At 66.9% G+C, this 54,620-nt stretch carries 57 protein-coding genes, 1 tRNA gene and 1 other RNA gene (2 of these 59 running past the window's edge); 11 read left to right on the top strand and 48 right to left on the bottom strand.

Annotated features, from left to right (window positions below; translation table 11 throughout):
- Nucleotides 1-166, top strand: the 3' end of a protein-coding gene (locus J2X37_RS02205; RefSeq protein ID WP_310017237.1) for a TetR/AcrR family transcriptional regulator. Its footprint begins 464 nt before the window's first position; 166 of the gene's 630 nt are visible here — the last part of the coding sequence; its start codon lies off the left edge, out of view; it ends in the stop codon at nt 164-166.
- Nucleotides 167-168: 2 nt separating this feature from the next.
- Here J2X37_RS02205 and J2X37_RS02200 read toward each other — a convergent pair whose 3' ends face one another.
- Entirely contained in the window at nt 169-939 is a 771-nt protein-coding gene (locus J2X37_RS02200; protein ID WP_310017235.1) for an enoyl-CoA hydratase-related protein, read from the bottom strand.
- A 38-nt stretch (nt 940-977) separates the two neighbouring features.
- Between J2X37_RS02200 and J2X37_RS02195 the strand changes: the two genes are divergently transcribed.
- Nucleotides 978-1,457 carry a VOC family protein gene (locus J2X37_RS02195; RefSeq protein WP_310017233.1) on the top strand — a complete coding sequence of 160 codons (480 nt, stop codon included), beginning with the start codon at nt 978-980 and terminating at the stop codon, nt 1,455-1,457.
- Between the two features lie 11 nt (nt 1,458-1,468).
- Here J2X37_RS02195 and J2X37_RS02190 read toward each other — a convergent pair whose 3' ends face one another.
- The 19 genes from J2X37_RS02190 to rpsB all read right to left on the bottom strand — a co-directional run bounded on the left by J2X37_RS02190 (nt 1,469) and on the right by rpsB (nt 18,951).
- Nucleotides 1,469-2,620: an acetyl-CoA acetyltransferase gene (locus J2X37_RS02190; RefSeq protein WP_310017231.1), complete on the bottom strand. Its 1,152-nt coding sequence runs from the start codon at nt 2,618-2,620 to the stop codon at nt 1,469-1,471.
- The gene (locus J2X37_RS02185; RefSeq protein ID WP_310017228.1) at nt 2,617-2,979 is read right to left on the bottom strand and encodes an OB-fold domain-containing protein; all 363 of its coding nucleotides are present in this window, start codon (nt 2,977-2,979) and stop codon (nt 2,617-2,619) included. The genes J2X37_RS02190 and J2X37_RS02185 overlap by 4 nt, the downstream gene beginning before the upstream one ends.
- The gene (locus J2X37_RS02180) at nt 2,976-4,196 is read right to left on the bottom strand and encodes a CoA transferase (RefSeq protein WP_310017226.1); all 1,221 of its coding nucleotides are present in this window, start codon (nt 4,194-4,196) and stop codon (nt 2,976-2,978) included. Before J2X37_RS02180 ends, J2X37_RS02185 begins: the two co-directional genes overlap by 4 nt.
- Nucleotides 4,197-4,318: 122 nt before the next feature.
- Entirely contained in the window at nt 4,319-4,972 is a 654-nt protein-coding gene (locus tag J2X37_RS02175; protein WP_404979586.1) for a TetR/AcrR family transcriptional regulator, read from the bottom strand.
- A 177-nt stretch (nt 4,973-5,149) separates the two neighbouring features.
- Nucleotides 5,150-6,097, bottom strand: a complete 948-nt coding sequence (locus tag J2X37_RS02170) for a DUF808 domain-containing protein (RefSeq protein WP_310017219.1) — start codon at nt 6,095-6,097, stop codon at nt 5,150-5,152.
- Between the two features lie 143 nt (nt 6,098-6,240).
- The gene (gene rpmE / locus J2X37_RS02165) at nt 6,241-6,465 is read right to left on the bottom strand and encodes a 50S ribosomal protein L31 (protein WP_066555484.1); all 225 of its coding nucleotides are present in this window, start codon (nt 6,463-6,465) and stop codon (nt 6,241-6,243) included.
- A gap of 126 nt (nt 6,466-6,591) precedes the next feature.
- The gene (gene fabZ / locus J2X37_RS02160) at nt 6,592-7,035 is read right to left on the bottom strand and encodes a 3-hydroxyacyl-ACP dehydratase FabZ (protein WP_310017217.1); all 444 of its coding nucleotides are present in this window, start codon (nt 7,033-7,035) and stop codon (nt 6,592-6,594) included.
- 33 nt (nt 7,036-7,068) lie between these two features.
- Nucleotides 7,069-7,719: an OmpH family outer membrane protein gene (locus J2X37_RS02155; protein ID WP_310017215.1), complete on the bottom strand. Its 651-nt coding sequence runs from the start codon at nt 7,717-7,719 to the stop codon at nt 7,069-7,071.
- Complete coding sequence (gene bamA, locus J2X37_RS02150) at nt 7,719-10,352, bottom strand: outer membrane protein assembly factor BamA (RefSeq protein ID WP_310017213.1); 2,634 nt, start codon at nt 10,350-10,352, stop codon at nt 7,719-7,721. Before bamA ends, J2X37_RS02155 begins: the two co-directional genes overlap by 1 nt.
- Nucleotides 10,353-10,560: 208 nt before the next feature.
- On the bottom strand, nt 10,561-11,676 hold the full coding sequence (rseP, locus tag J2X37_RS02145) for an RIP metalloprotease RseP (RefSeq protein ID WP_310017210.1): 1,116 nt from the start codon (nt 11,674-11,676) through the stop codon (nt 10,561-10,563).
- 19 nt (nt 11,677-11,695) lie between these two features.
- Entirely contained in the window at nt 11,696-12,847 is a 1,152-nt protein-coding gene (locus J2X37_RS02140) for a 1-deoxy-D-xylulose-5-phosphate reductoisomerase (protein WP_310017207.1), read from the bottom strand.
- 7 nt (nt 12,848-12,854) lie between these two features.
- On the bottom strand, nt 12,855-13,634 hold the full coding sequence (locus J2X37_RS02135; RefSeq protein WP_310017205.1) for a phosphatidate cytidylyltransferase: 780 nt from the start codon (nt 13,632-13,634) through the stop codon (nt 12,855-12,857).
- Nucleotides 13,621-14,265, bottom strand: a complete 645-nt coding sequence (uppS, locus tag J2X37_RS02130; RefSeq protein WP_310018049.1) for a polyprenyl diphosphate synthase — start codon at nt 14,263-14,265, stop codon at nt 13,621-13,623. Before uppS ends, J2X37_RS02135 begins: the two co-directional genes overlap by 14 nt.
- Nucleotides 14,266-14,354: 89 nt before the next feature.
- Entirely contained in the window at nt 14,355-14,912 is a 558-nt protein-coding gene (frr, locus tag J2X37_RS02125) for a ribosome recycling factor (protein ID WP_310017203.1), read from the bottom strand.
- 81 nt (nt 14,913-14,993) lie between these two features.
- Nucleotides 14,994-15,719 carry a UMP kinase gene (gene pyrH / locus J2X37_RS02120; protein WP_310017201.1) on the bottom strand — a complete coding sequence of 242 codons (726 nt, stop codon included), beginning with the start codon at nt 15,717-15,719 and terminating at the stop codon, nt 14,994-14,996.
- 126 nt (nt 15,720-15,845) lie between these two features.
- Complete coding sequence (locus tag J2X37_RS02115; RefSeq protein WP_310017199.1) at nt 15,846-16,103, bottom strand: hypothetical protein; 258 nt, start codon at nt 16,101-16,103, stop codon at nt 15,846-15,848.
- Between the two features lie 158 nt (nt 16,104-16,261).
- The gene (locus J2X37_RS02110; protein WP_310017197.1) at nt 16,262-16,801 is read right to left on the bottom strand and encodes a carboxymuconolactone decarboxylase family protein; all 540 of its coding nucleotides are present in this window, start codon (nt 16,799-16,801) and stop codon (nt 16,262-16,264) included.
- Between the two features lie 284 nt (nt 16,802-17,085).
- Entirely contained in the window at nt 17,086-18,009 is a 924-nt protein-coding gene (gene tsf / locus J2X37_RS02105; RefSeq protein WP_310017195.1) for a translation elongation factor Ts, read from the bottom strand.
- A 189-nt stretch (nt 18,010-18,198) separates the two neighbouring features.
- Nucleotides 18,199-18,951 (bottom strand): 30S ribosomal protein S2, encoded by a 753-nt coding sequence (gene rpsB / locus J2X37_RS02100; RefSeq protein ID WP_310017193.1) that lies wholly within the window; start codon nt 18,949-18,951, stop codon nt 18,199-18,201.
- A 300-nt stretch (nt 18,952-19,251) separates the two neighbouring features.
- On the opposite strand from rpsB, the gene J2X37_RS02095 reads away from it, so the two are divergent.
- Complete coding sequence (locus J2X37_RS02095) at nt 19,252-19,581, top strand: hypothetical protein (protein ID WP_310017191.1); 330 nt, start codon at nt 19,252-19,254, stop codon at nt 19,579-19,581.
- Here J2X37_RS02095 and J2X37_RS02090 read toward each other — a convergent pair.
- The 7 genes from J2X37_RS02090 to J2X37_RS02060 form a co-directional block, all read right to left on the bottom strand.
- Nucleotides 19,529-20,359, bottom strand: a complete 831-nt coding sequence (locus J2X37_RS02090; RefSeq protein WP_404979591.1) for a CDP-alcohol phosphatidyltransferase family protein — start codon at nt 20,357-20,359, stop codon at nt 19,529-19,531. The genes J2X37_RS02095 and J2X37_RS02090 overlap by 53 nt on opposite strands.
- Nucleotides 20,360-20,379: 20 nt before the next feature.
- Complete coding sequence (locus J2X37_RS02085) at nt 20,380-21,129, bottom strand: phosphatidylserine decarboxylase (protein WP_310017189.1); 750 nt, start codon at nt 21,127-21,129, stop codon at nt 20,380-20,382.
- 78 nt (nt 21,130-21,207) lie between these two features.
- Nucleotides 21,208-21,813 (bottom strand): nuclear transport factor 2 family protein, encoded by a 606-nt coding sequence (locus tag J2X37_RS02080; RefSeq protein ID WP_310017187.1) that lies wholly within the window; start codon nt 21,811-21,813, stop codon nt 21,208-21,210.
- Nucleotides 21,814-21,826: 13 nt separating this feature from the next.
- Entirely contained in the window at nt 21,827-23,929 is a 2,103-nt protein-coding gene (locus J2X37_RS02075; RefSeq protein ID WP_310017185.1) for a TonB-dependent receptor plug domain-containing protein, read from the bottom strand.
- A gap of 177 nt (nt 23,930-24,106) precedes the next feature.
- Nucleotides 24,107-24,568, bottom strand: a complete 462-nt coding sequence (locus J2X37_RS02070) for a hypothetical protein (protein ID WP_310017183.1) — start codon at nt 24,566-24,568, stop codon at nt 24,107-24,109.
- A gap of 2 nt (nt 24,569-24,570) precedes the next feature.
- The gene (locus J2X37_RS02065) at nt 24,571-26,085 is read right to left on the bottom strand and encodes an alkaline phosphatase PhoX (protein WP_310017181.1); all 1,515 of its coding nucleotides are present in this window, start codon (nt 26,083-26,085) and stop codon (nt 24,571-24,573) included.
- Between the two features lie 313 nt (nt 26,086-26,398).
- Nucleotides 26,399-26,484, bottom strand: a tRNA-Tyr gene (locus J2X37_RS02060).
- Nucleotides 26,485-26,640: 156 nt separating this feature from the next.
- On the opposite strand from J2X37_RS02060, the gene rlmB reads away from it, so the two are divergent.
- Nucleotides 26,641-27,447 carry a 23S rRNA (guanosine(2251)-2'-O)-methyltransferase RlmB gene (gene rlmB, locus J2X37_RS02055; protein ID WP_310017179.1) on the top strand — a complete coding sequence of 269 codons (807 nt, stop codon included), beginning with the start codon at nt 26,641-26,643 and terminating at the stop codon, nt 27,445-27,447.
- A gap of 27 nt (nt 27,448-27,474) precedes the next feature.
- A complete protein-coding gene (locus tag J2X37_RS02050; protein ID WP_310017177.1) occupies nt 27,475-28,428 on the top strand; it encodes a hypothetical protein in 954 nt (317 codons plus the stop codon).
- Here J2X37_RS02050 and J2X37_RS02045 read toward each other — a convergent pair.
- The 5 genes from J2X37_RS02045 to ffs form a co-directional block, all read right to left on the bottom strand.
- Complete coding sequence (locus tag J2X37_RS02045; protein ID WP_310018045.1) at nt 28,425-28,697, bottom strand: HU family DNA-binding protein; 273 nt, start codon at nt 28,695-28,697, stop codon at nt 28,425-28,427. The genes J2X37_RS02050 and J2X37_RS02045 overlap by 4 nt on opposite strands.
- A gap of 294 nt (nt 28,698-28,991) precedes the next feature.
- Nucleotides 28,992-31,382: an endopeptidase La gene (gene lon, locus J2X37_RS02040; protein ID WP_310017175.1), complete on the bottom strand. Its 2,391-nt coding sequence runs from the start codon at nt 31,380-31,382 to the stop codon at nt 28,992-28,994.
- A gap of 169 nt (nt 31,383-31,551) precedes the next feature.
- Nucleotides 31,552-31,896: a YbaB/EbfC family nucleoid-associated protein gene (locus J2X37_RS02035; RefSeq protein ID WP_310017173.1), complete on the bottom strand. Its 345-nt coding sequence runs from the start codon at nt 31,894-31,896 to the stop codon at nt 31,552-31,554.
- Between the two features lie 25 nt (nt 31,897-31,921).
- Nucleotides 31,922-33,790, bottom strand: a complete 1,869-nt coding sequence (locus tag J2X37_RS02030; protein ID WP_404979585.1) for a DNA polymerase III subunit gamma/tau — start codon at nt 33,788-33,790, stop codon at nt 31,922-31,924.
- 120 nt (nt 33,791-33,910) lie between these two features.
- Nucleotides 33,911-34,005, bottom strand: an RNA gene (gene ffs, locus J2X37_RS02025) — signal recognition particle sRNA small type.
- A 194-nt stretch (nt 34,006-34,199) separates the two neighbouring features.
- Here ffs and J2X37_RS02020 point away from each other — a divergent pair.
- Complete coding sequence (locus J2X37_RS02020) at nt 34,200-34,730, top strand: hypothetical protein (RefSeq protein WP_310017172.1); 531 nt, start codon at nt 34,200-34,202, stop codon at nt 34,728-34,730.
- Nucleotides 34,731-34,745: 15 nt separating this feature from the next.
- Here the strand turns inward: J2X37_RS02020 and J2X37_RS02015 are convergent, their stop codons facing one another.
- The gene (locus tag J2X37_RS02015) at nt 34,746-35,024 is read right to left on the bottom strand and encodes an ETC complex I subunit (RefSeq protein ID WP_310017170.1); all 279 of its coding nucleotides are present in this window, start codon (nt 35,022-35,024) and stop codon (nt 34,746-34,748) included.
- A gap of 141 nt (nt 35,025-35,165) precedes the next feature.
- The gene (hrpB, locus tag J2X37_RS02010; RefSeq protein ID WP_310017168.1) at nt 35,166-37,610 is read right to left on the bottom strand and encodes an ATP-dependent helicase HrpB; all 2,445 of its coding nucleotides are present in this window, start codon (nt 37,608-37,610) and stop codon (nt 35,166-35,168) included.
- Between the two features lie 74 nt (nt 37,611-37,684).
- Here hrpB and J2X37_RS02005 point away from each other — a divergent pair, with 74 nt between their 5' ends.
- Nucleotides 37,685-38,272: a hypothetical protein gene (locus J2X37_RS02005; protein WP_310017165.1), complete on the top strand. Its 588-nt coding sequence runs from the start codon at nt 37,685-37,687 to the stop codon at nt 38,270-38,272.
- Between the two features lie 7 nt (nt 38,273-38,279).
- Here J2X37_RS02005 and J2X37_RS02000 read toward each other — a convergent pair whose 3' ends face one another.
- Nucleotides 38,280-39,290, bottom strand: a complete 1,011-nt coding sequence (locus J2X37_RS02000) for a polyprenyl synthetase family protein (RefSeq protein ID WP_310017163.1) — start codon at nt 39,288-39,290, stop codon at nt 38,280-38,282.
- 143 nt (nt 39,291-39,433) lie between these two features.
- Between J2X37_RS02000 and J2X37_RS01995 the strand changes: the two genes are divergently transcribed.
- Nucleotides 39,434-39,745, top strand: a complete 312-nt coding sequence (locus J2X37_RS01995; protein WP_310017161.1) for a chorismate mutase — start codon at nt 39,434-39,436, stop codon at nt 39,743-39,745.
- A 34-nt stretch (nt 39,746-39,779) separates the two neighbouring features.
- Here the strand turns inward: J2X37_RS01995 and J2X37_RS01990 are convergent, their stop codons facing one another.
- The 5 genes from J2X37_RS01990 to J2X37_RS01970 form a co-directional block, all read right to left on the bottom strand.
- The gene (locus tag J2X37_RS01990; RefSeq protein ID WP_310017159.1) at nt 39,780-40,217 is read right to left on the bottom strand and encodes a PilZ domain-containing protein; all 438 of its coding nucleotides are present in this window, start codon (nt 40,215-40,217) and stop codon (nt 39,780-39,782) included.
- 103 nt (nt 40,218-40,320) lie between these two features.
- Entirely contained in the window at nt 40,321-41,649 is a 1,329-nt protein-coding gene (locus tag J2X37_RS01985) for an ATP-binding protein (RefSeq protein WP_310018041.1), read from the bottom strand.
- Between the two features lie 205 nt (nt 41,650-41,854).
- Nucleotides 41,855-42,532 (bottom strand): response regulator transcription factor, encoded by a 678-nt coding sequence (locus J2X37_RS01980; RefSeq protein ID WP_310017157.1) that lies wholly within the window; start codon nt 42,530-42,532, stop codon nt 41,855-41,857.
- Nucleotides 42,533-42,692: 160 nt separating this feature from the next.
- On the bottom strand, nt 42,693-43,004 hold the full coding sequence (locus J2X37_RS01975; RefSeq protein WP_310017155.1) for a PepSY domain-containing protein: 312 nt from the start codon (nt 43,002-43,004) through the stop codon (nt 42,693-42,695).
- 80 nt (nt 43,005-43,084) lie between these two features.
- On the bottom strand, nt 43,085-43,819 hold the full coding sequence (locus J2X37_RS01970; RefSeq protein WP_310017153.1) for an SIMPL domain-containing protein: 735 nt from the start codon (nt 43,817-43,819) through the stop codon (nt 43,085-43,087).
- 102 nt (nt 43,820-43,921) lie between these two features.
- Here J2X37_RS01970 and J2X37_RS01965 point away from each other — a divergent pair, with 102 nt between their 5' ends.
- Complete coding sequence (locus J2X37_RS01965; RefSeq protein ID WP_310017151.1) at nt 43,922-45,739, top strand: ATP-binding cassette domain-containing protein; 1,818 nt, start codon at nt 43,922-43,924, stop codon at nt 45,737-45,739.
- 137 nt (nt 45,740-45,876) lie between these two features.
- Nucleotides 45,877-46,515 (top strand): glutathione S-transferase, encoded by a 639-nt coding sequence (locus J2X37_RS01960; RefSeq protein ID WP_310017148.1) that lies wholly within the window; start codon nt 45,877-45,879, stop codon nt 46,513-46,515.
- A gap of 349 nt (nt 46,516-46,864) precedes the next feature.
- On the opposite strand, the gene J2X37_RS01955 is transcribed toward J2X37_RS01960, so the two are convergent.
- From J2X37_RS01955 to J2X37_RS01940, 4 genes are all read right to left on the bottom strand, one after another.
- Nucleotides 46,865-47,671, bottom strand: coding sequence for a transporter (locus J2X37_RS01955; RefSeq protein ID WP_310017146.1), 807 nt, complete (start codon nt 47,669-47,671; stop codon nt 46,865-46,867).
- A gap of 95 nt (nt 47,672-47,766) precedes the next feature.
- Complete coding sequence (locus J2X37_RS01950) at nt 47,767-48,252, bottom strand: hypothetical protein (protein ID WP_310017144.1); 486 nt, start codon at nt 48,250-48,252, stop codon at nt 47,767-47,769.
- A 183-nt stretch (nt 48,253-48,435) separates the two neighbouring features.
- Complete coding sequence (locus tag J2X37_RS01945) at nt 48,436-50,256, bottom strand: DUF885 domain-containing protein (protein WP_310017142.1); 1,821 nt, start codon at nt 50,254-50,256, stop codon at nt 48,436-48,438.
- Between the two features lie 81 nt (nt 50,257-50,337).
- Entirely contained in the window at nt 50,338-50,847 is a 510-nt protein-coding gene (locus J2X37_RS01940) for a DUF6456 domain-containing protein (RefSeq protein ID WP_310017140.1), read from the bottom strand.
- Between the two features lie 103 nt (nt 50,848-50,950).
- On the opposite strand from J2X37_RS01940, the gene J2X37_RS01935 reads away from it, so the two are divergent.
- Nucleotides 50,951-51,523 carry a helix-turn-helix transcriptional regulator gene (locus J2X37_RS01935; RefSeq protein ID WP_310017138.1) on the top strand — a complete coding sequence of 191 codons (573 nt, stop codon included), beginning with the start codon at nt 50,951-50,953 and terminating at the stop codon, nt 51,521-51,523.
- Nucleotides 51,524-51,527: 4 nt separating this feature from the next.
- Here the strand turns inward: J2X37_RS01935 and J2X37_RS01930 are convergent, their stop codons facing one another.
- The 4 genes from J2X37_RS01930 to yajC all read right to left on the bottom strand — a co-directional run.
- Complete coding sequence (locus J2X37_RS01930; protein WP_310017136.1) at nt 51,528-51,659, bottom strand: hypothetical protein; 132 nt, start codon at nt 51,657-51,659, stop codon at nt 51,528-51,530.
- Between the two features lie 112 nt (nt 51,660-51,771).
- Nucleotides 51,772-52,755, bottom strand: a complete 984-nt coding sequence (gene secF, locus J2X37_RS01925) for a protein translocase subunit SecF (protein WP_310017134.1) — start codon at nt 52,753-52,755, stop codon at nt 51,772-51,774.
- 12 nt (nt 52,756-52,767) lie between these two features.
- Nucleotides 52,768-54,366 carry a protein translocase subunit SecD gene (gene secD / locus J2X37_RS01920; protein WP_310017132.1) on the bottom strand — a complete coding sequence of 533 codons (1,599 nt, stop codon included), beginning with the start codon at nt 54,364-54,366 and terminating at the stop codon, nt 52,768-52,770.
- 10 nt (nt 54,367-54,376) lie between these two features.
- Nucleotides 54,377-54,620, bottom strand: the 3' portion of a protein-coding gene (yajC, locus tag J2X37_RS01915; RefSeq protein WP_310017130.1) for a preprotein translocase subunit YajC. Its footprint extends 86 nt past the window's final position; only the last 244 of its 330 coding nucleotides appear in the window; the start codon falls outside the window, past its right edge; its stop codon occupies nt 54,377-54,379.

The raw sequence follows: 54,620 nt of genomic DNA, 5'->3' as shown, positions 1-54,620 counted from the left end.
CGAAGGGTCGTTGCGCGCGGACCTCGATCCCAAGGTCGCGGCGCTGTGCCTGCTGGGGTTTCTCAATTCGCTGCACGACTGGGTCAGCCCGGCGCGGCGATTGTCGGTGCGGCGCATCTGCGACCATGCCATCGCCATCGGTATCGACGGGCTTCGCAGCCGCTGATGTCAGCCGTTGTCGAACCCCGCGTCGCGCTTTTCGGCATAGGCGGCCACGCCCTCGCGGCTGTCGGCGCTGTCGAGCGTTGCTTTGCCCCAGGCATTGCCGACGGCAAGGGCCTGCTCGATGCTCATCCCGGTCGACATCTCGTAAAGCTCGCGCCCGTTGTTGATCGCGGCCCAGCTGTTGTCCAGCATCCGGGAAACGACATCCAGCGTCCGTCCCATCAGCCGCTCGCCGGGCACGACCTCGGTGATCACGCCCAGTTCGTACATGCGCTGCGCAGGCACCAGTTCGCCAGTCATGATCAGCGCCAGCGCCGTCGCGCGCGGCAGCTGCCGGGCCAGCCGCTGCACCCCGCCGGCAAAGGCGAAAAGGCCGCGCTTGACCTCGCTCACGCCCATCAGGGCATGGTCCGCGGCAAAGACCATGTCGCAGGCCATCATGATCTCGAACCCGCCGGCGACCGCCGTGCCGTTGATCGCGGCGACCAGCGGCTTCATCCGCTTGCGCTCGGTAATCCCGCCGAAACCGCGCCCGGGGACAAGGCCGTGCCCTGCACCGCGTTCCGCCGCCTCCTTAAGGTCCATGCCGGCGCAGAAGATCCGGTCCCCGGTGCCGGTCACGATCATCGCGCCGATGGCGGGATCGGCTTCTGCCGCGGTGATCGCGGCGTCCATCGCGTAGGAGGTCGCCGCGTCGAGCGAGTTGCCCTTCTCGGGCCTGTCGATCCGCAGCACGCGGATGGCTCCGTGAGTCTCGATCGCCAGCCCGCTCATCCTGCCACTCCCCATCCCATCCCGTCGGAGACCTTGTCGTGAAAGCCTTTGCCAGCCTCTATCACCACGGTCGCATCGTCGACGACCTTGCCGTCGCCATGGCCGCCATGGAGCGTGACCTCGGCGTTCGCTGGGCGCCGGTGCGCCGCTTCGAGCCGATCCGGGTCTGGCTGCCCGAAGGAACGGGCGGTGACGGCGAATGGAGCGAGGCGCAGATCGCCGTCACCTATTCGCGGCAAGGCCCGATCCACTTCGAGCTGATCGAGGTTCTGGCGCCCGGCGCCTACGATGTTTTGCGCGCGGTATCGCACGACCACGTCGGCGCCTGGGTGCCCGATGTCGGCGACGCGGTCGAGGCGCTGGTGGCCGATGGCTGGACCCTGATCATGGCCGGCGCCTCGCCGAAGCACCGCCACGGCCAGATGGCCTATCTTTCGAAGGACGGCGGTCCGGTGCTGGAACTGGTCGGCGAGGCGATTCGCCCGATGATCGAGGAGTGGATTGCCGCGACCGAGTAACGCCGCCCCGGTCACAGCGTCGCCGCGCTGCCGAGGATCACGGTCGCCTGGCTCGACAGGGTGCCGCCGTTGCCGTGGGCCAGCGCGACATCGACACCGCCCAACGGGTTCGCCGCCTCGCCCCGGATCTGCCGCGCCGCCTCGATGATGGCGAAAAGGCCGTACATGCCGGGGTGGCAGTATGACAGGCCGCCGCCGTTGGTATTGACCGGCAGGCTGCCACCCGGCGCGATCGCGCCGCTCGCCACGAAAGGCCCGCCCTCGCCCTTGGCGCAGAAGCCCAGGTCTTCGAGGAACAGGATCGTGTTGATGGTGAAGGCATCGTAGAGCTGCACGGTGGCGATGTCGGCATGGGTGACGCCCGCCATCGCCATCGCCCGCGCGCCGGATTCCTGCGCGCCGGTCACGGTCATGTCCTCGGCCTGGACGATGGAATTCCACCATGCCGCCGCCGCCGCGCCCAGCACCGGGACCGGCGGCCTGGCAAGATTGCGGGCGCGGTCGGTCCGCGTCATGACGATGGCAGCGGCACCGTCGGTGACGAGGCAGCAGTCGGCCCGGCTGATCGGGGTGGAGATCATCCGCGCCGACAGGCATTCTTCCAGCGTCAGCGGAGCGCGGGCGAAGGCCTCCGGATTGGTCACGGCCCAGGCCCGCGCCGACAGCGCGACATGAGCGAGGTGTTCGCGGGTGGTGCCGTAAAGGTGCATGTGCCGCTGCGCCGCCAGCGCATAGCTGGTCACCGGAAAGATGGGACGGTAGGGGGCGTCCCACTGGTTGCTGGTGATCTTGGTCGCCAGCTTGCCCCCTCTCGACCGCTGGTTCGACCCGTAGGCGATCAGCGCGCAATCGATATAGCCCGCGTCCAGCGCCAGCGCGGCACTGGCGACGTGGCTCATGAAGGCCGAACCGCCGGTGCGGTTGTTGTCGGTGTAGCGCGGGCGGATGCCGAGATATTCAGCAAATGACAGCCCGGCGAAGAAATCGTCCGGCTGGCAGATGTAGAGCGCATCGACATCGCCCAGCCCCAGCCCCGCGTCGGCCAGCGCCAGCAGGCCCGCTCTTGCGGTCATCTCCATCGAGGTCTGGCCCGGCGTCTCGCCGACGCCGTACGTGGCCAGCCCGGCAATGGCGCTGCGCCCGCGGGGAAAGGCATCGCTCATGCCGCGTCCTCCCTTCGGAAAAGGACCAGCGGTTCGGCACCGTCGGTGTCGATGAAGGCCGCGACCCTTTGCCCGATGGCCAGCTCGCCCTCGACGACGCCGACGACACGGCTCATCAGCCGCGCGCCTTCGTCCAGTTCGACGACGGCGACGTTGAAGGTCGGTTCGGGCGGGCGCTGCTGTATCCACGAAAACGAATGGACCGTCCCGCCGCCAGACGCCTCGACCCATTCGAGCGCACCGCCCTCGCCCGGCGCCATCACGCGCGGCGGGAAGACAGCCTTACCGTCCGCGGTGCGCTGAATCAGCAAGCGCCCTTCGGCCAGCGCCGCGCGCCACTGTGCTTCGGGTCCGCTCAACCTTCGACGCCCTCGTCCTGCTGCACCGCCCCGGTGTCGAGCAGGGTGCGGATCTCGTCTTCGGCGAAGCCGGCATCGCGCAGCACCGCCACGCTGTCGCCCGCCAGTGCCGGGCCCGGATCGCCGATCGCGCCCGGCGTATCGGAAAAGGCCGTCGGGATGCCGGGGAAGCGGATCGTGCCCATCGCGGTTTCGCGCTGGTCCCAGAAGCCGATCTCCTCCAGGTGCGGATCGTGCAGCAGGTCGGTCAACGTCGCGATCGGCGTCGCCGGGATCTGCGCCTTGCGGAACAGTTCGACCCACTCGGCGGTCGTGCGGGTTTCCATCACCTCGGCGACCTTGGCCAGCACGGTGCCGATGTTCTGCGACCGGGAACGCATGTTCTCGAACATCGGATCGCGCGACCATTCGGGATTGCCCAGCGCGTCGAAGAAGTTCTGCCAGTGCCGGTCGTTGTAGATCATCACCCCGATCTGCCCGTCGCTGGTCTTGTACGGGCGGCGCGCTTCCGACGTGGCGCGCGGATACTCGGGCGGGCCCTGCGGCGGCACGAAGAGCGAGCCGCACAAGTGCTCGACCATGGCGAAGGAGACCAGTGTCTCGAACATCGGGACCTCGATCTCCTGCCCGCGGCCCGTCTTTTCACGGGCGTAGAGCGCGGCGATGACCGAATAGGCGCCGGTCAGGCCCGCGACCTTGTCGGCGATGACGGTCGCCGCGTAAGTCGGCTGGCCACCCGACAGCTTGGCCTGAAGATCGACAATGCCCGAAGCGGCCTGAACGATGTCGTCGTAGGCGGGATAGTCGCGATAGGGACCGTTGCGCGAAAAACCGTAGAGGTTGGCATAGACGATGCGCGGGTTGGCCGCCGCAAGCGCCGCGTAATCGAGCCCCAGCCGCCCGATCGCAGCCGAGCGCATCGAATGGATGAACACGTCCGCATCCTTCGCCAGCCGCAGCAAGGCTTCGCGCGCGGCCGGCTGCTTCAGATCCATGACGATCGAACGCTTGCCGCGATTGACGTTGAGGAACATCGCGCCGCGCGAATGGTCCGGGCCCGGCGGAATGAAGCGGGTGGTATCGCCCTGCGGGCTTTCGACCTTGATCACCTCCGCGCCCAGGTCGGCGAAGATCTGGGTCGCATAAGGCCCCATCAGCACGCTCGTCAGGTCGAGCACCCTGACCCCGGCCAGAGGCCCCTTGCCGCGTCCGCTCACAGGTCTTCTCCCAATCCGGCTTTCGTCTTCCGTACAACCGCCTTAGCAAGCCTTACACCGGAAAAAAAGACATGCATGTCTGCCTTTTTATTCGGCCTCAAAGACCACCGCTGACGGTGGCGTCAACCGCCGACAGCCGCCCGCTTCGCGTCCGGGCGCATCTCGCGGATCTTCTCTTCCAGCATCTTGAGCAGTCCCGGCACCATCGCCTCGTCGAGCGCGCCAGTCATCAGCGCGCTCGCCATCCCCTCCATCAGGGTCTGCGACAGGGCCATGGCCCTTGCAAAATCATCGGGGGCCGAATGCCATTCGGGGTAAAGGGCGATCGCCTCCGAATTGAAGCGTTCGCGAAATTCGATCTGCAGCGGCTTCATGATTGCCGCGAGATCGTCGTGCGTGCGCGCCGCCATGGCCAGTTCCTGGAACGCGGCGAAGGCCGGCTTCTGCAACTGCTTCCAGTAGGCGTCGATCATCGTCGTCGGGTCATGTCGGCTGGTTTCGGACGAACGGCGAAACGCCCTCAGCCGCCGTTCGTGGAGTTCCATGATCGTCGCCTGGATCAGCGTCGCGCTGTTTTCGAAATGATGCAGCATGGCACCGCGCGACAGTCCCGCCTCCGCCGCGACGAGCGGAGTGGTCGTGCGCGCAAAGCCGACCTTGACGAGGCACCGGATCGTGGCGTCGATCAGCCGGGCGCGCGTCTGGGCGCTCTTGATGGACTGGCGCGTCGGCCCCTGATCGCCGTTCGTCTTGCGCTTCGCACTCGTTGCCACCATCGGCTCCCTGTGTCGGGCCCAACGCCCGCCGGCCCCATGCGTTTGGGCCTCCGCCCACTCGCGTCGGCAGCCCGGACGCGAGTCCGGTCAGCCCGCTAAGTCAGTCATGATTGTTTTTTATGCGGCCACGTCAATGGCCATGATGCCTGCGTCCCCCACAGGATGGGACTGCGACGATCAGTGCGCGCCCTTGCCCAGCAGTTTCAAGCCCTTGTGCAGGCCAAGAGCGATGATCGCGCCGAGCACCATGCCGACGAGCGCCGAGATCACCGCATAAGTCAGCCATCCCAGCACGCCCGCCAGCGCGCCCGTCGCGACCTCCACCGCGTGCTGCACCGCGTGGACGACATCGGCCGGCCCGTGGAAGCCGAGTTCTTCCAGACCGTGGAGGACGATGCCTCCGCCGACCCAGAGCATCGCCGCCGTACCCACTACCGAAAGAACGGCCAGCAGGCGCGGCATGAGGCGGAGCAGGAACGCGCCGATGGCCCGCGACGCCGGTGGGGTCCGCTTGCACATGTGCATGCCGATGTCATCCATCTTCACGATCAAGGCGACGACACCGTAGACGAGCACGGTGATCGCGAGGCCGACCGCCGCCAGCGCCATCGCGCGAGTGGCGAGCGAAGCGTCGGCCACTTCGCTCAGCGAAATCGCCATGATTTCCGCCGACAGGATCAGGTCGGTGCGGATCGCGCCCGACACGCGCTGCTTCTCGAACTCGGCAACGTCGGTGATCTCGTCCTCGAGAGTTTTGCCGTGCTTGTCTCCGCCCAGTTTCTCCAGCACCTTTTCCGCGCCTTCGTAACAGAGGAAAAGCCCGCCCAGCATCAGGATGGGCGTGATTGCCCAAGGCAGGAACTCGCTGAGGAGCAGCGCGGCGGGAAGCAGGATCAACAGCTTGTTGCGAAGACTTCCCTTCGCGATCTTCCAGATGATGGGCAGTTCGCGCTGCGGCGTGAAGCCGGTGACGTAGGACGGCGTGACCGCAGCGTCGTCGATCACCACGCCGGCGGCCTTCGATCCGGCCTTGGCGGCGCCCGCGGCGACATCGTCGGCACTGGCGGCCGCGGCCTTGGCAATGAGAGAGATGTCGTCGAGCAGCGCAACAAGACCGGAGGGCAAGGCTGATCCTTTCGTCCAAAAAATCGAAGGCGAGACGGTTCGCCCGGCCTGTTGGTTCCCCAATGGCAGGGCCGGCGCGGCGCGCGCAAACGAAAAGGGCGGCCCCGCAGGACCGCCCCGTTCGTGAAAAAGCCGAAAAAGGCTTACTTCTTGAGCTTGAGCCCGCCGAAACGCTGGTTGAAGCGCGCGACGCGGCCACCCTCGTTGACCACGCGGTTGCCGCCGGTCCAGGCCGGGTGGCTGGTGGGATCGATTTCGAGCGCCAGCGTGTCGCCTTCGCTGCCCCAGGTGGAGCGCGTCTCGAACACGGTGCCGTCGGTCATCTGCACCTTGATCATGTGGTAGTCGGGGTGGGTATCGGCCTTCATGGCGGTAGTCTCCGTTCGATGCGCCGGTTCCGACCGGCGGCACGGGGGTTGTTCGTGAAAGGCGCGCGCATAGCCGCGACGCGTTCCGAATGCAAGCGGGGCGTGGCTGCGAGCGGGCGCTCGCCCCTACTTCTCGATCATCGCGGTGAATTCCGCCTCGCAGGTGACGTTGCCGTCGATCGAGGCGGTGCCCGCGAACTTGCAGATCCGCGCCCGCTTGTGAACGAAGCTGACCTTGAGGTCGAGCAGGTGGCCCGGCGTCACCGGCGCGCGGAACTTCGCGTTGTCGATGGCGAGGAAGTAGACCAGCTTGCCCGATCCCTCGAGGCCCAGCGCCTTGATCGCGAGCAGGCCCGCGGCCTGCGCGAGCGCCTCCACCTGCAGCACGCCCGGCATGATGGGGCGGCCGGGGAAGTGGCCCTGGAAGAAATCCTCGTTGAACGAGACGGCCTTGACCGCGTGGATTTCCTTTTCGGGATCCAGCGAGACCACCCTGTCGACCAGCAGCATCGGATAGCGATGCGGCAGGAGTTCAAGGATCGTTGGCAGGTCGAAACCCGTCTCGTTCATCGAATCAGCCCCCTGTTCGTCAGACTGTCGCGATCAGCGACCGCCAGTCGCCGCCGCGTTGCCCGGCTGGGCGGCCTGGGCCGCTTCCGCCTCGCGCTGCGCCGCGGGCTTCCAGTTGGCCGGCGGCACAAGCTGCGCCGACGGGATCAGCCGGTTGAGCTCGTTCAGTACGTCCTGGTTGATGTTGTAGGCCTGGTCCGCCGCAACGATCGCGCCCGGATTGAGCACCAGCGTGATCTTGCGCTTCTTCTGCGCGGCATCCATCGCCGCCGGCAGCTTCTCGCTGATCTGTTCGAGCACGTAGGCGCGCGACAGCGCGACCGGCTGCATCATCCGGTTCAGCTCGGCCTCGCCCGACTGCTGGATGCGCTGGATGGCCTGCGCCTGCTGCGCCAGCGAGGCCTGGTTCGGCGAGGCGGCGGCGGCATCGGCCTGGTACTTCTTGATCAGCGGATCGATCTGCGCCTGCAGCGCCTTGCCGCGCGCTTCGGCAGCGTCGATCTGCGCCTTGTAAGTGACCGGACGCTGCTGTTCGGCGGCCTTGAAGGCGGCGGAATTGGCGACGATCGCATCGGGATTGGCGACGCCGATACCGGGGGCGACCTGCGCCGACGCGACGACGGGCAGCGCCACCGGGGTGGCGGCGACCAGCGCGGCGGCAAGGAGCTTGTGGGTGGTCTTCATCAGAATTGCGTTCCTACGTTGAAGCTGAAGGACTTGGGATCATCCCCTTCCTCCTTCAGCAGGACCTTGGAGAAATCGAGCCGGAGCGGGCCGAACGGCGAGTTCCAGCTGACGCCCACACCCACCGCGACGCGCGGCTTGGGGCTGTCTCCGAGGAACTCTTCTGTAAAAGGCGAGATGTATAGAGTATTACTCGTCTTGCCGTCGGGGGCGAGCGCCTGGTCGGTGTAGACCGGCGTTTCGAGCGGCTGGCCGTCGGCGCCGACCGTCTGCAGGTAGACCGGCGTCAGGATGGACGTGACGGTCGGGTTCTTCAGACCCCAGACTGCGCCGACATCGGCGAAGATCGAGGGGCGAAGGCCCATTTCGCGTGCCCCCGAACCGAGCGGGATCTCCAGTTCGGCGCGGCCCTTGTAATACATCCGGCCGCCGAGCGCGTCGTCGGTCTGGTTGTCCTTCGAGGCGACCGTGAAGTTGCCGTCCTCGTCCTGCGTCAGGCGGGTGCGAACCACGCGCGGGCCGATGCCGCGGATGTCGAAGCCGCGCATTTCCGGCTCGCCGAGGAAGAAGCGGTCGGTCAGGCGAACGTCGTCGGTTCCGGCGATGCCGCGATCCTTCAGCGCCTTGATGTAGCCGCCCTCCGCCGCGAGCGAGAAGACGAAGCCGTCCATGATCTCGAAGTACTTGGCGGCGTTGGCGCGGACGCGGGCGTAGTGCACGTCGCCGCCAAGCCCCGCGAAGTCGAGATTAAGCAACGCGCGCTCGCCCTTGCTGGGACGGATGCGGTTGTTCAGCGTGTCGTAGATAAGGCTGCCGCCGACGATCGAGCTGGTCCGCTTGCCAAGCGCGTCGCACAGGTAGCGACCCGCGACCAGCGGATCACATTCGAGCGTGCCGTTGCCGTCGGTGTCGCGGAAATACTGGTTGCCCAGCGACACGTCCTCAAAGTTCAGAGTGTAGCGGCCGATGACCGTCATGTACTCGCTGAGCGGCGTTCCTGCGCGGAGCGAGAAACCGGTCGTCGTGTTCTCGTAGGTGTTGTTGCGGTTGCGGTTGAAGTAGTTGAAGCTGTTGTAATCGCGGCGGTAAACGTCCGCGCCGAACGAGATGTTCGAATCGAACATGTAAGGTTCGGTAAAGCTGACCTGCGCCGCCTTCGAATAGCGCGAATAGTTCAGCGACAGGCCGATCGTCTGGCCACGGCCGCGGAAGTTGCGCTGCTGGATCGACCCTTGCAGGATGAAGCTTTCGAGGCTGGAGAAGCCGGCCGAGAGCTGCAGTTCGCCGGTGGCCTTCTCCTCGACGTTGGCGACCAGCTTGACGCGATCGGGCGTCGCGCCCTGCTGCTGCTCGACCTCGAAGTTTTCCTGGAAGTAGCCCAGCGACTTGATGCGGTTGGTCGACCGTTTTACCTGCAGCGAGTTGAAGGCGTCGCCCTCGGTCAGGCGGAATTCGCGGCGGATCACCTTGTCCTGGGTCAGGGTGTTGCCGTTGATGTCGATCGATTCGACATAGACGCGCGGCGCGTTCGCGATGCGAAAGGTGACGCCCATCGTCAGGTCTTCCTTGTTGCGCGAATACTGCGGCTCGACCTCGGCGAAGGCGTAGCCGAAGGCGCCGATGGTTTCGGACAGGCCCTCGATCGTATTCTCGACCTGCTCGGCGTTGTACCAGTCGCCCTGCTTCATCACGAGGCTCTTGGTCAGGCGCTCGGAATCGAAGTCGCGAATCTCGGAATCGACCTTCACGTCGCCGAACTTGTAGCGTTCACCTTCCTCCACCACGTACGTGATGATGAAGTCCTTCTTGTCCGGCGTCAGCTCGGCCACGGCGGACACGACGCGGAAATCGGCGTAGCCCTGCGTCAGGTAGAACTGGCGCAGCTTCTGCTGGTCGAAGGCCAGCTTGTCGGGGTCGTAGCTCGTGCCGCCCTTGAGGAACGAGAAGGTGCTGGTCTGCTTGGTCAGCATCTCGCCGCGAAGGTCGCCGTCGGAGAAATTGTCGTTGCCGATGATGTTGATCTGACGGACCTTGGACTTGGGCCCCTCCTTGATCTCGAACACGATGTCGACGCGGTTCTGGTCGAGCGTGACCGACTTGGGCTCCACCGTCGCGGCGAAGCGGCCCTGCCGCTTGTACAGCTCGATGATGCGGTTGACGTCGGCGCGCACCTTCGACCGGGTGTAGATCTGGCGCGGGGCCAGCTTGATCTCGGGAAGGATCTTGTCGTCCTTGAGCTTCTTGTTGCCCTCAAGAATGATGCGGTTGATGATCGGGTTCTCCGTCACCTGGATCACGACGTTGCCGCCCTGTTCGCGGATCTTGACGTCTGCGAACAGCTCGGTCGCGTAAAGCTCCTTGAGCGCGGCGTCGGCGGCGGCGGCGGTGTAGAGGTCGCCCGGACGCATCTTGATGTACGACAGGATCGTCTGCGGTTCGAGCCGCTGCGCGCCGGCGACGGCGATCTGGCGGATCACGGTCTGCTCCGGCACCGCCGGCGCACTGTCGTCGACCGCGACCACGTCCTGCGCCAGCACCGGTGCAGGGACCAGTGCGGTGCCCGCAAGAAGGGCGCCGAACAGACCCGCCTTGCGGCCCGTGAAGCGGTGCGATCCCAATGCCTTTGCGGCCATCAACGTGCCTTCCCGTACTTCAGGCCCCGCGCGCCCGCGCCGGCCCGGCAAATAGTCCCGCCCCGCGGCCCCGAAAGGACCGCCCCAAGCGTGTCGTGCCCTCTGCCCGATGGACGCTCCGGTATCAAGGCGAACCCGTCGATTATCCGCGATTGGCACCCGGTGCGGGCCGGGCCTGCGGCGCAACCCCAGGCACGGGCCAGCGCCCTCAGCTACCGAAGATGTCGAGGGATGCGATGTCCAGAAACGTCACGAATACCATCAGGCCCAGAACGAGTGCCAGCCCGGTGCGAAAGGCCATGTCCTTCCCCCGCGCCGATACCGGCCGCCGGCGGATCGCCTCGATCGCGTAGAACGCGAGGTGTCCGCCGTCGAGGACCGGGATTGGCAGGAGGTTAATGAATGCCAAGTTAATTGAGATCATGGCGACGAAGCCGATGTAGGCGTACCAGCCCTGCACCAGCTGCTCGCCCGAATACTTGGCGATCTTGACCGGCCCGCCCAGTTCCTCGACCGACCGGCGGCCGGTGACGATCTGCCACAGCCCCACCGCCGACATCTTCATGATCGCCACCGTCTGGCGCGTGCCTTCGGCCACGGCTTCCAGCGGCCCGACCTCGTCGATGCGGACCCGGTCGGTGGATATGCCGATCCGGCCCATCCGGAATTCGTTGCCGAAGCGGTCCCGCTCCACATGGGTTTGCAGCGTCACGTCGGCCTGCATCGGCTGGCCGTCGCGTTCCCAGGCGATGCGGATCGTCTCGCCCGGATAGGGGATGACATGTTCGCGCAAGTCCTCGAAGCTGTCGATCCTCTGCCCGTCGACGGAAACGACCCGGTCGCCCAGTTCGAGCCCGGCGCGGGCAGCGGGGGATTCGACGAGGATCTCGCTGATCACCGGATCGGCGACGACCTTGCCGAAGGCCATGACGAAGCCGGCGATGATGAGGATGGCGACTAGCAGGTTGGTGACCGGCCCCGCGGCGACGATCGCGGCCCTGGCGCCAAGGCTCTTGGCCTGGAAGGTCTGCGCGCGCCCCTTCTCGGGCAGGGAGAGCCATTCGTCGGTCGGCTGGCTGGCGGGGTTCATGTCGCCCGCGAACTGGACGTAGCCGCCCAGCGGCAGGGCAGAGAGCTTCCAGCGCGTCCCCCGCTTGTCGGTGAAGCCGATCAGCTCCTTGCCGAAGCCGACCGAAAACGCCTCCGCCTTTACCCCGAACCAGCGGCCGACGAGATAATGGCCCAGTTCGTGCACGACGACCAGCGGCGCCAGCACGATGATGAAGCCGATGATGGCGGTGAGGATGCCGGGGTTTTCGAACATGGCGGTCGCGAAACGTCCTTCAGGCCCGCTCGAGCCGTTCGGTCGCGCGGCGGCGCGCTTCGGCGTCGGCGGCGATCACGTCCTCGAGCGTGGCAGGCACGGGCGGGATGCCGCGGGCCAGCACATCCTCGCACTGTGGCACGATCCGGGTGAACCCAATCTTGCCGGCAAGGAACGCGGCAACGGCCACTTCGTTCGCGGCGTTGAGCACCGCCGGTGCCGCCCCGCCCGCCTGCGCACATTCCCGCGCGACGCGGGTGGCGGGAAACAGCTCCTCGTCCGGCGCGCGGAAGGTGAGTGTGCCGATCTTCGCCAGGTCCAGCGGTTCGCACGGCGTGTCCATCCGGCGCGGCCAGGCCAGCGCGCTCGCGATCGGCACGCGCATGTCGCTAGGACCAAGCTGCGCCAGGGTTGAGCCGTCGCGGTATTCGACCATGGAATGCACCACCGATTGCGGGTGGACGATGATGCGCAACCTGTCGAGCCCGACCGGGAACAGGTGAAAGGCCTCGATGAACTCCAGCCCCTTGTTCATCATCGTCGCCGAATCGACGCTGATCTTCGCGCCCATCGACCAGTTGGGATGGGCGACCGCCTGCGACGGGGTTGCCGCCTCGATCTCCGCGCGGCTGGCATCGCGGAACGGTCCGCCGCTGGCTGTCAGGGTGATCCACCGTACGTCGGCCATGTCCTGCCCGTGCAGGCACTGAAAGATCGCGTTGTGTTCGGAATCGACCGGCAGCAGCGTCGCGCCGTGTTTCGCGACGGCGGCGGTCATGACCTCGCCCGCGGAAACGAGCGCTTCCTTGTTGGCGAGCGCGATCGTGCCGCCCTGCTCGATCGCGGCCATCGTGGGCGCAAGCCCCGCGCAGCCGACGATCGCGGCCACGGTCACGTCGGCGCCGCGCGCCGCCGCCTCGACCAGCGCCTGCGCGCCGCCCGCTGCCTCGATCCCGCTGCCCGACAAGGCCTCGCGCAAATCCGGCAGGCACGCCTCGTCGCCGACGACCGCCACTTCGGCCCCGAACTCGCGCGCCAGCCGCGCCAGTTCGCGGGCATTGCCATGCGCGGTTAGCGCCGCGACGCGCCACTCGTCGCGGTGGCGGCGGACGAGATCCAGCGTCGAAGTGCCGATGGAGCCGGTCGCGCCAAGGACGGAAATGGTGCGCATCACGCCCTCACTGCGCCACAAGGGCGAGCAGCCCGATCAGGATCGAGACCGGCAGCAGGCCATCGATCCGGTCGAACACGCCGCCATGGCCGGGGATCAGCTGCGAGCTGTCCTTCAGCTTCGCCCGCCGCTTCATCCAGCTTTCGAAGAAATCGCCCGCCTGCGCCAGAACCGCGAGGACCGCGCCCGCGGCCAGCGCCGAGACGATCAGCGTCGGCCCGCCCATGACGACAAACCAGGTGTCCGCCGCGCTCGTCTGCCCGTCCCGCATGCCCAGCGTCCAGGCATGCGAAAGCACCATGAACAGCACCAGCGCCAGCGCCGCGCCGACCACGCCGCCGCCCAGCCCGGCCCAGGTCTTCGACGGACTGATCGCGGGCGCGATCTTCGGCCCGCCGATGGTGCGGCCTGCAAAATAGGCGAAGGTATCAATGAAGGCGGTGACCAGGATCGCGAAGACGACCAGCTGCGAATCCATCCGCACCATCAGCCAGGCCGCGACGCCCATGTAAAGCGCGCCGGCCAGCATCCAGGCCAGCACCTTGCCCCCGCCCATGCCCGATTCCGCCGCCATCCGCCGCACGATGCGCTGCCATTCGAAATAGGCGGTGCCGGCGACGAGCACGATGAGCAGGTCGAGAAGCCAGCCGCCCAGCCACAGGCACAACGCCGCCACCGCCACCATGACGATCGCGGAAACGACCCGCACGCCGAGATCGGTCCTGCGCGGACCTTCGGGGCGGACATGACCCGGCTCGACAGGGCCGGACAGCTCAGCGTCCGCCATAGCGACGCTCCCGCCCCGAAAAATGCTCGATCGCCTGCCGCAGATGCTCCGGCTTGAAATCGGGCCACAATACGTCGGTGAAATAGAGCTCAGCGTAGGCCGCCTGCCAGAGGAGAAAATTCGACAGCCGCAGCTCGCCGCTGGTGCGGATCAGCAAGTCGAGCGGCGGCAGGTCGGCGGTATCGAGGTGGCGGGCGATCGCCTCCTCGGTCACCTCCCCCTCGGCCGCCGCCGCGCGGGCAGCGCGCACGATCTCGGCTTGCGAACCGTAGTTGAGGGCAATCGTCAGCACGACTTCGCGGTTGTCGGCGGTGCGCGCGATCGCGCCCTCGATCAGGGCGACCGCCTCTTCGTCGAAGGCCGAATGATCGCCGATGATGTTGAGCCGCACCCCGGCCTCGGCGATCTCGTCGAGATCGCTGCGGATGAAGTGCTTCATCAGCGCGGTCAGGTCGGCGATCTCGTCGGCCGGGCGCCCCCAGTTCTCGGTGCTGAAAGCGTAGAGCGTCAGCGCCTCGATCCCCGTGCCGCGCAGCGAGCGGACGAGGTTGCGGACGGCTTCGACGCCCTTCTTGTGCCCCATCGCGCGCGGCAGCAGGCGCTTCTTCGCCCAGCGGCCGTTGCCGTCCATGATGATGGCGACGTGGCGAGGAACCCCGCCACGCCCCTTCGCGCCCGGCTGCGCCTCTTGCGGCGCGGCGCCAAAGACGCGCTTTGGGTTCACTGGCTGAGAATTTCCTTTTCCTTCGCCTCGGCGGCCTTGTCGGCCTCGGCGACGAAACGGTCGGTCAGCTTCTGGACGTCATCCTCGGCCCGCTTGCGCTCGTCCTCGGAGATTTCCTTCTTTTTCTCGTCTTCCTTCAGCGCTTCCATGCCGTCGCGGCGCACGTTGCGGATCGCGATCTTGGCCGCTTCGGAATACTTGCCGGCGAGCTTGGCCAGTTCCTTGCGCCGCTCCGCCGTGAGGTCGGGCAGCGGCAGGCGCAGGGTCTGGCCGTCGACCATCGGGTTGAGGCCGAGATTGGCGTAGGCGATGCCCTTTTCCACCGCGTTGACGTTCTTCTTGTCCCACACCTGCACCGACAGCATGCGCGGTTCGGGGGCCGAGACGGTGGCGACCTGGTTGAGCGGCATCATCGCTCCGTAGACTTCCACCACCACCGGATCGAGCAGCGAGGTGTTGGCGCGGCCGGTGCGCAGGCCCGAAAGGTCGCTCTTCAGCGATTCAACCGCGCCGTTCATCCGGCGCTCGATATCGGCCTTGTCGTACTTGGCCATGGACTGGTCCTCTCTGTCTTCGGCGGCAGACCGGGGCCCGCACCGTTCAATTCAGCGGGCAGAGGCCCGCAAATCATTTGTTCAGCGGGCAGAGGCCCGCACGATAGTCTGCGTGCCTTCGCCGGCCAGGACGCGGGCGAGATTGCCACGCTCCCGGATGGAAAAGACCACGATGGGTATGTCGTTGTCACGGCACAAGGCGACGGCGCTGGCGTCCATCACCTTGAGGTTTTCGGCGAGCACCGTGTCGTAATCGATCGTCTCGAACCGCGTCGCGGTCGCGTCCTTCTTGGGATCGGCGCTATAAACCCCGTCGACGCTGGTCCCCTTGAACAGGGCGTCGCAGCGCATCTCGGCGGCGCGCAGCGCGGCGCCCGAATCCGTCGTGAAATAGGGCGCGCCGACACCGGCGGCAAAAATCACGACCCGCCCCTTTTCGAGGTGGCGTTCGGCGCGGCGGCGGATGACCGGTTCGCAGACTTGGTCCATCTGCACCGCCGACTGCACCCGCGTTTCGACACCGATCTTTTCCAGCGCAGACTGCATCGCGAGCGCGTTCATCACCGTCGCCAGCATGCCCATGTAGTCGGCCTGCGCCCGGTCCATGCCCTTGGCCGCGCCGGCCATGCCGCGAAAGATGTTGCCGCCGCCGATGACGAGGCAGATCTCGAGACCCGTCTCCTTCGCCGCCTTCACCTCTTCGGCCAGTTTCGACACGAAGTCCGTGTCGATGCCGAACTGCTGGTCGCCCATCAGCACCTCGCCCGAAAGCTTCAGCAGGATGCGTTTGGTGTTGGCGAGAAGCATGGAGAGGGCAGGATCCGGTTTCTGTTGCGACTGAGCCCGCGTCCCTAGCGCGACCCGCGCGCGCAGGAAAGGGGAAAGGCGCTGGTCCCGGACCGTTCGCGCCGGTGCCCCCGCGCAGGACGCGGTCTAGTCGTCACGCCCCTGGATGATGTCTGCCAGAACCCACACGATGCCGAGATTGATCGCCGGCGACAGGAGTTCGACCAGGACCTTGACCCAGGATTCCCCGCTGCCGAACAGCAGGGTCCAGGGCAGGCCGATATAGTGCAGCACCGATTTCGCGACGCCTTCGCCGCCTTGCCCCACCCAGCCCATCGCTTCGGCCAGGTAATAGCCGAGCACGCCCAGGTAGAAGGCGGCGAACAAGCGGAATATCCAAACCATGCCCATGCCCCCCGGCATGGCCCGTCACCGGGCGGCGCGACCCTGTTTTTCCGCGACCCTAGACTATCCTCGCAACATCACCGATTTGCCCCGCAAACGCAATCGGCCCCGCACGCCGAAACGCGCGAGGCCGATCGAATGGCCGCGGCTCGGTCGGATCAGGCCGCTTCGGCCAGCGGCCCCCCGACGCTGCACGCAAGGTCCGCGCCCAGCACGTGGGCGACGCGGCCCATGCCCATCCACGCGGCGGTCGAATAGGTCAGCTCGACGATCTCGTTGTCGGTCAGATGCGACTTGAGCTCGGCCCAGAAGGCCTCGTCCTCGGCAAGGCCGTGCGGGTCGTTGCCCATACGCTGCGAATACTGCACCGCGACACGCTCCTTCGGGCTGAGCGAGGATAGGTCGCCCGACAGCACGGCCTGGTACATCGCCTCGTCCGGGATCTCGCTCTTGTCGAGCTGCTGTTCGTTGACGCCGAGCAGCGGAAGGTCGCGCTGCGAACGCCAGTTCTTGCAGACGATGCAGCCGTTGATCACCGCGGTCGCGATGCGGCACGCCTCGAACAGGCGGAGCGGAAGGGTGGAAAACCGATAGGGAGCCATGGCAAAGGCATTGGCCGCGTTGACCAGATCGGGGGCGTACTGTTCCGCGATGTTGGGCAGCGCATTGTGGGGCTGGGGTGCAAGTTCGACGCGCATAGTCTCTCTCCGTCACGCGGCCGCGCCGCCGCCCTGCCGGAAGGAGCCAGTGCCGGAAGCGCGGAAGGCCAGCCTTTTTCGAGGCAGCGCGTTGATGCGCGGCCTTGCATGGCGAGACAGGCTACACCGAGTCCAATTCAAGTCAATCATGTATGTTTTTTATCGCGACAGGCAGGCACGCTGGCGCGCCGCATGGCGAATCGCGGCGGCCAGACGGGCATCGCCCACGAAAAAGGGCCGGGAAGCGATGCCTCCCGACCCCAATTCGCTTTCGGCGAGGCCTATCAACCGGCGACGGCAGCCGCCACTTCGGCCGCGAAGTCGGAAACTTCCTTCTCGATGCCTTCGCCGAGTTGGAAGCGGACGTAGTCCTTCAGCACGATCCTGGCACCGGCGTCCTTGCCGGCCTGGTCGACGACCTGCTGGATCGGGGTCTTGTTGTCCATGACGAAGACCTGCGACAGCAGGGCGTTTTCCTTGGCGTACTTGGCGACGGCGCCTTCGACCATCTTGTCCTGCACCGCTTCGGGCTTGCCGCTCTCGGCCGCCTTTTCACGGGCGATGGCGCGCTCGCGCTCGATCACGTCGGCATCGAGGCCGTCGGCGGTCAGCGCCTGCGGGAACGCGGCGGCGATGTGCATGGCCAGCTGCTTGCCGAGCGTTTCGAGAACGTCGGCCGGGGCTTCGGATTCGAGCGCGACAAGCACGCCGATCTTGCCCAGGCTCGGCGCCGCGGCGTTGTGCACGTAGGGGACGACGACGCCGTTGGCGACCTCGACCGTCTTGAGACGACGGACCTGCTGGTTCTCGCCGATGGTGGCGACGTTGTTGGTCAGCTTTTCGGCAACCGTGCCGCCGCCCGGATAGGCCGCCGCCTTCAGCGCCTCGACGTCATCGCCCTCGACACCGAGCGCGACTTCGGTCGTCTTGCGCACGAAGTCCTGGAACTGTTCGTTCTTGGCGACGAAGTCCGTTTCGGAATTGACTTCGACGGCGACGCCACGGGTGCCCGAAACGGCGACGCCGACAAGCCCCTCGGCCGCAGTGCGGCTGGACTTCTTGGCGGCGGCAGCCAGGCCCTTGGCGCGCAGGAAGTCGACGGCGGCTTCCATGTCGCCGTCGGTTTCGGTCAGCGCCTTCTTGCAATCCATCATGCCCGCGCCGGTCTTTTCGCGCAGGTTCTTCACGTCAGCGGCGGTGTAAGCCATCGCGTCGTTCCTTTTCAAATGGTCCGGGCTGCCGCGTGCAGCCCCTGGTCGGTCGTGCTGCCGGGCGGCAGTCTGGTTGCGCGATGCCGCCCAAAGGCGGAGGCGCGGCCCGGCGCACTGAACATCGTTTCATGACAGTCCCGAGACAGGGCGCGGCTATCGCGCACCCCGCCCCGGGCCATCACGATCTCAGGCGGTGGCCTCTTCGGCGACCGGTTCGTCCATCGCGCCGATGTCGGCACCCGAATCGACGATGCCCTTCTTGTTGCCCGAACGGGCCGCATCGGCGATCGCGTCGCAGTACAGGCGAACGGCGCGCGAAGCGTCGTCGTTGGCCGGAACCGGGAAGGCGATGCCCGAGGGATCGACGTTGGTGTCGAGGATCGCGACGACCGGAATGCCCAGCACGTTCGCTTCCTTGATGGCGAGGTCTTCCATGTTGGCGTCGATCACGAACATCACGTCCGGAATGCCGCCCATGTCACGGATGCCGCCCAGCGACAGCTCGAGCTTGTCCCGCTTGCGGGTCAGGTCGAGGATTTCCTTCTTGGTCATGCCCGAGATTTCGCCCGAAAGCTTTTCCTCGATCATCTTCAGCTTCTTGATCGACTGCGACACCGTCTTCCAGTTGGTGAGCATGCCGCCCAGCCAGCGGTGGTTGACGTAGTGCTGGCCGCACGACAGCGCGGCTTCGCGGATCGGGTCCTGCGCCTGGCGCTTGGTGCCGACGAACAGCACCTTGCCGCCCGCCTGGACGGTGGCCGACACGAAGTCGAGCGCGCGCTGGAACAGCGGCACGGTCTGCGACAGGTCGATGATGTGCACGCCGTTGCGCGAGCCGAAGATGTACGGCTTCATCCGCGGGTTCCAGCGGTGCGTCTGGTGGCCGAAGTGAGCGCCGGCCTCGATCAATTGCTGCATGGTGACGCCAGTGGACGCCATAGGTATTTCCTTTCCGGTTCAGCCTCTGGAAGACGGATGACCGGGCGGACCTGCCGCACGGCACCGGTATGTGTGCCTTCCATGTGGATTTGCCCTGTCGGACGACGCGGCCGAATGCCGAATCCCCGACGAGACGTGGGCCCCTTAGCGACCAAGCGGCGGAAAGGGAAGCCCCGACATCGCCGGAGCGCGCCTCGCAAGGTTTTGGCTCCGTTCCGGTTCCATCTTGACACGCCGGACGAAATAACGGAACAAATATAGAACAAAGCGAATCACGAGATCACGCCGTTTCGGACCTTCATGGCCGTTGCGGTCCGGCCCTTCCCGCCAACCTTAGCGGAAGAGGCTTGGGAACAAAAGGGGGCCATTGCCATGCTGTCGAGCCTGATGTCCGTCGCCGCGCTGTTCTTCTTCGTGGCCATCGCCATGCTCGCCTGCGCGCTGCTCGGCAGCCTGCTGTTCGATCTGATGCCGGTGCTCCGGAACGGTGACGAGCGCCTGCGCCGTCCGCTGGTCTTTCCGCAGGTCGCCGGGCGGGAGGGCGTTCGCACCCCTGCAACCGCCGACGTTCATCGCCTCAGTATGCCTGCTCCGAGACGGCTACCGCGCTCGTTGCGCGCTGCCGCTTGACGCGGGCGTATCGCACCCAGCCCACCGGCAGCAGCGCCAGGTAGCCGATGGTGATGACGGCCAAGGTCCACCAAGGCTCGAGGAACAGGAACGCCGCCAGCAGGCCGACAAGCGCGATCACCTCGATCCGGATCGACCGCGAGGGCTTGAGCGAGGTCCAGCTCATCGTGGCAAGGTTCGAGATCATCAGGAACGCGATGAGGACGACCCACGGCCCGACCAGCAGCGGATCGCGGAAGATCACCTCGCCCGTCGCCATGTAGAGATAGAGCGGCAGGAAAGCGACGCCGGCACCGACCGGCGCGGGAATGCCGGTGAGGAAGCCCGCCGACTTGTGCGGCTGGTCCTCGACATCGATCTGCGCGTTGAACCGTGCGAGACGCAGCATGCAGCACAGCGCCAGAGCCAGGGCCGCGAACCAGCCCAGCCGGGGCAGGTCCTGCAGCGACCAGAGGAACAGGATCAGCGCCGGGGCGACGCCGAACGAGAGCGAGTCGGCGAGGCTGTCGAGCTCTGCCCCGAAACGGCTCTGCGCCTTTAGCAGGCGGGCGATTCGCCCGTCGATCCCGTCGAGGCAACCGGCGACGATCACCGCAAGGATGGCCCGGTCGAAATCGCCGCCGATGGCAAAGCGGATGCCGGTCAGACCGATGCACAGCGCCGCCGCGGTGATCGCATTGGGCACAACGGCCCGCATCGTCAGCCCGCGCGACCGGCGACCGGGCACGGCCCGCTCTCCATGGGTCACACGCGGACCCACGTCGCCGGGCTCCGCCATGCGGTCGTCAAGCGGTTCGTTCACAGGCGCACGCCCTCCAGCACCGGCGCGGCGCCGATTTCAGCAATGATGGTTTCGCCCGCCACGGTCTTCTGCCCCTTCAAAACCCGCGGCTCCGTGCCGGCGGGCAAGTAGATGTCGACGCGGCTGCCGAAACGGATCAGGCCGACCCGCTGCCCTGCGCCGACGATGTCGCCAGGCTTCACGAACGGGACGATCCGCCGCGCAATAAGGCCGGCGATCTGGGTGAAGCCGATCCGCACCCCGTCCTGCCGCTCGACCATGAAGTGCTGACGCTCGTTGTCCTCGCTCGCCTTGTCGAGGTCGGCGTTCAGGAACTTGCCGGGGATGTAGACCACGCGGCGCACGGTGCCCGCGATGGGCGATCGGTTGATGTGAACGTCGAACACGCTCATAAAAATGGATACGCGGGTGACTGGTTCCGAACCCATGCCCGGCGAATCCGCGCCATCGTCGAGTTGCAGTTCAGCCGGCGGCGGTACGCGCGCAATCAGGGTCACCATCCCGTCGGCGGGCGCGACGACGAGGTTTTCGCCCTGCGGCACGACGCGCTGCGGATCGCGGAAGAAGGCGAAGATGCCGATCGTGAGAAAGGCCAGCGGCCAGGCGATCGTTTCCCACGCCATGAACCCGAAGAACAGGCTGGCGGCGGCGGCGATCAGTCCGAACTTGCGCCCTTCCGGGTGGATTGGCGGCCAGCTCCAGCCCGCTTCGCCGCGCCCCCGGTTGTCGAGAATTTCACCTGCCATCCAAGCTCTCTAGGCAGGTGGGCCGCCGCGGGCAAGGTTTGACGCCTCGCGCATCGCGGCGGCCCATGCGGCTCGTTTTCAGCGGGCGATCGGCAGGCTGGCGAAATCGGGATGATCGCGCCCGGCCGCGCCGATGGTGTTGAGCGCCGCGAGGTCGCCGGTTATCGCGATATCGGCCAGCTGCGTCCCTGCCACCAGGATGTGCTTGCGCCGCGCAATCGCCCAGCGCCCTCCGCGCTTTTCCAGCGTGTCGTTGTAGAACCCGAAGAAGGCGGTCAGCCCTTCCGACCCCTCGCTGTCCGGCGATCGCGCTTCCATCGCGAGGTTGTAGCCGGTGCAGCGCGCGGTCGCGCCCTCGATCCTGGAGCGCAGCTGGCTGGTGAAATGCCAACGGCGGCCCGTGCTCCTGACATAGGCCATCAGGACCGGCTTGAACTCGGCCCCGCTGCCCTTGAAGAAGCCGTAGTCGATATCGGCGTCGTCCCAGAACACGGTGTCGAGCGTTGCATCGTCCAGCCAGTCCAGCGCCAGCGAATAATCGGCAAGGACGCGGGCTATCGCCTGCTCGTCCTCCACCTGCTGCAAACGTGCCTCCAGCGCCGCGACCCGGTCTTCCATCTCTTCTCTCCCATTGCCGGGCCGACCCTTCACGCCCGCCGGCCAGACGTCAATGGATCGCGGCAAGGCCTGGCGACGGCTAGAATGAGCCCTTGACCAGCAAGGTGAAGATCGGACCGATCGCGCGGTCGCCCCGTTCGGTGAAAAGCACCGTGCCGTCGGACCGCCGTCCGGCATAGACCGTGCGCCGCGGCGTGTTGCGCGCGCCGATGACGTTGCCGACTTCGCCGCGGACGGTCATGCCGAGCACGTCCTTGTGCTCGGCGAAAAGGCGCGCGAAGACCGGGCCTTCGTAGTCGTGCTGCGTCTCGCCGAGGTAGTAGCGGTCGCGCTGCTGGTAGGTCGATGCCCCGAAGCCCCAGGCAAGGTCGGTCTTCGGAATGTCGTGGCGCAGATTGGCCTCCGCCCAGTACCAGTCGTTCCCAGAGATCGGCCGCTTCAGGCCCGAAAGCGGGTCGCGGACCGAGCTGTCCTCGTACCCGGCCTCAATATCAAGCTTGGCACCCGGCACGCCGAGCGCGGCAAGCTCCAGCGTGCCCGTCCATTGCCCGCCGTATTGCCAGGCGCGCGGCAGGTTGCCGACGGATTCGCCATCGTCGCCGATCGGCACGATGTCGATGATGTCGTCGATCTGCCGAACCCAGGTCTCCAGCCGCATCTTGCCCCACTTGCCCAGCGATCGACCCGCCTCGACGTTCAGTTCCCAGCTCTGCGGCGGAACGAGATCGGGATTGCCGCTGTCGGGCCGGTCGATCTGCAGGTCCTGCTGCGCGAGGAAGTCGTAGAAGCTGATCTGGCCGACCCTGCGCCTGATCTTGAGGCTGAAGTCCCAGACCTTGTCGGGCCGCCAGCCGAGCGTGACGCTGCCCTTGGGCCGGACGAAGCGGCGCGTGACCGAATCGCCTGCCTGCCGCGTCAGTTCCGAATACTCGGCGCCCAGATCGACCTGCAGGTCGAGCTTCGGCGAAAGCGCGCGGCTGAGGCTGGCGACACCTTCGTAGCGGACTTCGCTGACCTGACCGCTGCCGCCGGGGAAATCGATTGGGTCATAGCGGCCGTCTTCGGCCAGTTCAAAAAGCGAGCCCTGCTGGTCTAGCGAATTGTACGCCCGCTCCAGCGAAACCTGCCAGGTGTTGCGCTTGCCCTTCCACCCGTATTCGGCGCGCAGCACCGTCTCGCCGATCAGGCTGTCGCGCACGAAAAGCACGCCGGTGTCGGGCGATCCGTCGGAAAAGCGGCTGGTGACGTACGTGTCGATCGGTTCGTCGTCGAAATGCCGGACGCCGATCAGCTTGAGCCGACCCTTGCCGAGTGCAAATTCGACATGGCCGTTCATGTCGAACTGGTACCCGTTGTTGGTGGACACCAGATCGCGTGAATAGGGCACGCCGTTTACCGGCACGCGGTCCTGGTCGACGGTGAGCTTGTACCAGTAGGGCGTGACCGCGGCGGTGAGGCTGGCGGTCGAACTGCCCGGCCCGTCGAGATTGAACTGGCCCTGGAACTTGAGGAAGTCGATCCCCGTCGAGAAGACCTCGAACCGCTCCTCGCGCAGCGCGCCGCTGCCGTCGCGGGTGACGAAGGTGCCGCCCGCCGCCCCGCGGCTGCCGTCGTCCTTGACCATCAGGTTATAGTCGATCTTGCCGACCTTGTCCGACCAGCTGACCTGCCCGCGCCCCCAGAACGGGCGCGCGTAATGGGCGCGCCATTGCGGGTTCCATTCGAACTGCCCGGCAGCACCCTTGCGCTCTGCCAGCACGACATTGGCGACCTGCCCCGACAGGCCCGCGATGCCGAGCGAGGCGGCGTCGACGATCTCGATGCGGGCGACCTGGCTGGCGGGAATACGCTCCAGCTCGGTCAGCGCGCCGCCGGTCTTGTTGGCGATGCGCGCGCCGTCGATCAGCACGTTTTCCGACGCCTGGCCCAGTCCGCGTTCGTTGTCGGCCTGGCGAATCGAGAAACCGGGCACCTGTTCCAGCATGTCGAGCGCAGTGCGCGGACCGAACCGTTCGAAGGCGGCCGCCTCATAAACCTGGCGGTCGCCTTCGACGCGCCCCGCGATCGCGGCTTCGCTGTTGCCGGCATGGGCGGGGGCCGAGGCGACGGCCATGGCCAGTGCGCCGGCCAGCACGGCGCGGCTCGTCAGCGCGCGAAAACGCGCGCCCGGTGGTGGTTGCATGCGAATGGCGATCTGTCCCCGTCTGGCGACGCACCGGCTCCCGACCGGCGCGCCCTGATGTCATGCATGCGGGCAGACAACAGGCGGGCCGGGGAAACCACTCTCGCTCGACCGGGAGTCGATCCGGTCCGACGAGCAACTTGTCGCAAGCGAAACTATCGCGGCCAGCGAAACCGCCTATTGCGCAAAGGTGATCAGTCGCTTGCGCATCTGGCCATCGCGCATGAACGTCAACTCGACCGCATCGAGCGTCGCGAGTTCGCGCGGCAAGGCCGCGATCCGCGCGCTGTCGAGAGGGCGACCGTCCATGTCCATCAGGATGTCGCCCTTGCGCAGCTTGTACCGCTCGAGAAAGCCGGCATCGCTGGCTTCGGTGATCACGAAGGCCGGTCCCATCGGGCTCGGGTTCGTTGCCAGGTCGACGCTTTCGGTAAACTCGCGACCCATGGTCGCCCCGGCGCTGCCCGTCGGATCGATCGTGGAAACCGATCCGGGGAGCGCCGTCGCGCCATTTCGGGACAGGAGCGCTTGCCCCCAGTCTGTATTACCCGTGTTCGCACCCATGCCGGGCAGCGCGACGAACCACACGACGAGCGCGGCTGCGCCGACGATCGCTGCTCCGGCAAGGGTGCGGCTCATCGTCAGAGGTTGCCCAGGGCCCAGGGGCCGCGGATGGCAAAGGTGATGCCGGGCGACTGCACGTTGACGAACAGCGTCTGGCCCGTCGCGTCGAAACAGGCGCCGCAGAACTCGCTGCCGCGATAGTCGTCGGCCGCGAACTGGCCGGTCCGCTTCATGCCGGCGATGTCGCCGTCGGTGAGGACCACGTTGCTCTTGACGAGGATATAGGCCTCGCCCGCCGCGGTATAGCCCATGACCCGCTGACCGGCGCCGAACCCGTCATCAACGTCGGACCCGTCGTCGCAGGTGACCAGTCCGCCGCGCGGCGAGATCGTGAGGTTGTCCGGGTTGTTGCCGGCAACGCGGGCGGCGGCGGCATAGAGCAGCGTTATCGTGCCCCGTTCCGGGTTCGATGCATCCGGCGCGTAGATCCACACCGCGCCCAGGCCACGACCGTCGGCACCGGTGCTGCTGCGACCGAACGAGGTGTCGACGATGGCAATGGTGTCGCCATGGTGCCAGATGCCCTCGCCGCGGCTCATCGTCAGGCACCCCTTCGACACCGCCTCGAGATAGGGACCGGACGCCGAACCGGAGGGCGCCGCATCGGGCTCGTTCAAATCGACCCACTCGATCTGAAGCACGTCGCCCACCGCGTTGACCGCATTGCTGCCGCCGAGCGCCAGGAGCTTGCCGCCGTTCACGCCGACGATCTTCGCCGCCTGAAGCTGGCCACCATGGGCCAGGGCGCCATAGACCTTTGCCGTGTTGGTGGGCTTGTAACGGTACAGTGCGGAAAGGTTGCGGTTGTCTTCGGTCTGGTAGACGTATCCGGTCACCGGATCGATCGCCACCGCTTCATGCGCGAAACGGCCCATGCCGACGAGCGGTTCGCCGGTCGTCTTGGACGGATCGATCGAGCATTCGAAGTTGTAACCGTGCTTCTTGCCGCCCTGAGACGTCCCGTCGTAGGTCGTTTCCTCCGACGTGATACAGGTGCCCCATGGGGTTACGCCACCCGCGCAGTTGGTGCTGGTGCCCCCCAGCGTGGGATAGTGCCCGACGAGCTTGCCGTTGCGAACGCGCAGCACGTCGCAACCGCCGCCCATGTAGCCACCGTTCTGCAGCGCCGTGTCATACTGGCCCGAAGTCTGGATCAGCGGAGCAGCGCCGCGGACTTCGTGGTTGCGGATGAGGAACGTGTCCTGTCCGCCCATGCCGCCCATCGACACGACCCCCATGCCGTCGTGCACGCCGGTGACGCGGCTGCCGTCGCTCATCAGGTCGCCGGTCCAGCTCATCGAGGAATAGGTGAAACCGCGCGGCAACTTGAGCAGTTCGAGGCCGGTGGCCTGGTCCTTTGCCGGGAACAGCGCGCCATAGGGGCTGGCCGCCGGAGTGAGCTGGCCCATCGTGTCGCCGGCCAGCGCCTGGCGCGACATAAGCCCGCCCAGCGTGCTGCCGAGCATGGTCACCGCACTGATCTTCGCCGCTCCGCGAAGGAGGCCGCGGCGATCTAATTCTGCATTCTGCATCATGTCATCCCCAAAAGGTCCAAGGCTGCTCCGCTTGCGACGATTCGTCGGCCAGGCGGGTGCAAGGAGCCTTTGCCACGCGACCGGTGATGGCTCGGTGACACTCCGGCGGCAGAGCCATGACGCGGCCGATGATGTTGTCGCGAAATTGTCGTGTGTGTTGGGAGGGGGAGGCAGAAGCTCCCGCCTCGTCGGCCTGCCGCCGTCACCGCACCAATTGCCGGGCGACGAACGGGTGATCAGGACGGTGTTGCCGCTGGCCGACCGCACTGCCGGCGGCATCCGTCATTCGCTCGTGGGAAAATGGCGGCGGTGGTGGACAGGGCTAGATTCGAACTAGCGTACGCTTGCGCGGGCAGATTTACAGTCTGCTGCCTTTAACCACTCGGCCACCTGTCCACACCGGTGCCGCAAATCGGGGTAAACCCCGCTCTGAAACGACGGAACCAGAAGGTCCCGCCCGGCCGAGAGGCGCCCCTTTGGCGAAGCTGCGCTTGCCTGTCAATGGGGACAGTCGCTAGAGGCGCGCAAAGATTTCGAAAGGCGAACAAGGCAATGGTCAAGAAGGGCGAGAAGCGGGCACTGAGGGGCCGGGCAGGCCGGATGCAGGGCGGGCGCGGCAGCGGGCGTGCCAGCAAGGGGGCAGTGCGGCTGTGGGGCCGGCACGCGGTGGTCTCCGCGCTGAACAACCCGGATCGCGACATCAACCGGATCTGGGCGGTTCGCGAAACGCTGGAGGAGATGGTCAACGACGGCGAGTTCGAGATCCCCGAAGGCGTGCGGGTCGAATACGCCGACGGGCTGGACCTGGCCCGGCTGGTGTCGCGCGACGCGCCGCACCAGAACATCGTCATCGAATGCGAGCCGCTGGCCGATGCCTTCCTCGCCGACGTCGCCACCGGCGAGGCCGATGCGCCGATCGTGGTGCTGGACCATGTCACCGACCCGCACAACGTCGGGGCCATCATGCGCTCGGCCGCCGCATTCGGCGCCGCCTGCATCGTCACGCAGGACCGCCACGCCCCGCCCGAATCGGGCACGCTGGCCAAGTCCGCGTCCGGCGCGCTGGAAACGCTGCCCTGGGTCCGGGTCGTCAACCTGTCCCGCGCGCTCGAGGAACTGGCCGAGCTCGGCTACTGGCGCATAGGGCTGGACGGCGACGGCGAGGCGACGCTGGCCGAGGCGCTGCCGAAAGGTGCCGTCGCGCTGGTGCTGGGGGCGGAGGGCGACGGCCTGCGCTATCAGGTGGGCCAGCACTGCGACCAGATCGCCCGGCTGCCGATCGCAACCGCGGTCGAGAGCCTCAACGTGTCCAACGCGGCGGCGATCGCCCTTTACGCCTGCGCCACGCGGAGCGAATAAGGGTTTATCACGATCGGGGGCGTCGACATGGGATTTCCGCTCTGGCCACGCGGCGTGGCGCATGCGGCGCTGGCGGCTTCGTGCCTGCTGCTTTCGGGTTGTCTGCTGACGCCGGGGGCGTTCAAGGCCGAACTGACGCTGACCGGCGGCGGCGCGTATGCCTTTGCCTATGACGGAGAGATAGCGGCAGTGGGCCTGTCGCAGCTCGCCAGCATGGGCGGCACTGCGCCTTTCGAGCCTGCCTGCTCCGACGACGACGGCGAAAAGCGGGAATGCACCGCCGCCGAGGCCGCGGAGCAGAAGGCGGAATGGGAACGGCAGCGCGAACGGGAGGCGAAGGACAGGCAACAGATGGTCCGCGCGATCGGCGGCATCGACCCGGCCGATCCCGATGCCGCGCGCAAGCTCGCCGCCATCCTTTCGAAGCAGGCGGGCTTTCGCAGCGTCGTCCACAAGGGCGACGGGGTCTATGCGGTAAACTATCGAGCCGAAGGCCGGCTCAGCCACGGCTTCGTTTTCCCGCTGGTTGAACGCATGCCCACGGTGACGCCCTTTGTCGTCGCGATCCCGCGCGCCGACGGCAGCGTGCGGGTCGAGGCACCGGGCTTCGGCGGCGCGCCCGCTTTCGGCGATCTTCCATGCCCATGGCGATGGGCGCGGCGAGTCTGCGTTCTGGCGGAACGGGGACATCCGTCGCCCATCCCCCGCCCGCGCCGCGCGGCACGTTCACGATCGTCACCGACGGCCGCATTCTGGCCAACAACACGGCCGAGGGACCGCAGGAAAGCGCGGCCGGGCAGGTCCTGCGATGGGACATCGACGCCGCGACAAGGGACGCCCCCACCGCGCTCGTTGCCTTCTGACCCGGTTGTACCGACAGGTTCGCGACGGGATTGGTCGCCAAGGCATCAAAAAAGCCGCGCGAGAATTCTCTCGCGCGGCTTTTCGTGTCCTCGTGAATGGGAAGACGATGCGTCTTAGTTGACGGCGTCCTTCAGGCCCTTGCCCGCCTTGAACTTCGGCTGGGTCGAGGCCTTGATGGTCATGGGTTCGCCGGTGCGCGGGTTACGACCGGTCGAAGCCTTGCGCTTGGCAACCGAGAACGTTCCGAAACCGACCAGGCGAACCTCGTCGCCCTTGGCCAGCGCGGCAGAGATGGCATCGAACACACCTTCGACCGCCTTGGTCGCGTCGTTGCGCGAAAGGCCGCTGGTGTCAGCCACGGTGCCGATCAGCTCGTTCTTGTTCATTGGATTGCAAACCCCCTTGTTATCGATCTTCGGTATGGAAAGTTTTCGGGAAGCACGACCGGTTTGACCGGACACGCCATCGCGCTGGGCGAGTGGCGGGAATGGAGCCGTTTTTCCTGCGCCTGTCAAAGCCAAATTGCCGCCGAAACGGGCGATTTCCGCCATTTTTCGGACGAAGCGTGTCTCGAAATGAGGCGAAGGCGCGCCGGACTTGCCGACGCGCCTTCGTTTCCGTCCTGCAGCATCAAACTTGTTGCCGCTGTAACGTCCTTGTCATGCGAATCGCACGGGCCGTCAGTGCGCGGTGCGCGAAACCTCCCCGCTGCCGGCGACGGGTCCGGGCTGGCTGGCAAGATCGTCCTCTTCGCTCCATTCGATCGGCGCCAGCGACTCTGCCAAGGCGCGGGCCAGCACTTCATCAACGTGGCTGACCGGGATGATCTCCAGCGCCTCGACGATGTTGGCGGGGATCTCGACGAGGTCCTTGCGGTTCTCTTCGGGGATCAGCACCGTCTTGATGCCGCCGCGCAGCGCCGCAAGCAGCTTTTCCTTCAACCCCCCGATTGCCAGCACTCTGCCACGCAAGGTGACTTCACCCGTCATCGCCGTATCCGCCCGCACCGGCACACCGGTCAGGGTGGAAACGATCGAGGTGACCATGCCGATGCCCGCGCTCGGCCCGTCCTTGGGCACCGCGCCTTCGGGAAGGTGGATGTGGATGTCCTTGCGGTGGAAGATCGACGGCTTGATCCCGTAGGCCGGAGCCCGGGCCTTCACGAACGAGAAGGCGGCCTGGACGCTCTCGGTCATGACCTCGCCCAGCTTGCCGGTCGTGCGCACCTGCCCCTTGCCGGGGACGGTGACGCTTTCGATGGTGAGCAGTTCGCCGCCGACCTCGGTCCAAGCCAGGCCCGTGACCGCGCCGACCTGGTTCTCCTCGTCCGACACGCCGTGGCGGAACTTGCGCACGCCGGCGAAGTCCCCGAGGTTCTCGGGCGTGATGGTGACCGTCGTCACCTTGCCCTCGAGGATCTGGCGCAGCGACTTGCGCGCCAGCCGCGCAATCTCGCGCTCCAGCGTGCGGACGCCGGCTTCGCGGGTGTAATAGCGGATCAGGTCGCGCAGGGCCGGTTCGGTCAGCTCGAACTCGCCCTTCTTCAGCCCGTGCAGCTCGACCTGCTTGTCGACCAGGTGACGCTGCGCGATCTCGACCTTCTCGTCCTCGGTGTAGCCCTCCAGCCGGATAATCTCCATCCGGTCGAGCAAGGGCTGCGGCAGGTTCAGGCTGTTCGCGGTGCAGACGAACATGATGTCCGAAAGATCGTAGTCGATCTCCAGGTAGTGGTCCTGGAACTTTGCGTTCTGTTCGGGATCGAGCACCTCGAGCAGCGCCGAGGCCGGATCGCCGCGGAAATCCTGGCCCAGCTTGTCGATCTCGTCGAGCAGGAACAGCGGGTTGCTGGTGCCGGCCTTGCGCAAGTTCGACACGATCTTGCCGGGCAGCGAGCCGATGTAAGTGCGCCGATGGCCGCGGATCTCCGCCTCGTCGCGCACGCCGCCCAGCGACTGGCGCACGAATTCGCGGCCGGTCGCCTTGGCGATCGACTGGCCGAGCGAGGTCTTGCCAACGCCCGGGGGGCCAACGAGGCACAGGATCGGCCCCTTCAGCTTCTTCGTGCGCGCCTGCACCGCGAGATATTCGACGATGCGATCCTTGACCTTGTCGAGCGCGTAGTGATCGGCGTCGAGCACCTCCTGCGCCTGCGCGATGTCCTTCTTGAGTTTGCTCTTTTTGCCCCAAGGCAGGCCGAGCAGCACGTCGAGGTAGTTGCGGATGACCGTCGCCTCGGCGCTCATCGGCTGCATCGAGCGCAGCTTCTTGAGCTCGGAATCGGCCTTGGCCTTGGCTTCCTTCGAAAGCTTGGTGCCCTCTATCTTCGCGGCCAGTTCGGCGATCTCGTCGCCGCCTTCGTCACCGCCGCCCAGCTCGCTCTGGATCGCCTTCAGCTGTTCGTTGAGGTAGTATTCGCGCTGCGTCTTTTCCATCTGCCGCTTCACGCGGCCACGGATGCGGCGCTCCACCTGCAGCACGCCCAGTTCGCCTTCCATGAAGGACATCGCCATCTCGAGCCGCTTCAGCGGATCGCGCTCGGTCAGCATCGCCTGCTTGTCGGAAACCTTGGCCGCGATGTTCGAGGCGACCGCATCGGCAAGGCGCGAGGCGTCGTCGATCTCGGTCAGTTGCTCGCCAGCGTCCGCCGACAGCTTCTTGTTGAGCTTGGCGTAATCGTTGAACTGCTCGACCACCTGGCGCATCAGCGCGGCGACCTCGGTGCCGCTGGCGGTAATCTCGTCGATCGGTTCGACGGTGGCGACGAGCATCGTGCCCTGTTCGGCCAGGGTGCGAAGGGTGGCGCGCTGCTGCCCTTCGACGAGCACGCGGACGGTGCCGTCGGGCAGCTTCAGCAGTTGCAGCACGCTGGCGATCACGCCGACGTCGTAGAGATCCTCCGAACCCGGATCGTCGCAGCCCGGATCGAGCTGTGACACGAGCATGATGTCCTTGTCCCCGGCCATCGCCGCCTCGAGCGCGGCGACGGATTTCTCGCGCCCCACGAAAAGCGGCACGACCATGCCCGGAAACACGACGATGTCGCGCAGCGGCAGCAGTGGATATTCGTTCATGGCTTCAACAATCCGTCCAGATACTTGCGACCCGAGCCGTTTTCGCGACCCCCCGCGATCGGCAAGCGCATACTAAGGTGGCAGGCTGCACGGAAAACTCCGTCATCGCCCTCATGCCCCGATATGGGAAGCCCGCCGCGCGACGACAAGCAATCTTCCACCGTCCGGATCAAAGGCCCAGCTTGGAAAGATCGAAACCGGGGGGAAGTCCGGCGCTCTGCTGAACACGCATCATTTCCTCGTTCGCCTTCTGGTCGGCGCGGCTGCGCGCGTCGTTGAAGGCGGCGGTGATCAGGTCTTCGAGCATCTGCTTTTCGGCGGGCACCATCAGGCTGTCGTCGATCGACACGCCCAGGATGCGACCCTTTGCGGTGCAGCGGATCTTGACCATGCCGCCGCCCGACTGGCCCTCGACCTCGATCGCATCGAGCGTCGCCTGCGCCTCGTTCATCTGCTTCTGGATGGTCTGCGCTGCGGCCTGCGCAGCCTGGATCATTTCTTCCATCGACTTCATCTGTCTGTCCTCTTGCTGGGCGGGATCAGGCCCGCCGAATGTCCTTGTCCGCGCCGGTTTCCAGCAGCCGCGCATCGGGAAAATGCTCCATCGCCGCGCGCACCATCGGCGAATTGCGGACGATGGCGGCCTCTTCCTCGGCCAGCGCCTTGCGGCGTTCGTTGATCGCGGGCGCGCCTTCGACACCGACCGGCGCGCGTTCGACCTGCCAGCGCTCGCCCGTCGCGCGGTAGAGCGCGTCGCGAAGATCGGGCCCGACATCCTCGTTGAAGCCCGGCACAAGCTGATAGGCGAGGTGACCGGGCGCGAGCGAGACGACCCGGATCCAGTCGGTCATGACCTGCCCCACGCGCAGCTGGCCGGCAGCCTCGACCTGGTGGATCAGCCGTTCCCAGTCCGGCGCGGGCGAAGCTGATCCGGCAGCCAGCGCGGCGGGCCCGGCCTGTCCCGCCCCCTCACCCGACGCGGCCGCGAAGGGGGCGGGATTGGCGGCGATCTGGTCGAGCTTCTTCAGCAGGGCACCCGGATCGGGCATGTCGGCGGCGTGCATCACCCGCAGGAGCGCCATCTGCGCGGCGACGATGGGTTCGGGCGCGCCGCGCACTTCTTCGTAGCCCTTGAGCAGGAGCTGCCACAGCCGGTGGACCTGCGCCGCGCCGAGCCCCGTGGCCCAGCCCATGATCGCCTCGCGCTCCTCCGCGCTCGGCGCATCGGCCTCGCCCGGCTTGCCGCCCGCCTGCGACACCTGGCAAAGCGCGATGCGATGGACCAGATCCATCTGCCCGCGCATGACCGCAACCGGTTCGACCCCAAGCGCATACTGCCGACCCAGGACATCGAGCATTTCGATCGCATTTCCAGCCAGCAGGGCCGACAGCAGCGCCCGCTGCTCGCCCTTGTCGGCCAGGCCCAGCATCTCGCGCACCTGTTCGGCGGTGACGTGCGTGCCCTCGCCCTCGCTCGCCATGTCGGCATGGGCAATCGCCTGGTCGAGGATCGAGAGGCCGTCACGAACCGAGCCTTCGGCGGCGGACGCGACCATGGCCAGCGCCTCGTCCTCCGCCGTAACGCCTTCCGCCTCGCACACTCTGGCGAAGTGGTCCCTCAGCATCGGTGCGGTGATGCGGCGCAGGTCGAAACGCTGGCAGCGCGAAAGGACCGTCACCGGCAGCTTGTCCACCTCGGTCGTCGCGAAGAGGAACTTCACGTGCGCGGGCGGTTCCTCCAAGGTCTTGAGCAGCGCGTTGAACGCATTGCGCGACAGCATGTGGACTTCGTCGATGATGTAGATCTTGTAGCGCGCGGAAACGGCGGCATAGCGCACAGCCTCGATGATCTCGCGCACGTCGTCGACGCCGGTATGGCTCGCCGCGTCCATCTCGATCACGTCGATGTGCCGCCCCTCGGCGATGGCGCGGCACGGTTCGCACACGCCGCACGGGTCGATCGTGGGGCCGCCGTTGCCGTCGGGACCGATACAGTTGAGCGCCTTGGCGATCAGGCGCGCGGTGCTGGTCTTGCCCACCCCGCGCACCCCGGTCATCAGGAAGGCATGGGCCAGCCGGTCGCGGCGGATCGCGTTGGCCAGCGTCTGGACCATCGCGTCCTGGCCGATCAGTTCGGCAAAGGTCTGCGGCCGGTACTTGCGGGCGAGCACCCGATAGGGTTGCGCCGACGCGCCGGGCTGGGCCGCAGGCGACGTTGCCGGTGTCTTAGGCGCGACTTCGGGCGGCACCGCTCCCGTGGCCGAGGGCAGTGGCGCAGGCTCCGGCTCGGCGAACAGGGCGCTCTGCCCCGCGGCCTCCAGTTCCGCCGCGGTCGGAGGCGGCGCTTCGGCTGGGGACTGCTCGTCCTCCGGTTCCTGCGAACCGAACATGTCGGGTGAATCGGACATCGGGGCCAATCTAGGGGCTCGGGGCCGCCGTGTCGAACCGTGCGGACGATCGAATCCGTCGAAAACCGCAAGCCGCAAACGCGCTGCGCACGTGGCAGGCAAATGACTGACGACGAAAAGGAAAAAGGAGCCGGGCGACCCGCTGCCATCCGTTGTGGCTGCTTCCTTCCGGACCTGACCAGGTTGGCGGACGCGAACGTCCACCCGACTCCCGGCTGGCGATATGGCGGGCTTTAGGCGGCTTGACAAGCCCCCGCCACGTTGCGCGCGCCCGGGCCGCGCGTCCCCGTTCGGGACGGCCATGAACACATATGGTTACCGCGTTTTTCGCGGAATTCCGCGGCTGATAGGGAAACGAAAGCCGTTTCGAGGGTTAACCGAATCGAACACCTCCTTGAGGGTAATCGACATGAAGAACCGTTTTCTCTTCGCTCCCCTGATCGCCATTTCGATGGCGACGATCCCGATGGTCGCGGCGCAGGCCGATTCGCCCGCGGCGCAGAATGTGGCCCTGTTCGGAAGCTTCGACGGTGTCGACTTCGGCGACGATGCGGGCGATTTCGCGCGTGACGGCGAATGCGACGACTTGCGCTTCACCGGCGACGGCATGACCGCGACGCCGCTGCTTCCCGATGACATCTTCCGCGATGCCAGCGACTGCAAGGCCGCGTTCCAGGCGGGCAAGGTCGATCTCAACCCGATGTTCATCCGCCTGTCCGGTTCGGCAGAGATCGAATGGGGCGACGACGCCAGCGAATTCGCGCGCGACGGCGAATGCGACGACCTGCGCTTCGAAGGGCCGGGCCTGACACAGACGCCGTTGCTGAGCGAAGACATCGGCCATGACGCGACCGACTGCCACGCGGCCTACAACCGCGGCAAGATCACCTGGCGCATGGGCGCGATCGGCGAACTGGAAGAAGGCGCGATCATCACCTGATCGCGGATCGTCCGCTCAGCGGAAATTGTCAGCGTAGGCCTGCAGCTTCAGCCGGCGCGGCGGCGTCTCGATGATGTGCGCGTCGATCCCGTACTTGTCGGCATAAGCTTGCGCCGCGGCGCAATCCTCGAAGGTCAGCTGCACCTGCTGCTGCGTGTCACCGGATCCGGCCCAGCCCATCAGCGGATCGGGCTTGCGCGCTTCCGAAGGGGCGAAATCGAGCACCCATTCCGACGTGCGGGCGCGGCCCGACTGCATGGCGTTCTTGGGCCGCTGATAGATACGGGCAGGCATATTCGTTCTGGACCCTCAGACGCCGGTCGCGAACCTTCCGGTTCGCCGGACTTCGCGCCAACAAGGCGCGACCGCCGTTCGGCCTTGCGGTTCGATTTCGGCCGAACCGATAAGCGATTCGACCTTTCGGCTCAAGCGCCTTCAACCACCCTTGGCAAAGGCATTCTTGGTCTTGAGGCTGGGCTTTTCCTCCCAGGGTCGATCCGGCCAGCGATGCTTCGGATAGCGCCCCTTCATGTCCTTCGCCACGTCATGCCAGCTGCCCCGCCAGAAGCCGGGCAGGTCGCGCGTCGCCTGGATCGGCCGTCCCGCCGGGCTGGTCAGGTTGAGCAGGAGCGGCGTCGTCCCGATCATCGGGTGGGTGTCGAGACCGAACAGCGCCTGCACTCGGACTTCGACCGACGGGGCGTTGTCACCGGCGTAGTCGATGGCGTGGTGCGTGCCGGCCGGACTGGCGAATTCGCGCGGGGCCAGCCGATCGAGCCGCTGGCGCGTTCCCCAATCGATCCGGGCCAGAAGCGCGTCCGTCACCGCGCCCCTGTCGAGATCGAGATCGCGCCGCCCGCGCAACAACGGCAGCAGCCAATCCTCCGCCGTCGCGACAAGCGCTTCCAGGGAAAGTTCGGCGATGCCGACATGCGCCGCGCGGGCCATCAGAGCGCGTGGCAAAAGCGTCTCGATCCGGCCCTTGGCAATGTCGAGCAGCACCGACGCCAGCGCATCGGGATCGGGATTCGGATCGGGACCGGATGCCAGCGTGATCGCGCCAAGCCGGCGCTGCAGCCTCGCCTCGATGCGGCCCTCGGCCTCGTTCCAGGTAACGATCGACCGCCGGTCGATCAAGTCGGCGAACGCGGCCTCGACCTCGCCCTGCGTCATCGCGACCGCGGCGGTGATCCGCGCGCCCTTGGCCTGCCCCTGCGCGTCGCCGATCGCCAGCCACTCCTCGCGCGCCAGCGGCGATGCCGGGTCGAGCGTGAAACCCCGGCCCGATGCCGTTAGCCAGTTCTCGCCGCCGGCATCGCGCCGCCGCGCCACGTTGCCGGGCATGGCGCGGGCAAGGACGATCGCCGCCCCCCCTGCCGCATTACCGCGCGTAACCAGTCCTTCGGCCCGCCGCGCCCAGCCGTCGGCCAGCCGCCGCGCCGCATCGGCCCGTCGCCCTCGCTCGCCATCCAGGCGCGACAGGCGCTGCAAAAGGTCCTCGCCCCGCCCGCCAAGCCCGCGTTCCTGCAAGAGCAGCGCCACGCGCGCCGCAGTCAGCGCATCGCCCGCCTCCGCCCCGAACAGGACCATCGCGGCATGCGCCGGGTCCATCGGCAGGGCCGACAACTTTTCCCCCAGCGGGGTGACGTGCCCAGCCTCGTCCAGCGCGCCCATCGCCAACAGCCGCTCTCGCGCACCGGACAGGGCGGCGACCGGCGGCGGGTCGAGCCACGGCAGGCGGGTCGGGTCCGCCTCGCCCCAGCGGGCGAGAGACAGCACCAGCGGCGCAAGGTCGGCGGTCGCGATCTCGGGCGGGTCGAATTGCGGACGCCCGGCATGGCCCGCTTCTTCCCACAACCGATAGGCGACACCCGGCCCCTGCCGCGCGGCGCGACCGGCACGCTGGGCGGCGGCGGCGCGGCTGGCGCGGCGGGTGACGAGATGGCTCGTGCCCGCGGCGATGTCGAATTCGGCATGGCGCGACAGTCCGGCATCGACGACGACCGAGACGCCGTCCAGCGTCAGCGAGGTTTCGGCGATCGCGGTGGCGAGCACGATGCGCCGCCGCCCTTGCGGATCGCGCCGGATGGCCAGCCGCTGCGCCGCCGGCTCGACCTGTCCGTGCAGCGGCAGGATGAGGGTATCGGGCAAGCGCTCCTCCAGCCGCTCGCGCACTCGCTCGATCTCGGCGACGCCGGGCAGGAAGGCGAGCACGTCGCCCTCCTCCTCTCGTCCGATCGTGTCGCGCCAGGCGGTCAGCACCGCGCTTGCGACCTGTTCGTCCACCCGTTTTTCCGCACGCGCGCCCAGCCATTCGATGCGCAGCGGCCAGGCCTTGCCCTCGCTCTCGATCACCGGGGTGCCGTCGCCCAGCAGGCGGGCGAAGCGGGCCCCGTCGATGGTCGCGCTCATCACCACGACGCGCAAATCCTCGCGCAGCACCGCTCGGCTCTCGATGGCGAGCGCGAGACCGAGATCGCTGTCGAGATGACGCTCGTGCGCCTCGTCGAACAGCACCGCACTTACGCCGGGCAGGTCGGGGTCGGCGACGATGCTATTGACGAAGATCGCCTCGGTCATGACGACGATGCGGGTCCGGGCGCCGACCTTCGTGTCCATGCGGGTGGCATAGCCGACGGTCTCGCCCGTTTTTTCGCCCAGCATCTCGGCCATGCGTTCGGCGGCGGCGCGGGCGGCGACGCGGCGCGGGCTGAGCAGCAGGATCTGCCCGCCGCACCAATCCTCGCCCAGGAGCGCCGGAGCGACCGACGTTGTCTTGCCCGCCCCCGGCGGCGCCACCAGCACCACGCCCGTGCCGACGCGCAAGGCCGCGACCAGGTCGGGCAGGACGGCATGGATGGGAAGGCGCGCTTCGCTCATGCCTCTGCCGTTATGCATTCGCGCGCCGAAGTGCTAGTCTGCGCAAGGGTCGCCTTCGAAAACGGAGGATAGCCATGCAGTCATCCCGCATCGGCCCGTTTCTCATCGCCGCGCCAGCACTTCTGCTGATCCAGCCGGCCACCACGCATCCGGCGTGGGCCGCTTCGATCCCCGCGTCTACGGTTCCCGCGACGACCGACCACAGCGACCCGATCGCCAGCGCGATGTCCGCCGCGCCGGCTGCGGTGGGGCGCAACGCCACCATCGTCGCGATGGCGGACGACGGCAGCATGAAGACCCTGCGCGAAGGGAGCAACGGCTGGACCTGCATGCCCGACAGCCCGGCGACGCCCGGCCCCGATCCGATGTGCATGGACGCGAACGCGCTGAAATGGGGCATGGCCTGGATGTCGCACGGCGAACCGCCCGCGGAAACGCCCGGCTTCATGTACATGCTGGAAGGCGGGACCGATGCCAGCAACACCGATCCCTATGCGACGAAGCCCGATGGCGACTGGATCAAGACCGGTCCCCACGTGATGATCGTCGGATCGATGAAGGCGCTCGCAGGCTATCCGTCCGGGCCGAACCCCGACACCAGCGTTCCCTATGTCATGTGGGCGGGCACGCCTTATGCCCACCTGATGATCCCGGTCGAATAGAAGGGGATCAAAAGCGGCGGGATACTGCGAAACGGGCCGCCTCGATCATCGCGGCGCGCGCCTCGTTCGCCGGGAATCCCGAGATGGCGTCGATGGCGCGATTGGCGAAATGCTTCGCTCGCTCGCGCGTGTCGGCGACCGTGCCATACCGCGCGATCAGCGCCGTGGCGTGGGCGAGATCCTCGTCCGAATTGCGCTTGCCGCGCATCGCGTCCTGCCAGAAGCGGCGTTCCTCGTCGCTGCCCCGGGCATAGGCGAGGATGACCGGCAGGGTCATCTTGCCCTCGCGGAAGTCGTCGCCCTTGTCCTTGCCGCTTTCGCCCAGTTCCGAATCGTAGTCGATCGCATCGTCGACAAGCTGGAACGCGATGCCGAGGTTGCGGCCATAATCGTCGAGCTTCTGCTCGATCGCCGGATCGCGCTCGGCAACGACCGCGGCGATGCGGCAGGCCGCCGCGAAGAGCGCGGCGGTCTTGGCCCCGATGATCGAGAGGTATTGCTCCTCGCCCGTGTCGACGCGGCGCTGGGCGGTAAGCTGGTCGACCTCGCCCTCGGCGATGATCGCGCTGGCGCCCGACAGGATCTTCAGCACTTTCAGGCTGCCATCCTCGACCATCAGTTCGAACGAACGGCTGAACAGGAAGTCGCCGACGAGCACCGCCGCCGGGTTGCCGAAGATGACGTTCGCCGCCTGCTTGCCGCGGCGCATGTCAGATCCGTCGACGACATCGTCGTGCAGAAGGGTCGCGGTGTGGATGAATTCGACCGCGGCGGCCAGCTTGTGGTGGCGGTTGCCTTCGTATTCGAGCAGCGCCGCGCTCGCCAGCGTGAGCATCGGGCGCATCCGCTTGCCACCGCCCGCGATCAGGTGACCGGCCAGCGCCGGGATCAGCGGGATCTTCGACTGCATGCGATCGAGGATGATCTGGTTGACGCAGTTCATGCCATCCGCGGTCAGCGCCAGCACGGGCGCGAGCGAAGGCTCCTGGCGGGGCATCTGATGCACGGTCGCGTTCACGCCCGGTCCTTGGGCGAGCAGGCGCGACAAGGCAAGCCGTTTTGCAATCGGTCGCATCCGTTCCGCTACGGAATGTGCCGGGCAGGATCCGCCCCGCATGAGCATTTGCGCGATGCCCCGCCGCTTTGCTAGGGGGCCGGGCCATGGACGGATCGAATCCCAACCCGAACACGGCGCCCGACGCGGTGCTGGCCGGTTTTCGCAAGAGCATCGACAACATCGATGCCGCGCTGATTCACATGCTGGCCGAACGGTTCCGCATCACCAAGGCGGTGGGCGAATACAAGGCGACGACCGCGCTGCCCCCGGCCGATCCGGAGCGGGAGGCGAAGCAGATCGCCCGGCTCAGGTCGCTGGCAGAGGCGGCCGACCTCGATCCTGAATTTTCCGAGAAGTTCCTGCGCTTCATCATCAACGAAGTGATCCGCCACCACGAGCGGGCCCGCAACGGCTGATGCCGCGCGGCGTCCGTGTTGATAAGGCTGGCGATCAGTTGGTAAGCGCCTGCACCGCGTAGACCATCGCGACCACTGCGGCGAGGAACGCCATCAGCAGGACCAGCGAACATGTTTCGTCACGCTCCACGATCGGTTCGACCGGTGCGCGGCGGCGGGGCACGGGGCGGATGCGGTTCTGGCGCGAAACCTCCTCGGCCGCATGCACCACCGAATCGGGGATCTGCTTGACGAACTGGCAACCGTATTCGTCGGCATCGTTCCACATGATCTGCGCGCGGGTCGCGCCGATCTTCGGCAGGTCCACCAGCACCATGTCGCCGACACGCAGCTTGCGCGGCGAATTGAGCAGCATCCCGGTGTTGGAAAGATTGAGCAGCGTCAGGGGGTAATCGCCGCGGTCGTGGCTGGTCACGAGCCGGACGTTGACCCGATCATCACGCCGCTTGTCCACCGTTCGCGCCATCGCCATGCCCATGTCCGTGACTCCATGCAGGTTTGTCCGACCTGAGGAATACGATTTAAGCGTTAACGATATGTAGCAAATGATAAGCGGCACGGCGAGTGCGCGTTATTCACACCCGCGCCCCCGCGCGTGGCAGGCGCAGTTCGACCAGCAGTCCGCCCAGGTCCTCGCTCTCGCCCAGCGCGACGCTGCCGCCATAGATCTCCACCACATCGCGCACGATGGCGAGACCAAGCCCGGTTCCCGGCTTGTTCGTGTCGAGCCGCGCCCCGCGATCGAAGATGCGCTGGCGTTCGATCTCGGGGATGCCCATGCCGTCGTCCTCGATCCAGACGAGGCACTGGTTCGCGTCTTCCGGCACCGCGTCGACTGTCACGAATACGCTGCCGCCGCCGTACTTGGCCGCGTTCTCGATGCAGTTGCCGAGAATCTCGTCGAGATCCTGGCGCTCGATCGCGACGATGGCCTCCTCGGGCTTCGCGCCGTCGAGGTCGAAGCGGACGTCGGGGTAGAGCCTCCCCACGGCCCGCTCGACCGCCTCTGCCGCTTCTCGCACGTCGGCGCGGGCCAGGCCGGTCGCGCGGCGGCCGACGGCGCGGGCGCGGGCGAGATGGTGATCGACCTGCCGCCGCATCGTCGCCGCCTCGCGCTGGACCAACTGGTCGAGTTCGGGATCGTGCGCCGCGGCGGCGCTGGTCAGCACGGTCAGCGGCGTCTTCAGCGCATGGGCGAGGTTGCCGGCATGGGCGCGGGCTTCCTCCGCCTGCTTTTCGGAATGGGCGAGCAGCGCGTTCAGCTCCTCCACCATCGGCTGCACTTCGAGCGGCAGCGGTTCGGTGACCCTCGCCTCGCCGGTCATGCGGATGCGCTGGATCGCCCGGCGCACGCCGCGCAAGGGCGACAGGCCGAGCCAGGTCTGCAGGGCCGCCATCATGATCAGCCCGCCGCCCAGCACGACAAAGCTGTAGGCGAGGATCGAGCGGAACCGGGCGATCTGGGCGTTCATCTCTTCCCGGCTGGCGGCGACGACGAACCACCACTGGGTGTCGCTGCCCGGCAGGATGATCGGTCGCTGCATCACGCGCAGCGGTTCGCCGGGGAACTGGTCGCTGTCGTAGATGAGCACCTCGTTATGCTCGGTCGGCCTGACCTGCAGGCTGCGATCCCATAGCGAGCGAGAGGGATAGTCCTCGTGCCCTTCTCCGGTGATCTGCCAATAGAGACCGGAATTCGGTTCGAGGAAGCGCTGGTCGCCGAGCGGGCGCGAGAACAAGACCTCGCCGTCCGGCCCGATCTCGGTCGAGGCGACCATCGCGGTCAGCATGTAGTCGAGCTGTTCGTCGAAATTCCGCACGATCAGGCCCGACAGGGACCGGTCGAGCAAGACGCCGCCGATCAGCAGCAGGAACACGATCCAGCCGATCGCGATCAGCATCATGCGCCGCGACAGCGAGCCGGTGTGCCCCGCACCCAACAGCGAGTCGGGGCGCGACGCGCGGCGGGCCAGCGTCAGCTTGCGACGCGCCGCACGGATGCGGCGGGCCGCCGGGCTGTTCACCGGCTCGGCCGGCTCCGTCGGGCAGGGCGCGGGCGCGTCCGGACCGGGCGCGGCAGCGCCCTCACCCTCCCGGATTGCGTCAGGCTCAGCCGCGCGGCTGGTCGGCGGGGTCGTCGAGGCTGTATCCAAGGCCACGGATGGTCGTGATCACGTCCGCGCCCAGTTTCTTGCGGATGCGCGTGACGAACACCTCGATGGTGTTCGAATCGCGGTCGAAGTCCTGGTCGTAGATGTGTTCGATCAGTTCGGTGCGGCTGACCACCTTGCCCTTGTGGTGCATGAGGTAGGACAGCAGCTTGTATTCCTGCGCGGTCAGCTTCACCGGCTCGCCGTTCAGCGTGACCCGGCCGGAGCGGGTGTCCAGCCGCACGTCGCCCGCGGTCAATTCGCTGCTGGCGTTGCCCGAAGCGCGGCGGATGAGCGCGCGCAAGCGGGCGATCAGTTCCTCGGTCTGGAACGGCTTGGCGAGATAATCGTCGGCCCCGGCATCGAGGCCGGCGACCTTGTCGGACCAGGAATCGCGCGCGGTCAGCACCAGCACCGGAAAGTTGCGCCCTTCGCGGCGCCACATGCCGAGCACGGTCAGCCCGTCGATCTCGGGCAGGCCGAGGTCGAGCACGACCGCGTCATAATCTTCGGATGTTCCGAGGAAGTGGCCGTCTTCGCCATCGGTGGACAGGTCCACGGCATAGCCGGTCTGTTCCAGCGTGGTCTTGAGCTGGTTGCCCAGCGTCGGCTCGTCCTCGACAATCAGGATACGCATAGGCTCTCCGTCGCGGCGGGCGCTCTCTTGCGAGAGCCTTGCCCGGCTTGTTCATCTACATGAACAGATGGGAGCAAGAAAAGCTCCCCGCAACCTGAACGGGACATTTGTGCCGGATGGAACGGTGCAAGTGGCGGCGCGGGGCAAGGCCAGCCGCGCCTTATTTCATCACGTTGATAATGCGCCCGGTGCGGGCATCGACGTCGACGAAAACGACGCGTCCGTCCTTAATGAACTTCAACCGATAAGTGTTGGCCACGAACTCGTCCATGCCGAGGTAGTCCATGCCGTTCATGCGCGGCAGGACATGGTTCTCGATTTGGCGCAGCGTCTGGACGTTGCCCGCGCGAAGCTCGCGGCGCGCCTCGCCCTGCCCATCGCGCTTGCCGCCATCGGCCAGCACGGGCGAACCCCCGGCCAGCAGGCCGAGGGCAAGGGGGGCAAAAAGGGCAAGGCGGGTCATGCGCTTCATGATGACGTGATGCCTAGTGCCGGGGCATTGAACAAGGCGTGAATGTTGCGTTCGCGTCCCGTCAAGCCCCGGCTGTGGCCTCAGCGCACCAGTTCGAACTTGGTGTTGAGCATCACGGTGGTGGAGACCTGGCCGGGGCGGGTCGGCGTCGACTTCGCTTCCATTGCAATCGGCGGCGGGGCCGGCGGCGGCGCACCGTAGAACGGCTGGGTAAAGCCCATCGTCTCTTCCACCGACAGCAGCTTCACGTCGGAATATCCCGCCATGCGGGCATAGTCCCTGGCTTGCGCGAAGGCGCGGGTCATCGCCGCCTTGCGCGCCTGGTCGCGGCGGGTCGTGTCGTCGATCACGCCCCAGGTCGGGCCGTTGATGTTGTTCGCACCCTCGCTCACCAGCGAGTCGAGGACCGGGCCGATATTGTCGAGATCGCGCAGTTCGACCGTGACCGTGTTGGTCGCGTCATAGCCGAGGAATGTCGGCACGCTGGCGTTGTTGTAGCTGTATTGCGGGTTCAGGCTGATGCCGCTCGTCTGAACGCGATCGCGCGGGATCTTCAGCGCGTCGAGCCGCTTCAGCACCCGGTCCATCGCGGCCGCATTCTGCTGCATCGCGGCCACGGCGGTCTGCGCGCGGGTGGTCACCCCGGCGCTGACGATCGCCTTGTCGGGATCGCCCCGCACGTCCTGCTGGACCTGGATTTCGGCGACAGGGCCCTGCGACACGACGCTGACCTCGACCGCGGCCGTCGCGGGCGTGGCGATCAGCATCGGGGCCGCGATGGCAGTGGCCAGAAGGGCGGCGGAAATTCTCTTCATCAGGTTTTCTCCCAAGTGCTTCCATCCGAATGCCCGGTTGCTGCCGCTTGTTCCCTGAACGCACGCTTGCGGGGCCGCTGCGCCCCGGCTAGGCGGCGGGCCATGGCACAAGCACCGATCCTTTCATGGGAAGGCCTCGGCCTCCAGCAGGGCGGCGGCTGGCTGTTCGGCGGCCCCGACAGCACCAGCGCGTCCAGCGGCCTCGACCTGCACATCGCGCCGCGCGACCGGCTGGCGCTGATCGGCCGCAACGGCGCGGGCAAGACGACGCTGCTCAAGCTGATCGCCAACGAGATCGAGGCGGATCGCGGGAAGCGTTCGGTCCAGCCGGGCACCCGGGTGGTGATGCTGGAACAGGAGCCGGACGTCGCGAAACATGCGACGCTGATGGATTTCGCCCTGTCCGGCGCGGATGCCCCCGCCCGGCACGAGGTGGAGGCCATCGCCGGCCAGTTGGGCATCGACATGAGCCGCGAGGCAAAAAGCGCCAGCGGCGGCGAACGGCGCCGTGCCGCCATCGCCCGCGCGCTGGCGATGGAGCCCGACCTGCTCCTGCTGGACGAGCCGACCAACCACCTCGACCTTGCCGCGATCGACTGGCTGGAAAGCTGGCTCAACCGCTTCAACGGCGCCTTCGTCGTCATCAGCCACGACCGGACCTTCCTGACCCGCCTGACGAAGGCAACGCTCTGGCTCGACCGCGGCAACCTGCGCCGCAAGGACGTCGGCTTCGGCGGGTACGAGGCCTGGGAGGAGCAGGTCTATGCCGAAGAGGCGCGTGCCGCCGAGAAGCTCGACGCCCGCCTGAAGCTGGAGGCGCACTGGCTGCAGCGCGGCGTCACCGCGCGGCGCAAGCGCAACATGGGCCGGCTCGAAAAGCTGCACGAGATGCGCGCCCAGCGCGCCGCGATGCTCAGCCCGCAAGGCGCGGCCAAGCTGAAGGTCGTGGCCGACGACAGCAAGACCAAGGCGGTGATCAGCGCCGAACACGTCACCAAGTCGTTCGGCGACCGGGTCATCATCCGCGACTTCAACTTGCGCATCCAGCGGCAGGACCGCATCGGCATCGTCGGGGCGAACGGCGCGGGCAAGACAACGCTGCTGAAGATGCTGACCGGCGAGCTGGAGCCCGACAGTGGCACGGTGACGCTGGCGAAGACCCTGAACGGCGTGATGATCGACCAGCAGCGCAGCCTGCTCAGCCCCGAAAAGCGGATCCGCGACATCATCGCCGAAGGGGGCGACTGGGTCGACGTGCGCGGCGTGCGCAAGCACGTGCAGGCCTATCTCAAGGACTTCCTGTTCGACCCCGGGCTTGCCGATGCCCGCGTCGGCACGCTGTCGGGCGGAGAGCGTTCGCGGCTGCTGCTCGCCCGCGAATTCGCCCGCATCTCGAACCTTCTCGTGCTCGACGAGCCGACCAACGATCTCGACCTCGAGACGCTGGACATGCTGCAGGAGGTCATCGCCGACTACGAGGGGACGGTCCTGATCGTCAGCCACGACCGCGACTTCCTCGACCGCACGGTGACGGTGACGCTCGGCCTCGACGGCAGCGGCACCGTCGACGTGATCGCGGGCGGCTATGCCGACTGGGAAACCAAGCGCAAGAAGCCGGTCATGCCGGTGAAGGACGCGAAGAAGGCCGCGCCCCCGTCGCCGCCCCCGCCGCCGCAGAAAAAGACCAAGCTCAGCTACAAGGACCAGCGCGACTACGAACTGCTGCCCGCGCGGATCGAGGAACTGGAAGCGCTGATGGCCGCGGACGAGGCGGCGCTGGCCGACCCCGCGCTCTATACCAGCGATCCGGCCAAGTTCGCCAGGCTGACCAAGGCGCTCGAAGACAAGCGCGCCGAAAAGGAACGCGCCGAGGAACGCTGGCTGGAACTGGCCGAAGAGGTCGAGGGGCTGGAGGGCTGACCCTGCCACTTGCGGGCGGCCAGCCGCCCGTTTCGCCGCGCACGCCAGCCCGGACCGCGCGTCGGACAGGGCGTTTTGCCTTTTGGCCCGGAATCGCCATGATGGGGTCAACCTCCCCTCTTCACGGAACCTCCGACATGATCACCATCTACCATCTCGGCAAATCGCAGTCCGACCGCATCGTCTGGCTGATGGAGGAACTGTCGCTGCCCTATCGGCTGGAATGGTTCGATCGCGGCGAAGACGGGCTTGCGCCGCCCGAATACCTCGCGCTGCATCCCGCCGCGATGGCCCCGGTGATCGCCGACCACGACCTGGTGCTGGCCGAATCCACGGCCATCATCCAGTATGTCGCGAACCGGCACGGCGGGGGCCGCCTGACGGTCGCGCCGGATGAGGAAGGCTATGCCGACTACCTTTACTGGCTGCAGTTCAACAACAACCTGCTGACGGGCTTCTTCGTCGAGCGTGCGCTGGATGCGGCCGGCAACGGGCATGACGGCGGCATCATCGGCACCGTCGTGCGGCGCCGCACCGAAGGGCTCCTGCGGCAAATGGACGATCATCTGGGCCGCCAGGAATTCCTGGCCGGAAACAGCTTCACACTGGCCGACCTGATGTCGGGTTTCGCGGTGACCAGCCTGCCGATGTTCGGCAACGCGGACATGCTGAACGGCTTCGCCAACATCCAGGCCTATGCACGCCGGCTGACGGATCGTCCGGCCTGGCAGCGCGCGATGGCTATTGCCGGCCCGGGAGCGACGCGACCGGATTGAGCGGGGGCGACGGCACGGCTGCTGCCAGTCCCGCCCTTGCGGCGGCGAACCAGCCACAGACCCGCCGCTTCCAAGGCCCGAAAAATAGGCGTATGATCGCGGCCGTCGACGGCTCCAGCCGTTGGAGCCGCAGAGCACGCCGAAAAGGGTTTAGACCCTGGGCAGGAGGTGATCATGCGTCGTCCTCACATGCCGGATTATCACGTCAACTGGGCCCCGCTTTTCGCGGGGGCCGCAGCCGTGACGCTGGCGCTGATGGTCATGTGGTTCTTCTACCAGCCATGACCCCGGCCCCGACCGCCCCGCCCGTGCGGCGGGACGGTCGGGTGGGTCACAGCACGATGCGCGCTTAGCGGGCGCCGATGCGCACGAGGAGCTGCACCCCTCCGCCGAGGTCCGGGCTCCCTTCGGAAAAGCCGGTATATCCGTACCCCTGGATCAGCAAACCCGGATTGAGCTTGTAGGTAGCCGACGCGGTTGCCTCGCTGCGATCGGGTGACGTGCCGAGTGCTCCTTCGCGCCAGTCGTAATCGAGCCCCAGCGACAGCTTCGGCCCTGCCTTGGCATAAAGACCCGCGCCGGCCTGCCACACGTCGTCCAGCGGATAGAGGGTGTTCGATCCGTTGAAGCGTCGCCCGCCGCGCACCGCCGCGCTCAGGTTGCCGAAGCTGTGCATAAGTTCGGCCTCCGCGGTGATGTCGGTGGTCCCGGTGCCGAGAAATTTCTCTTTCGATGCAGTCGGCAGCTTCACCTTGCCGATGGCGTCGAGCCACGTGGAGGAGCCGAGGGGAATGGTATAACCGGCCGCCAGGTTGACATCGCCGATGCCGCTTCGCGTATCGATCACCGTCGTGCCGCCGCCGCCATTGCCGGGCGAAACGCCGCCGTCGCCGGGGATCACGCCTTCGGGCCCCTCGATCCGGACATACGGCACGCTGGCCCGTGCCCAGAAGCCATCGCCCTGGAACTTGATGCCGAGCGGAACGGCCAGCATCTTGGTGTCGGCAACGTCGCCATAATCGCCGGTCGAATAGTCGGCACCGATGCTGAACTGCGTGTATTCCTCGGCGTTGGCCGGAACGGCCAGTGCGATGGCCGCGATGCCCGAGGTTGCGACGAGTCTCCGCAACACGGCGCTCATGTTCCTGGTTGTCATTTTGTCCCTGATCCCTTGTCGTTGCTGTCGAAGCGAGTCGGGGCGCAGCCACCCTATGGTCGCCGCGCCCCGCGCTCCTTCATGCCGTCTTGTCCTTACGGGCGACCGGCGCCTTCCGGCTTTTCCGGGCGCTCCGGCTTTTCAGGTCGCTCGACCTTTTCGACCTTTTCGACCTTTTCAGGACGCTCGGCACGCGTCGGACGCTCGGCCTTTTCGGGCCGGAAATGCTCGACCGTCGTGGTCTGCCTGCCGTCCAGGTCGGTCGTCTTGGTCACCGTGTTGATGTTGCCACTCGGCGTCGTCACGGTCTGGACCTTCTGCGTACCGATGACAGAGGTCACCGGTTCGCCGTTCTCGTCGAGAACGGGATCGCCATTCTCGTCGAGCTGGGTCTCGATCAGGTCGGTTTCCTCGCGGACGACCTGCGCGCCGTTACCGGTTTCCACCGTATCGACAGGCTCGTTACCCTCGACGTCGCCGACCTCGGGCGTGTCGCTGCCGGTGCCGGTGTCCTGTGCCTGCACGGACACCGCGGCCACGCCCAACAGCGCAGAAGCGCCAAATGCAATGAACTTTTTCATTTGTCCCATTCTCCCGGAAACAAGGCGCGAAAATCCTCGGCCCTGACCCCGCGGTGGTCGTCGCGATCCCATTAACGGCAAATTAAGAGCCGCAATCAACGCGTTGGTAACCACGTCGTTGATTGACGGCGCGTGGCGCGAACGCGATGAGCGGAGGCATCGTCTTTGGCCTACCGGTCGCGGTCACCCCCGCCCGAGGCGCGCCTTCTCCGCCGCCACCCACGCATCGACCCGGCGTGACAGCAGGCTCAGCGGCATTTCGCCTTCGGCGACGATGGCATGGAAGGCCGGCAGGCTGAAGTCCTTGCCCAGTGCAGCCTCGGCCCGCTTGCGGTTTTCCATCCAGGCGTTCTGGCCGATCTTGTAGCTGCACGCCTGCCCCGGCCCGGCGCAATAGCGTTCGACCTCGCTCATCGTCTGGTTGGCGGGATAGCCGACGGTGCGGCCGAAATAGTCGATGCCCTTCTCCCGGCTCCAGCGCTGGTCGTGAAGGCCGGTGTCGGTCACCAGCCGCGCCGCGCGGTAGAGCCAGGACTGCAGCGCGCCCGCCCGCTCGATCCCCTCGTACATGCCCAGTTCGTCAGCGACCATCTCGGTGTAAAGCGCCCACCCTTCGGAATAGGCGCCGATGTACTGGTTGCGCAGGTAGAGCGGCAAGTCCTCGTTCGACAAAGAGAGCGCGGTCTGAAGGTGATGGCCGGGCATCGCTTCGTGGTAGATCAGCGCCGGCAGCGTATAGCGCGGCCAGTCCTTCACGTCGTAGAGGTTGATGTAGAACGCACCCGGCCGCGAACCGTCGGCCGATGCCCCCTGGTAGTATCCCAGGCTCGCCCCCTGCTCGATTTCGGGCGGGACGCGGCGGACTTCGACCTTCTGGTCGGGAACGAGGGTGAAAGCCGGCCTGATCTGTTCCCAGCTCTTCGCCACCCGCTCTTCCAGGAAACGCAGCAGCGCGGTGCGGCCCGCGGCGCTATCCTCGAACACCTGGTCGGGCCGGTTGTTGAGCACGTCGAGCCTCTCGCCGACGGTGCCCTTCGACAGACCGGCGCCCTGCAACAAGGTGTCGAGCTGGCCGGTGATCTCGGCCACCTGCTCCACGCCGGTGCGGTGGATCTCGTCCGCCGAAAGGGTGGTGGTGGTGTAGTAGCCGAGCTGCGCGGCGTAGAGTTCCGCCCCGTCGGGCACGCGCCAGATGCCGTCGCCGGCGGGGCTGCGCGCCGCCAGCCGGTCGAGCAGTGCGACCTGGCGCGCGAGCGCGGGACGGACGAGATCGCTGACGAGGGCGGTCGCACGCGCCTCCCAGTCACCCGCGATGCCCTTTTCGGCGGTGCGGCGGACAAGCGAACGGACCAGCGTCGTGTCGCCCGCCGCGCCGTCGAGCATGCCGCGGCGTTGGCTCGCCGCCTTGCGCAGCGACCAGGCGGGCGCGACGAAGCCGCGCGCCGCTTCCGAACGTTGCCATTCGCTCTCGTCGTCCAGCGCGTGGCCATGGGCCGCCAGGCGCGACAGGTAGGCCTCTGCGTCGGCGGCGGTCTCGACCGGGTGCATGGTGTCGAGGAAATCGGGTACCGAGGTCGCCAGCCCGTCCTGCTGCGTCAGGACATAGGGCGAGGCCACATGCGCCAGCCCGAAGCGGCGCGAGCCGAGCGCGGATTGCAGATGATAGCGCAGGATCTCGGCCTGGACCTGCCCGGTCTCGCCCAGTGACGCGGTGTCGATGGCATCGAGCGTGGCGACGCTGTCTTCCATCAGCGCCCACGTCGCCAGCGTTCGCGCACGGCTCGGCCCGGTGAGCCGGGAGCGCGCCCATGCATTCGCGCCGGTGTCGAGGCCGAGTGCGGTCAGTCCGCTCGGATCGATGCGGAAGCCGCCCCAGGCAACCCGCTCCATCAGCGCACGGAGCCGCGCATCAGCCGGGGTTGCCGCGACGGCGGCCGCCGGGCGACCGGCAAGAAGGAAAGCGGCAAGGCCGGAACCGGCCTGGAGGAAATGCCTGCGATGCATGGGGTCTGTCCTGAAATCCGGTATCAGGTGCAACCAATGCCACTTTCCCGTCGCCCGCTCAAGCGACGAAAGCGAGCCGCTTCAGCGGATGCGATAGTAGTCTGCCACCCGATCCAGCGCGAGGCCGAGGACGAGCTTGCCGCTGCGCGCAGGCCAGGCCAGCGCCTTTTCGGCATCGGGCAGGCTTTCGCCCGCGCAGGCGACGCGCCACAAGACGTCGGCAAGCCCAGGCCCGGCGGCGGCCACCGCCGCATCGAAGCGACGCTTGGCCGCGACCTGCCGCTCGGACTGGGTGAGGCCGTCGCCGCCCGAACCCTGCACCCGCACGGGATCCCAGCGCATGGTGATCGAGGGCGCCAGTTGCGCCCGCTCCCAATCCGATCGGATACGCTCGCCCGCCTCGTACTGCCGCTCGCTCAGGTGGCCGCGCGCATGGAGCCACGACAGCGGGGATTCGCGCAAGTTGACCGTCACGCTCCGCCCGCGCTTGGGCGCACCGCCCTTGTAGGCGGCGGACGTGCGACGCGGCCCCTCGCTGGTCAGTTCGCGCGTGACGTAATGTGCGGCCTTGGGGTTGCTGGTCTCGGGCATGGGCGAATCTCCCTTCTGGACAAGTCGAAAGGGAGCCTTGCTTCGGTTCGTCCCTGTAGGAAAATAACACCAGATCGGTTCGCATTATTGAGGAGCGAGATTCATGATCAATCGCATCCGGGCCGTCCGCAAGGACAAGGGGATGACGCTCGCCGACCTCGCGGCCGCCTGCGAACCGCCGACGACGCCGCAGACGGTGGGTCGGCTCGAAACGGGCATGCGCACGTTGTCACTCGAATGGCTCAATCGACTGGCCGCCGCGCTCGGTGTCGCGCCGGAAGCGTTGCTGGCCAGCGAGGCGCGGCCCGCGCCGATGGTCGTCGCGCGGCTTGGCAGCGATGGGGCCGAGGCCCTGTCCCGCCCGCGCGAGGCCGTGCTGCCCGAAGTCATGCTCGGCGACGCAGTGACGGGCGTCCTCGAAGTCGATGCGACGCAGGGTGAATACCGCGCCGGAGACCGGCTATGGCTGCGCGAACTGACGCCCGCCGAGACCGCGCAGGCGCTCAACCGCGACGTGCTGGTGCCGCGGCCCGGCGGGCGTTTCGCGTTCGGCCGCCTGATCGATCGCAGCGCCGATTTCGTCGCGATCCTGCCGCCCGGCGCAGGTCAGCGCCAGACGGTCGTGCGCGATCCGGCCTGGGTCGCGCTGGCGGTGATGTTGGTGCGGCCGCTCTGAGCCGCTAGGCCGCCTCTACCATCCGGCGCAGCACCGCGATGCGCTGGCGCGCCTCGTCGTGGTTGCGTTCGGGGTGATCGCGCAGTTCCGCGAGCAGGTTGCGCAGTTCCGCTTCGTAGCGATTGTCGTGTGCCATCTTGGCCTCCTTTCCCAAGGGGCCAACATAGCACGTTTCGCATCCGGACCGAACCGCCTCCCACGTCAGCGAGAGGGCGGCTCGTCGTAAAGGCAGGCGAGGCCTGGCGCCGTCAGCCTTCGCCGCGGATCAGCTTTTCCTGCTTGTCCATCGGATCCTCGACCGGGACGAAGCTGTTCGTCGTCACCCGCAGCCAGATGAGAATCGGCGCCGCCATGTAGATCGACGAATAGGTGCCGACAAAGATACCGAAGGCGATCGCGGTGGCGAAACCGAAGGTGCTGGCCGGGCCGACGAACATCAGCGCAACGAGCACGATCAACGTCAGCAGCGAGGTCATCACCGTGCGCGACAGCGTTTCGTTCACCGACAGGTCGAGAATTTCATCGACAGGCATCTTGCGGAACTTCTTCAGGTTCTCGCGGATGCGGTCGTAGACCACGATCGTATCGTTCAGCGAATAGCCGATGATCGCCAGGATCGCGGCGACGATGTTGAGGTCGAACTCCATCTGCGTGACGGCGAACAGCCCCAGCGTCAGCGACACGTCGTGGACCAGCGCGAACAGCGCGCCCACGCCGAACTGCCACTCGAAGCGGATCCAGATGTAGATCGAGATCGCCAGCATCGCCGCGCCGAGCGCCAGCATGCCGGTCTGGAACAGCTCGCCCGAAACCTTGCCCGACACCGAATCGACCCCGTCGATGCGCACGCCCGGATGGCTCTTCTGCATCTCTGCGGTGATGCTGCGGGTCATCTGGTCGGCCAGGTCCTTGGCCGCGGTGTCGCTCGCCGCTTCGGGCAGGCGCATGCGGATCGACACCTCGTTCGGCTGGCCGAAGCGCTGGATCACCGGATCGCCGTAGCCCAGTTTCGCGATGTCTGCGCGCAGCTCGGGCACCGGTGCCTCGGCATCCTGCGTAAAGGTCGCGCGGATCATCTGGCCGCCGACGAAATCGACGCCCATGTTGAGCCCGTTGGCGAAGACCGCCGCCCACGACGCCGCGATCAGGATGACCGAAACGACGTAGAACGGCAGCCGCCAGCGCAGGAAGCGGATGTTCGTGTTGTCGGGAACGAGCTTGAGCAGTTTCACGTCGCGTACCCCTCAGATGTTCAGGTCGCTGGGGCGGTGCTTGCGCAAGTAGCCCGCGACCCACATGCGGGTCAGCGTCACGGCGGTGAAGACCGAGGTGACGATGCCGATGATGAGGACGATGGCGAAGCCGCGGATCGGCCCGGAGCCGAACAGGAACAGCAGCACGCCGGCGATGACGTTGGTGATGTTGGCGTCGAAGATGGCGCGCTGCGCCTCGCGGTAGCCGACCTCGACCGCCTGCACCACGCGGCGGCCGCGTCGGCGCTCCTCGCGGATGCGTTCGTTGATCAGCACGTTGGCATCGACCGCCGTGCCGACCGTCAGCACGAAGCCGGCGATGCCCGGCAGCGTCAGCGTCGTGCCCATCAGCGCCATGATGCCGAGGATGATGAGCACGTTCAGCAGGAGCGCGAAGTTCGCGTACATGCCGAAACGGCCGTAAGTCACCGCCATGATCACCAGCACCGCGACGCCGCCGACCAGCAGGGCGAGCACGCCCTTGTTGATCGAATCGGCGCCGAGATCGGGCCCGACGGTCCGCTCCTCGACCACTTTCAGATCGATAGGCAGCGCGCCCGAACGCAGCGAGATCGCCAGCGCATTGGCCGAATCGACGTTGAAGCTGCCCGAGATCTGCGCCTGGCCGCCGAGGATCGGTTCGTTGATGTTGGGAGCCGACAACACTTCGCCGTCGAGGATGATGGCAAAGGGCTTGCCGACGTTCGCCTGGGTCAGCGCGGCGAACTTGCGCCCGCCTTCCTGGTTGAAGGTGATGTTGACCACGGGCGTGCCGTTCTGGTCGTAGCCCTGCTGCGCATTGGTCAGCTGGTCGCCCTGGATGCCGCCCAGTCGCTTGACTGCGATCGCGCCCTGCTGCTGCGAATCGGCGGCGTAGGGGACGATCTGGCTGCCCGGAGGGGCGATGCCCTGCGCGATGTCGCTGGGCAGCGCGGTCTGATCGACCAGCTTGAACTCGAGCTTCGCGGTCTGGCCCAGCAGCGCCTTGAGCTTGGCCGGATCGTCGAGACCAGGGACCTGCACGACGATGCGCTCGTCACCTTGCCGGATGATGGTCGGCTCGCGCGTGCCGAGTTCGTCGATGCGGCGGCGCACGACGTCGGTCGCGGTGTCCATCGCGTTCTCGACCGCCTGCTCCAGCCCGGCGGTGGTCGGCGTCAGTTCGAAACGCTGGCCGTCGATGACCCGGATTTCCCAGTCGCGCTGGCCGGTCAGGCCCACGCCCTCGGTCAGCGGCAGCAGCGCCTCGCGCGCGGCATCGACCTGGGTTTCCTGTTCGACCATGAACGACAGGCGGCCGTTCGCGGTGGAAATGTCGCCGATGTCGACCGCCGGTGTCGCCTCGCGCATGGCGCGGCGCACCTCTTCTTCCATCCCTTGCAGCCGCAGGTCGCGCACTTGCGCGGTATCGGCTTCGAGCAGGATGTGGCTGCCACCGGCAAGGTCGAGGCCAAGGTTGACCTGCGGGTCGGGCAGCGAAGCGGGCCAGCGCTGGCCGGTCAGCATCGTCAGCGACGGCACCGCCAGCAGCACGCCCAGCAGCGTGATGCCCCAGAGCCAGATCCGTTTCCAGCGCGGAAAATCGAGCATGCGGGGCGTCTCAGTCGTTGGCCGGGGCGTTGTTCGGCGGGATCACGTCGCCGATCGTCGAACGCACCGCCTTGACCCGCACGTTGGGGCCGAGTTCGAGATCGACGTAGTGATCGTCTAGCTTGACGATCTTGCCGATCAGCCCGCCTGCGGTCACCACGCGATCACCCTTCTGCAAGCCGGCGATCTTGGCCTGGTGCTCTTTCTGCCGCTTCATCTGCGGGCGAAAGACGAGGAACCAGAAGATGACGCCC

It is taken from the genome of Croceicoccus sp. BE223 (assembly GCF_031457155.1).
Taxonomy (GTDB): Bacteria; Pseudomonadota; Alphaproteobacteria; order Sphingomonadales; family Sphingomonadaceae; genus Croceicoccus.
The sequence above is the reverse complement of the archived record's forward strand: the minus strand, read 5'-3'. Positions and strand labels throughout refer to the sequence as shown.

Excerpts from the sequence above, each read along its gene's own strand:
- J2X37_RS02200 (WP_310017235.1), bottom strand. The coding sequence starts at position 939 with ATGAGCGGGCTGGCGATCGAGACTCACGGAGCCATCCGCGTGCTGCGG.
- J2X37_RS02190 (WP_310017231.1), bottom strand. The coding sequence starts at position 2,620 with ATGAGCGATGCCTTTCCCCGCGGGCGCAGCGCCATTGCCGGGCTGGCC.
- J2X37_RS02175 (WP_404979586.1), bottom strand. The coding sequence starts at position 4,972 with ATGGTGGCAACGAGTGCGAAGCGCAAGACGAACGGCGATCAGGGGCCG.
- rpmE (WP_066555484.1), bottom strand. The coding sequence starts at position 6,465 with ATGAAGGCCGATACCCACCCCGACTACCACATGATCAAGGTGCAGATG.
- fabZ (WP_310017217.1), bottom strand. The coding sequence starts at position 7,035 with ATGAACGAGACGGGTTTCGACCTGCCAACGATCCTTGAACTCCTGCCG.
- J2X37_RS02155 (WP_310017215.1), bottom strand. The coding sequence starts at position 7,719 with ATGAAGACCACCCACAAGCTCCTTGCCGCCGCGCTGGTCGCCGCCACC.
- bamA (WP_310017213.1), bottom strand. The coding sequence starts at position 10,352 with ATGGCCGCAAAGGCATTGGGATCGCACCGCTTCACGGGCCGCAAGGCG.
- rseP (WP_310017210.1), bottom strand. The coding sequence starts at position 11,676 with ATGTTCGAAAACCCCGGCATCCTCACCGCCATCATCGGCTTCATCATC.
- J2X37_RS02140 (WP_310017207.1), bottom strand. The coding sequence starts at position 12,847 with ATGCGCACCATTTCCGTCCTTGGCGCGACCGGCTCCATCGGCACTTCG.
- J2X37_RS02135 (WP_310017205.1), bottom strand. The coding sequence starts at position 13,634 with ATGGCGGACGCTGAGCTGTCCGGCCCTGTCGAGCCGGGTCATGTCCGC.
- uppS (WP_310018049.1), bottom strand. The coding sequence starts at position 14,265 with ATGGACGGCAACGGCCGCTGGGCGAAGAAGCGCCTGCTGCCGCGCGCG.
- frr (WP_310017203.1), bottom strand. The coding sequence starts at position 14,912 with ATGGCCAAGTACGACAAGGCCGATATCGAGCGCCGGATGAACGGCGCG.
- pyrH (WP_310017201.1), bottom strand. The coding sequence starts at position 15,719 with ATGCTTCTCGCCAACACCAAACGCATCCTGCTGAAGCTTTCGGGCGAG.
- J2X37_RS02115 (WP_310017199.1), bottom strand. The coding sequence starts at position 16,103 with ATGGTTTGGATATTCCGCTTGTTCGCCGCCTTCTACCTGGGCGTGCTC.
- J2X37_RS02110 (WP_310017197.1), bottom strand. The coding sequence starts at position 16,801 with ATGCGCGTCGAACTTGCACCCCAGCCCCACAATGCGCTGCCCAACATC.
- tsf (WP_310017195.1), bottom strand. The coding sequence starts at position 18,009 with ATGGCTTACACCGCCGCTGACGTGAAGAACCTGCGCGAAAAGACCGGC.
- rpsB (WP_310017193.1), bottom strand. The coding sequence starts at position 18,951 with ATGGCGTCCACTGGCGTCACCATGCAGCAATTGATCGAGGCCGGCGCT.
- J2X37_RS02095 (WP_310017191.1), top strand. The coding sequence starts at position 19,252 with ATGGCCGTTGCGGTCCGGCCCTTCCCGCCAACCTTAGCGGAAGAGGCT.
- J2X37_RS02090 (WP_404979591.1), bottom strand. The coding sequence starts at position 20,359 with ATGGCGGAGCCCGGCGACGTGGGTCCGCGTGTGACCCATGGAGAGCGG.
- J2X37_RS02085 (WP_310017189.1), bottom strand. The coding sequence starts at position 21,129 with ATGGCAGGTGAAATTCTCGACAACCGGGGGCGCGGCGAAGCGGGCTGG.
- J2X37_RS02075 (WP_310017185.1), bottom strand. The coding sequence starts at position 23,929 with ATGCAACCACCACCGGGCGCGCGTTTTCGCGCGCTGACGAGCCGCGCC.
- J2X37_RS02070 (WP_310017183.1), bottom strand. The coding sequence starts at position 24,568 with ATGAGCCGCACCCTTGCCGGAGCAGCGATCGTCGGCGCAGCCGCGCTC.
- J2X37_RS02065 (WP_310017181.1), bottom strand. The coding sequence starts at position 26,085 with ATGCAGAATGCAGAATTAGATCGCCGCGGCCTCCTTCGCGGAGCGGCG.
- rlmB (WP_310017179.1), top strand. The coding sequence starts at position 26,641 with ATGGTCAAGAAGGGCGAGAAGCGGGCACTGAGGGGCCGGGCAGGCCGG.
- J2X37_RS02050 (WP_310017177.1), top strand. The coding sequence starts at position 27,475 with ATGGGATTTCCGCTCTGGCCACGCGGCGTGGCGCATGCGGCGCTGGCG.
- J2X37_RS02045 (WP_310018045.1), bottom strand. The coding sequence starts at position 28,697 with ATGAACAAGAACGAGCTGATCGGCACCGTGGCTGACACCAGCGGCCTT.
- lon (WP_310017175.1), bottom strand. The coding sequence starts at position 31,382 with ATGAACGAATATCCACTGCTGCCGCTGCGCGACATCGTCGTGTTTCCG.
- J2X37_RS02035 (WP_310017173.1), bottom strand. The coding sequence starts at position 31,896 with ATGAAGTCGATGGAAGAAATGATCCAGGCTGCGCAGGCCGCAGCGCAG.
- J2X37_RS02030 (WP_404979585.1), bottom strand. The coding sequence starts at position 33,790 with ATGTCCGATTCACCCGACATGTTCGGTTCGCAGGAACCGGAGGACGAG.
- J2X37_RS02020 (WP_310017172.1), top strand. The coding sequence starts at position 34,200 with ATGAAGAACCGTTTTCTCTTCGCTCCCCTGATCGCCATTTCGATGGCG.
- J2X37_RS02015 (WP_310017170.1), bottom strand. The coding sequence starts at position 35,024 with ATGCCTGCCCGTATCTATCAGCGGCCCAAGAACGCCATGCAGTCGGGC.
- hrpB (WP_310017168.1), bottom strand. The coding sequence starts at position 37,610 with ATGAGCGAAGCGCGCCTTCCCATCCATGCCGTCCTGCCCGACCTGGTC.
- J2X37_RS02005 (WP_310017165.1), top strand. The coding sequence starts at position 37,685 with ATGCAGTCATCCCGCATCGGCCCGTTTCTCATCGCCGCGCCAGCACTT.
- J2X37_RS01995 (WP_310017161.1), top strand. The coding sequence starts at position 39,434 with ATGGACGGATCGAATCCCAACCCGAACACGGCGCCCGACGCGGTGCTG.
- J2X37_RS01990 (WP_310017159.1), bottom strand. The coding sequence starts at position 40,217 with ATGGCGATGGCGCGAACGGTGGACAAGCGGCGTGATGATCGGGTCAAC.
- J2X37_RS01985 (WP_310018041.1), bottom strand. The coding sequence starts at position 41,649 with ATGATGCTGATCGCGATCGGCTGGATCGTGTTCCTGCTGCTGATCGGC.
- J2X37_RS01980 (WP_310017157.1), bottom strand. The coding sequence starts at position 42,532 with ATGCGTATCCTGATTGTCGAGGACGAGCCGACGCTGGGCAACCAGCTC.
- J2X37_RS01975 (WP_310017155.1), bottom strand. The coding sequence starts at position 43,004 with ATGAAGCGCATGACCCGCCTTGCCCTTTTTGCCCCCCTTGCCCTCGGC.
- J2X37_RS01970 (WP_310017153.1), bottom strand. The coding sequence starts at position 43,819 with ATGAAGAGAATTTCCGCCGCCCTTCTGGCCACTGCCATCGCGGCCCCG.
- J2X37_RS01965 (WP_310017151.1), top strand. The coding sequence starts at position 43,922 with ATGGCACAAGCACCGATCCTTTCATGGGAAGGCCTCGGCCTCCAGCAG.
- J2X37_RS01960 (WP_310017148.1), top strand. The coding sequence starts at position 45,877 with ATGATCACCATCTACCATCTCGGCAAATCGCAGTCCGACCGCATCGTC.
- J2X37_RS01955 (WP_310017146.1), bottom strand. The coding sequence starts at position 47,671 with ATGACAACCAGGAACATGAGCGCCGTGTTGCGGAGACTCGTCGCAACC.
- J2X37_RS01950 (WP_310017144.1), bottom strand. The coding sequence starts at position 48,252 with ATGAAAAAGTTCATTGCATTTGGCGCTTCTGCGCTGTTGGGCGTGGCC.
- J2X37_RS01945 (WP_310017142.1), bottom strand. The coding sequence starts at position 50,256 with ATGCATCGCAGGCATTTCCTCCAGGCCGGTTCCGGCCTTGCCGCTTTC.
- J2X37_RS01940 (WP_310017140.1), bottom strand. The coding sequence starts at position 50,847 with ATGCCCGAGACCAGCAACCCCAAGGCCGCACATTACGTCACGCGCGAA.
- J2X37_RS01935 (WP_310017138.1), top strand. The coding sequence starts at position 50,951 with ATGATCAATCGCATCCGGGCCGTCCGCAAGGACAAGGGGATGACGCTC.
- J2X37_RS01930 (WP_310017136.1), bottom strand. The coding sequence starts at position 51,659 with ATGGCACACGACAATCGCTACGAAGCGGAACTGCGCAACCTGCTCGCG.
- secD (WP_310017132.1), bottom strand. The coding sequence starts at position 54,366 with ATGCTCGATTTTCCGCGCTGGAAACGGATCTGGCTCTGGGGCATCACG.